Origin of the sequence: Micromonospora cremea, assembly GCF_900143515.1 — a bacterium.
GTDB lineage: Bacteria > Actinomycetota > Actinomycetes > Mycobacteriales > Micromonosporaceae > Micromonospora > Micromonospora cremea.
In genome coordinates, this window is record NZ_FSQT01000002.1 from 1,432,509 (window position 1) to 1,489,436 (window position 56,928).

The following is a 56,928-nucleotide window of genomic DNA, read 5'->3' on the forward strand; positions in this document are numbered from 1 at the left end:
GGACCAGCGGCAGCCGCGGAGCGCCGAAGAAGGCCCGCAGCAGCAGCCGGCCGGCGTACCAGGCGGTGATCGCGACGCCCGCCAGCCCGGCCAGCCAGACCAGCCAGCCCACCCAGGACGGCGCCGGGCCGGTGCCCTCCCGCGCGGCCGCCTCGGCGACCGTCAGCACGCCGTCCTTGCTCCAGAAGCCGGCCAGCGGCGGCACCCCGGCCAGCGCGCCCAGGCCCACCACCGTGCACCAGAAGGTCACCGGCATGCTGCGGCGCAGCCCGCCCATCTCCGACATCAGCGTGCTGCCCACCGCGTGGATCACCGCACCGGCGGCGAGGAACAGCAGCGCCTTGAACGCGGCGTGGGTCAACAGGTGGAACAGCGCCGCCGACGGCGAGCCGACCGCCAGCGCACCGGTCATGTAGCCCAGTTGGGACACGGTCGACCAGGCCAGCACACGCTTGATGTCGTCCTGCGCGGTGGCGGCGAGCGCGCCGAGCAGCAGGGTGATCGACCCGATCACCCCGAGCACGGTCAGCGTCACCGGCGCGGCCGTGAACAGCGGATAGAGGCGGGTCACCGCGTACACCCCGGCGGCGACCATCGTCGCGGCGTGGATCAGCGCGGAGATCGGCGTCGGGCCGGCCATCGCGTCCGGCAGCCAGGTGTGCAGCGGGAACTGCGCGCTCTTGCCGGCCACCCCGGCCAGCAGCAGCAGACCGGCGGCGGTCAGGGTCGCGGTGGAGTGGTCGTGGGCGAGCACGTCGGCGATCCGGAAGCTGCCCGTCGACACACCGAGCAGCGCGATGCCGAGCAGGAACCCGACGTCACCGACCCGGGTCACCAGGAACGCCTTCATCGCGGCGGCGGGCGCACCGGGCAGCCGGCGGTCATGGGCGATGAGCAGGTACGAGCAGAGGCCCATCACCTCCCAGCCGACCAGCAGCATGATCAGGTCGCCGGAGACCACCACCAGCAGCATCGCGGCGGTGAAGAGACTGATCTGCGCGGCGTACGGCGGGTAGCGGTGGTCGACATCGACGTCGTCATGCGGGCCGCGTCGCAGGTAGCCGATCGAGTAGACCTGCACGGCCAGGGCGACCGCTGCGACCGCCACCGCCACCAGCGCGGCGGCGCCGTCCAGCCGGACGCCGAGGGTCACCGTCAGCCCACCGAGGTCGACCCAGGTGGTCGACGTCTCCTCGGGCCGATCGACCGTGACCAGCAGCGCGACGGCCAGCGCCAGTGCGCCCGCCGCGCCGGTCACCCCGAACGCGACGGCCACGCGCCGGGCCCGGTCACCGCCGCCCGCACCGGTGGTCCGGTGGCGCGGAGCCGGCGGCAGCAGCAGGCCGAGCAGCCCGGCGGCCAGCGGTACGGCGGGCAGCAGCGCGCCCAGCACCCCGGTCACCGGCCCGCCTCCGTGGTCCGGCCGGCGGCGGCCGGCTCCGGCGCACCGGCGGCCCGTGGCGACTCGGCGGGCTCGGTCAGCGGCACCTCGTCCACCGCCACGCTGGCGCGCAGCCGGTAGAGCTGAAGGACGATCGCCAGCCCGACCCCGATCTCGGCGGCGGCGAGGACGATCACGAAGAGCGCGAAGACCTGACCGGAGTGCGGCAGCACGGAGCGGGCGGTGGTGTCGGCGGTGACCAGGATCAGGTTCACCGCGTTGAGCATCAGCTCCACCGCCATCAGCACCAGCACCGCGTTGCGCCGGCGCAGCACGCCGTAGACGCCGAGGCCGAACAGCAACGCGGCGGTGACGTACGGGATGACCGGTCTCACCGGCGCCCCCCGGAGTCCACGTCCACCACGTCCTGGCTCGCCACGCCGTCCGCTGCCGGGCCGGGCCGGCCGATGTCCGGCCGGGACAGCACCACCGCACCCACCAGCGCCGACAGCAGCAGCACGGAGAGCACCTCGAACGGCAGTACCCACGACCGGAAGATCTGCTCCCCCAGCCGCTCCGCGGTGCCCGCGCCGGGCAGCGCGACCGTGCTCCACCGGTACGCGTGGACCAGCAGGACGGTCAGCCCCAGCCCGGCGCCGCCACCGATCAGCGCAGCCGGCCAGCCGGGCCGGTCCAAGTCGTCGGAGGCGCCGATCGGCGCCCGGGTCAGCATCACCGCGAACAGCAGCAGCACCACGACCGCGCCCACGTAGATCAGCACCTGCACCCAGGCCACCAACTCGGCGCCGAGCACGAGATAGTCGCCGGCCAGCGCGCCCAGGCAGACCACCAGGTAGAGCCCGGCCCGCACCAGATGTTTCGTGGTCACCACCAGCACGCCGGCGCCGACCGCCACCGCGCCGAGAGCGAGCAGCAGCAGGTCCGCGCCGGTCACCGGGCCGCCCTCCCGGCTCGGGCCGCCGAATGTCGGGCGGTCACGACGCGGGACCCGGGTCGGCGCCGGGCTCGGGGCGCACCGCCGGCGGGGCCGGACGTGCGGCGGCCGCCTTGCGCGCGGCGGCGGTCTCCTCCTTGGCCGGCTCGCCGTTCGGGTCGTGCGCGGGCGGCGGCGGGACGGTGGCCATCCACTGGCCGAGGTGGTCCTTGTCGTGCAGCAGGTCCTTGATGTCGTACTCGGCGTACTCGAACTCCGGGGACCAGTAGAGCGCGTCGAACGGGCAGACCTCGATGCAGATGCCGCAGTACATGCAGAGCGAGAAGTCGATGTCGAACTTGTCGAGCACGTTGCGCTGGCGGGGGCGGGCGGCGCCGGGCACCGCCACCTCCTCCTTGTGCGAGTCGATGTAGATGCACCAGTCCGGACACTCGCGGGCGCAGAGCATGCAGACCGTGCAGTTCTCCTCGGACAGCGCGATCACGCCGCGCGAACGGGGCGGCAGCTCGGGGGCGACATCCGGGTACTGCTGGGTGGTCGAGCGGCTGGTCATCGTCTTGAGGGTGACCGCCAGCCCCTTCACCAGGCCCGCGCCGGGGAGGCCGCGCTCGGTGCCGCCGGCCGCGCCGCCGTGCTCGCTGGGGTCGCTCATGTCGACCATCCTGCCCTGTGGCCCCCGCGCGCGCGACCACCACCCGTGGGTGTGCGGCGATCGACGCGGTGAACGAGGTCTACACCGAGACCGGGCGGTGGACGAAGTTCGTCGACACCGGCGAACCCTTCCCGATCAACCTGCCGATCGGCAGGATCACACCCCGGGCGCGCTGATGCCGCCGGTCGGCGGGAGCATCTCGACGCCGAGCTGCTGAAGCAGCTGGAACAGCTCGTTGCAGCTCCACACCTCGACGATCCGGCCCTTTGCGCCGAAGCGCAGGAACGTCGCCCCGGAGTAGCTGACCACCTGCCCGGTCGGCGGCACCGGCCCGAACTGCCCGACGTGCGTGCCGGCCGCCCGCCAGTGCACGGCCACCCGCTCGCCGGCGGCCACCACGTCCACGATCTTGTACCGCAGGTCCGGGAAGGCGGCCCGCCGCTCCCGGTGCCAGGCCAGCGTCGCCTCCGGCCCGGTGCCGCCCAGCCCCGGGCACTCCTCGGCGATCAGCTCGTACGCGGACTCCTCCCGGCGGGCGTTCCACACGTCGGCGATGAAGCGCCGGGCCGCCGCCTCCACATCCGTCATGCCGGCAGGTTAGCCGCCCCCGGGTCCGTCGCCCCGGCCACAGTCGGGCGGCATGATCCGGCCGGGTTGCACGTGAGCGCGCGGAACGGACCGGAAATCCGCGAGGATGGGCAGGAGACGGCAACCGGACCGGGAGGGCGACGTGGGCGAGGAAACAGGCGGGAAGTACGTCGAGCCGGGCGGTGAGTTCACCCGGGACCAGCGGTACATCGCCACCCGGATCACGGCGGACGGCCGGGACGGGTACCCGGTGGAGCCGGGCCGGTACCGGCTGGCGGTCAGCCGGGCCTGCCCGTGGGCCAACCGTCTGATCATCGTGCGGCGGCTGCTCGGGCTGGAGGACGCCATCTCGATGGCGGTGGCCGGTCCCACCCACGACGCCCGCAGCTGGACCTTCGACCTCGACCCGGGCGGGCGGGACCCGGTGCTCGGCATCGAGCGCATCCAGGAGGCGTACTTCAAGCGCTTTCCGGGCTACGAGCGGGGCATCACCGTGCCGGCGATCGTCGACGTGCCGACCGGGCAGGTGGTGACCAACGACTACGCGCAGATGAGCCTCGACCTGTCCACGCAGTGGGGCGCGTACCACCGCGAGGGCGCCCCGCAGCTCTACCCCGACCACCTGCGGGCGCAGATCGACGAGGTCAACGACGTGGTGTTCCGGGACGTCAACAACGGCGTCTACCGGTGCGGCTTCGCCGGCAGCCAGGAGGCGTACGACAAGGCGTACCACCGGCTGTTCGACCGGCTGGACTGGTTGTCCGGGCGGCTGACCGACCAGCGCTACCTGGTCGGCGACACCATCACCGAGGCGGACGTGCGGCTCTTCACCACGCTGGTCCGCTTCGATCCGGTCTACCACGGCCACTTCAAGTGCAACCGGCAGAAGCTGAGCGAGATGCCGGTGCTCTGGGCGTACGCCCGGGACCTGTTCCAGACCCCGGGGTTCGGCGACACCATCGACTTCGACCACATCAAGCGGCACTACTACGAGGTGCACCGGGACATCAACCCGACCGGGATCGTCCCCCTCGGCCCCGACCTGTCCGACTGGATCACCCCGCACGGCCGGGAAACCCTCGGCGGTCGCCCCTTCGGCGAGGGCACGCCGCCACCGCCGCCGGCCGAGCCGGTGGATCCGGCGCACACCCCGCTGCGCTGACCGGTCCTGCCTCAACTGTCAAGAAGGGGCCCCTGCTCTACCGCAGGCGTTAAAAGGTGCCCTTCCTTCGCGGTCAGAGGGCGATGCGGACGGCGGCGGTGAGGACCAGTTGCGCGAGGGACGCCGGCACCAGCACCAGCCAGCAGAGCCGCTGGAGCTGGTCCTCGCGCAGCCGGGGGTAGGACACCCGGAGCCAGATGATCACGAACGCCACGGCGAAGACCTTGAGCAGGGTCCAGAGCCAGCCCAGCTGGTCGTCGGCGAACGGGCCCTGCCAGCCGCCGAGGAACAGCACCGTGGTCAGCGCCGCGATCACCACGATGCCGACGTACTCGGCGAGCAGGAAGAACGCGAAGCGGAGACCCGTGTACTCGGTCATGTACCCGAAGACCAGCTCCGAGTCGGCCACCGGCATGTCGAACGGCGGCCGGCGGATCTCGGCCAGGCCGGCGACGAAGAAGATGATCATCGCGGGGGCCTGCCAGAGCAGCCACCACGGCTGCCACGCCGCGACGATGCCGGAGAGGCTGAGCGTGCTGGCCGCCATCGCCACCGAGGCGGCGGCCAGCACCAGCGGCAGCTCGTAGCCGAGCAGCTGGGCGGCCCCGCGCAGCCCGCCGAGCAGGCTGTACTTGTTGGCCGACGCCCAGGCTGACATCAGCACCGCCACCACCCCGACGCCGACCACGGCCAGCACGAAGAAGAGGCCGATGTCCAGTGGCTGCCCGACCAGGTCGTTCGGGCCGAGCGGGATGACCAGCAGCACCAGCAGGTAGGGCACCAGGGCCACCGCCGGCGCCAGCCGGAACACGGCCCGGTCCGCCTCACGCGGGGTGATGTCCTCCTTCTGCACGAACTTGACGCCGTCGGCCACGAGCTGCGCCCAGCCGTGGAAGCCGCCCGCGTACATCGGGCCGAGCCGGCCCTGCATGTGCGCCATCACCTTGTGCTCGGCCTGCCCCACCAGCAGCGGCAGGGTGAGGAACGCGACCAGCACGCCGCCCACCCGCAGCACCAGCTCCACCCAGAGCGGCATCAGGCCGTACCCCCGTCGTCGTCGGTCCGGTCACCGCGCGCCGGCGGGTCCGCGACCGGGCCGCCCGGGCTCGCGCCGGCCGCGGGCTGGTCCGGCGCTGCCGGGCCGTCGCCGGTGCCGGTGGGCCGGGGAGTACGCGCCGGACGGGCCCCCGGGGCCGGCCGAGCCGGCCGGTCACCGGCCGGTCTGGCCGGGGTGCCACCGCGCGGGCCCTCCCCCGCCCCACCCGCTCCGGCCGGGGTGGGCGTGGCGCCCCACTCGCCCGGAGCGGGCACGCCCGGTGGGCGGATCGGTCGGCGGCCACCGCCGGCCTCGGACTCGCCCGGTTCCTTCGCGCCCGGCCAGGGCTTGGCCACCCGGGAGGCGAGCACGAACTCCTTGCGCAGCGGATGGCCCTCGAACTCGGGAGGCAGCAACAGCGGTCGCAGCTCCCCGTGGCCGGCGAAGCCGATGCCGAACATCTCGTGCGTCTCCCGCTCGTGCCACGCGGCACCCGGGTAGACGTCGACCACCGAAGCCACCGTGGCCGCGCTGCGGGGCAGCCGGGTGCGCAGTAGCACGCCGTGCCGTAGCCGGGTCGACCAGAGGTGCGCCACCACGTCGAAGCCCTCGGTGAGCTCGTCCACCGCGGAGAGCCAGTCGAAGAAGTCGCAGGCCAGCTCGGCGTCGTCGCGGGCGGCGCAGAGCGCGTCCCGCCAGCTCGCCGCCGGCACGTCGACGGTGGCCCGGGCGTACCGCTGCCCGCCGGAGACCGACGGGGTCGCCTTGACCGGCGCGAGCAGCGCGACCAGCCGAGCACCGACCTCTTCCGGAGTCATGCCGCTGATCCTAGGGCCTGTGTCGAAGTCCCCGTTCGAGCCGAGGCACGGTTCGGGCACCGACGATCTGCCGGCTTTGCGGAGCGGCCAGGTGCTCGGCGGGGAAAGATGAGGGCGTGCGTGCTGTCACTGTGAAACCCGGAGTCGCCAACTCGCTGAGCCTCGTCGAGGATCAGCCCGAGCCGGCACCCGAGGAGGGTGCCGTCCTCGTCGAGGCGCTGGCGGTGGGGATCTGCGGCACCGACCACGAGATCATCGCTGGGGAGTACGGCGAGGCGCCGCCCGGCGAGGACCGCCTGATCATCGGGCACGAGTCGTTGGGCCGGGTGCTGGAGGACCCGACCGGAACCCTGCAACCCGGCGAGCTGGTGGCCGGGATCGTCCGGCACCCCGACCCGGTGCCCTGCCCCAACTGCGCGGTCGGCGAGTGGGACATGTGCCGCAACGGGCAGTTCACCGAGCACGGCATCAAGGGGCTGCCCGGGTTCGCCCGCGATCGTTGGCGGATCGAGCCCCGGTACGCGGTCCGGCTCGAGCCGGCGCTGGCCCGGGTCGGCGTGCTGCTCGAACCGACCAGCGTGGTGGCCAAGGCGTGGGACCACATCGAGCGGATCGGGCACCGGGCCGAGTGGCAACCGCAGACGGTCCTGGTGACCGGCGCGGGGCCGATCGGGTTGCTGGCCGCGCTGCTCGCCACCCAGCGCGGGCTCGCCGTACACGTGCTGGACCGGGCGACCTCGGGGCCGAAGCCGGAGCTGGTCGCCGCACTCGGCGCCTCGTACCACACGGTGCCGGTCAACGACCTGCCCTTCGAGCCCGACGTGGTGCTCGAGTGCACCGGCGCCCCGACGGTGGTCATCGACGTGATGTGCAAGGCGGCCCCGACCGGGATCGTCTGCCTCGCCGGGGTGTCCAGCGGCGGCCGGATCATCGACTTCGACGCCGGCGCGCTCAACCGGGCGCTGGTGCTGGAGAACAACGTGGTCTTCGGCTCGGTGAACGCCAACGAGCGCCACTGGAGCATGGCCGCTCAGGCGCTCAGCCGGGCCGACCAGTCGTGGCTGGAGTCGCTGCTCACCCGGCGCGTGCCGGTCGAGCGGTACGCCGAGGCGTACACCGCCGAGCCGGGCGACATCAAGGTGGTGCTGGAGTTCGGCGGCTGAGCGGCGGGCCGCCCGGTCAGATGCCGGGCAGCCGGCCGTTGCGGAACAGGTCCACGAAGAGCTGGTGGTCCTGCCGGGCGCGCACCCCGTACGCGTGCGCGAACTCCACCAGGTGGGTGACGAAGCCCGGCTCGTCGGTCTCCACCACGGCCACGATCGCCTCCTCGGTGGAGTAGTCCACCAGGTCGTGGCTCGACTCGTCGTCGGCGACCGAGTGCATCCGCGCCACCGCCCGGCCGAGGTCGGCGAGCACCCCGGTCAGCTCCTCCGGCTCGTTGACGTCGGACCAGTCCAGGTCGGCGGCGTACGGGGAGACCTCGGCGACCAGCTGGCCGGCCCCGTCCAGCTCGGTGAAGCCGAGCCACGGGTCGGCGTGCGCCTGCAATGCCCGCTGCGACTCGGCGGTCCGGTGACCCTGGTGCTGGAAGTAGCCGCGGACCGACTCGTCGGAGACGTACCGGGCCACCGCCGGCACCTGCGCCTGCTTCATGTAGATGACGACGTCGTTCTCCAGCGCCTGGGTGTGTCCCTCCAGCAGCAGGTTGTACGACGGCAGCCCGGCCGAGCCGATACCCACCCCCTTGCGCAGCACCACGTCCTTGATCCTCGCCGCCACCGGGCGCAGCCGGGCCGAGGCGGTGGGCAATGTGCCCAGGTACTCCTCGAAGGCGGCGAGCACCTTGTCGCGGGTGTCCCCGTCGATCTCGAAGACCCCGTCCCCGACGGAGAAGCGCCGCTCGTAGTTGTCGATGGTGGTCTGCTCGGCGAGCAGGTCGACCCGGGTGTTGAGCCGGGCCTGCTGGAGCACCCGGCGCAGCACCCCGTCGGCGTTGTCCAGGGTGATCGAGCCGATGGCGTCGTCCCCGCCGGCGGCGATCGCCCGCAGCTCGGTCAGGTACGACCGGGCGAAGCCGGCCACCAGCTCACCGATCACCGTGTCGGAGAGCGCCTTGCCGTAGCCGAGCAACGCGACGCTGGCCGCGAACCGCCGCAGGTCCCAGGTGAACGGCCCGACGTACGCCTCGTCGAAGTCGTTGACGTTGAACACCAGCTGCCCGGACGCGTTCATGTAGGTGCCGAAGTTCTCGGCGTGCAGGTCACCGTGGATCCACACCCGGCCGGTCCGCTCGTCCAGGAACCGGTCGTCGGCGAAGTCGCCGAGCTGGTCGGCGTAGAACAGGGCGGCGCTGCCCCGGTAGAAGGCGAACGGCGACGCGGCCATCTTGCGGAACTTGCGACGGAAGGCGGCCGGGTCGATCGCCATCGACGCGCCGAACTCCTCGGTCAGCACGTCGACGATGTGGGCTGACCGCTGGTCCACGGAGTTGCTCATGGTGCGCAGGCTAGCTCGGCCGGACCACCCGGGGCGTCAGACAACCGACTGGTCCGCTCGGCCGACGGGCCGATGCGGCTGCGGGTGCGGGTCAGCCGGCGGCGGGTGGGCGTACCGGCGGGGCGGTGAGCGAGTCGACCGAGCGCGGGGCGGCGCCGTCGCGGGGTGCGGCGTCCACCGGCGCGGCGAGCAGATCCGGGCGGGACACCCCACCGAGGCCGGACTGCTCGGCGGCGATCTTCTCCTGGAGGCGCAGGATGCCGTGCAGCAGCGCCTCCGGCCGGGGCGGGCAGCCGGGCACGTAGACGTCGACCGGGATGAGCTGGTCGACGCCCTTGGTGACCGAGTACGAGTCCCAGTAGGGGCCGCCGCAGTTGGAGCAGGCGCCGAACGAGATGACGTACTTCGGCTCCGGCATCTGGTCGTAGAGCCGTTTGATCGCCGGGGCCATTTTGTCGGTCACCGTGCCGGAGACCACCATCAGGTCGGCCTGCCGGGGGCCGTGGGCGAACGGGATCACGCCGAGCCGGATGAAGTCGTGCCGACCCATGCTGGTGGCGATGAACTCGATCGCGCAGCAGGCCAGGCCGAAGTTGAAGACCCAGAGCGAGTAGCGGCGGCCCCAGTTCAGCACGAACCGGATCGGCTCGCCGAGCACTGCCGGCAGCTGCACGAGCGTCCCCTTCCTGTCCCCCACCGGACAGTCAACCACAGCGCCCGACGCCGACCCGGTGGCCGGATGGCCCGGCCGGGCCCGCGCAACGCGTGTCCGGACACGCCTTGATCCGCCATGATCGATACGAGCCGTGGCACAGTCAGCTTTCCGGCGGTCGCAACCTTCCCCGGCGTCGCGGTGTGTCACCTCTGTCGGGGGTGCCCGACGCCGTCCGCCACGGGGGAGAGCGAGTGACTGTGACGAGAGATGTTCGGGCGGGTGAGCCGCCGCCGGACCAACTACACGACGCCGGGCCCGAGCGGGCCGAGCTGAGCTTCGACGACTTCTACCACGCACACTATCGCGGCCTGGTGGTGCAACTCGCCGCCTACACCGGAGACCGCGGCCAGGCGCAGGACCTGGTCCAGGAGGCCTTCTGCAAGGCGTTCGCGCGGTGGGACCGGGTGGCTTCCTACGACGACCCGCTGGCCTGGGTCCGCAGGGTCGCCTGGAACCTCGGCCACAACCGGTGGCGACGACTGCGCACCGCGCAGGCCTACCTGCTGCGGCAGCGGGAGACGCACGTCGCCGGGCCGACGCCGGACCGGGTGGCGGTCGACGCGGCGCTGGCGAAGCTGCCGCCCCGGCAGCGCCGGGCCGTGGTGCTGCACTATCTCGCGGACCTGACGGTGGCCGAGATCGCGGCACAGGAGCGGGTCGCCGAGGGCACGGTCAAGTCCTGGCTGCACCGGAGCCGGACGGCGCTGGCCGGGTATCTGCGTGACACCACCGAGGGGGTGGAAAATGTTTGAGCTGGAACGCGTCGACCTCGCCGCGGAGTTCAACCGGTACCGCGGCACGATGCTGGCCGAGATCGCCGTACCGGGGCCGGCGGAGGTCCGGCGGGCGGTACGCCGGCGACGGCGTCGCCACCTCGCCACGGCCGGAGTGGCGGCGGTGGCGCTGCTGGGCGGCCCGGCCGTCGGGTACGCGGCCCTTGACCGCCCCGATCCGTCACCCGGGCCGGTGGATCCCACCCCCAGCGTGACCGCGAGTCCCACGCCGAGCGGCTCGCCGAGCCCCACCGGCGCGCCCTCGGCGACCAGTGCGAGCCCCACCCGGCCCACGGCTCCGGACGGGCGGATCAGCCGCGCCCAACTGCTCGCCGCACGGGTGGACCTGCCGGCCTGGCGATCGGGGCCACCCGACTGCCCGGTGAGCGGGGTCCGGCTGGTCGGCGACCCGGGCAGCGCCAAGGAGGGGACGAACGCCCTCGAGGCGATCGATTACGCCGACGTCGACGGCGACGGTGCGACGGAGACCGTGGCCATGCTGCTGTGCTCGTTCGGCAGCGGTGGACCACAGCAGGTCGTCGCGTTCGACCGGGACGAGGCAGGCAGGATCGTCACAATCGGCCGGGTGGTGGCCACCAGTCGCGAGAAGCCGCAGTGGTTGACCGGGCTGGACGGGCGCTCCGACGGCACCGTCCGGGTGGAGGTGGCCGACCTGCACCCGGGCGGTGGCTGGCCGGGCGAGTGGTCGCAGCGGCAGTGGCGCGGGTACCGCTGGACGGGCGAGCGGTTCTCGCAGGTCGAGGGACCGACGTCGTTCGGACCCAACCCGTACTCCACGGACCTGGCGGTGACCGCGCAGGATCTCATCCTGGCCGATGACCCCGCCGACGGTTCGCGGGTCGGCGCGGTCCAGGTGCGGGTCCGCGCCCTCGGGGACCGGCGCGTCGACGAGGTCTTCCTTGAGCTGGACCTGCCGGCCTCCCTCGCGCCGGACGGCCCCGGATGGTCCGGCTGCGGGCCGGACCCCGGGGAGTACGGGCCCGAACTGCGGTGCCGACTGGGCCCGATCAAGCCGAACGGCGAGCTGACCGTGCGCCTCGGCGTGCGACTGCCCCCGGGCACCGAGCTACCGCCGGGCACGGCAACGGTGCGCGGCACGGCAGCCGGCCCCGGCGGGCACTACCTGATCGATCCCGTCATCGCGAACAACGAGGACACCATCGCCTACCGGTGAGCGTCGGTGGGGGTGACGGCGAGGCCGCCACCCCCACCGGTCACCAGGCCGGCCGTTGCAGCAGGCCGACGAACTCCACCAGCAGCCGCTCGCGCAGCACGGGCGGCGCGGCGTCGAGCAGAGTGTTCACCAGCGCCATCCGCTCCGGCAGCGGCGCGGCGGTCGACGCGCCATCCGGGCTCGAACCGGCGGCGGGTTCGGCGCCCAGGCCCAGTCCGGCGGCCAGGCCCGCCACCAGTTCCGGGGTCAACGCGTCCGGGGTGAGGGCACCGGCCAGGGCGGCCAGCTCCGCGGGCAGCCGGACCGGGCCGGCCGCCAAAGCCGCGGCCACCGCGTCGGCCAGATCCGGCCCGAACTCGGCAACCCGGGGCGCGACCGCGGCGGTCACGGTGAGGTGCACGCTGGCCGGCAGACCGGCGTACGACAGCTGGGGCTGGGTGTGCCAGCCGCGTGCCGTCAGCTCGTCGACCAGGACGAACAGGTCCGGGCCGCCCTCGGTGGCGGTGAAGCAGACCACGGTGGACTCCGGCTCGGCCATCAGCCGCAGCCCGTCGACCTCGCGCACGGCGGCGGCCAGTCCGGCCACCGCGTCCCGGGTCCGTTCGGCCAGCGTCAGGTACCCGGCGTCGCCGAGGTGCCGCAGGGTCGCGTACGCGGCGGCGATCGGCCCGCCGGAGCGGGTGGACGCGATCACCGGATTGATCATGGTGTAGCCGGGCCAGTCCGCGTACGCGAAGTACTGCGGGGCGCGCAGCGCGGCATCCCGGTGCAGCAGCACCGACACCCCCTTCGGCGCGTACGCGTACTTGTGCAGGTCCACCGAGATGGAGGTGACCCCGGGTACCGCGAAGTCGAACGGCGGCACCGGCTCACCGAGACGTCGCAGGTACGGCAGGGTCCAGCCGCCGAAGCAGGCGTCCACGTGGCAGCGCACCCCGGCGCGGGCCGCCGCGGCGGCGATCTCCGCGACCGGGTCCACCACGCCGTGCGCGTACGACGGTGCGGAGCAGGCCACCAGCACCGTCTCCGGGCGGATCGCCGCGGCCATCGCGGCCGGGTCCGGGCGCAGCGTGTCCGGGGAGACCGGCACCACGTCGAGCGCCACCCGCAGGTAGTGCGCCGCCTTGGCGAACGCCGCGTGCGCGCTCGCCGGCACCACGATCCGGGGTGCGACCTGCTCCGGGTGGGCGTCGCGGGCCGCCTTGACCGCGAGGATCAGCGACTCGGTACCGCCGCTGGTGACGCTGCCGGCGACGTCCGGGGCGGTCGTGCCCGGCCCACCGCCGAGCACCCGGCCGGCTGCGGCGACCAGCGCGTTCTCCATGGCCAGCAGGGACGGGAACGCCGTCGGGTCCAGCCCGTTGACGTGCGCGCTCTCGCGGTGCGCGGCGGCCGCCAACTCGTCCAGCCCCGGCACGGCCGGGTCGTACACGTACGCGAACAACCGCCCCCCGTGCGTAGGCCGATCACCGGCCCGCAGCGCACGAACCTCCGCCAGAGCGACGTCCGCGGCCACCCCGTCGGCGGAGAGCGCCCCGGCCCCCACCCTGGTCTCGTCGATCATGGAGTCATGGTGCCCTTCTCGTGACGGTCAACGGCTTTCGTCCCCCACCACAACTCCATGATCGGCGCGGCGGTGGTGCGCGGCGGCGGCCAGGACGGCGGGGGTGAGGGTGTAGCGGCGGAGCAGGAGGACCGGGGGGCCCACCAGGAGTGCCGGTAGAACGGTGAAGCCGAGCAGGACGCCGAGGCGGGCGAGGTCGGACTGGGCGGCCGCCGTGCCGGTGTCGGAGGAGACGTAGCCGGAGAGTTGGAGCACCAGACCGTAGATGCCCGGGCCCAGGGCCAGGCCGAAGGTCTCCCCGGCGGTCCAGAGGCCGGTGAACACGCCCGCCTGCCGCCGGCCAGTGCGCGCCGTGTCGTACGCGATGCAGTCCGGCAGCATGGCCAGGGCGAACACCTGCTGCCCGGCGTACCCGACGCCGATCACCGCGACCAGCAGGTAGACCGCGACCGGCGGCAGTACCGGCGCGGCGACCAGGGCGAGCGACCCGGCGGCGAGGATCAGCGCGGCGGCGACCAGGGCGGCCCGCTTGCCCAACCGGGCGCCGACCAAGGCCCAGATCGGCATCACCAGCAGCGCCGGTCCGACGAAGCAGACGAAGAGCAACGTCGGCCCGCTCTGCTCGTCGCGCAGGATCTGCCCGGCGAAGTAGTTGACCCCGGCCAGGATGGTCGCCACCCCGGCGGACTGCACCACGAAGCAGATCAGCAGCGCCCGGAACGGCCGGTTGGCGCCGGCGACGGCGAGCTGGGCGCGCAGTGTCGGCTCGCTGCCGCCCACCGTGCCGGTCGGCGCGGACCGGGTGCCGAGGAACGCGCCGATCGAGCCCAGGGCGATCAGCACCGCCACGAACAGCCCCATCCACCGGTGCCCGGGCACACCGTCGCCGCCGGCGGTCACCACCAGCGGGGCGACCGCGCCGGAGACCAGGATGGCCAGCGCCAGCACGGCGATCCGCCAGGTCATCAACCGGGTGCGTTCGGTGTAGTCGTCGGTCAGCTCGGCCGGCATCGCCACGTACGGCACCTGGAAGAAGGCGAACGCGGTGGCGGTGGCCAGGAAGGCGAACGCCACGTACGCCGCGGCGGCGGGGCCGCGGTCGAACGGCGCGGCGAAGATGGCCGCGAAGAGCACGGCGAGCGCGAGACCGGCCACGAGCAGGTACGGCCGGCGGGCGCCCCAGCGTGACCGGGTGCGGTCGGAGATCCGCCCGGCGACCGGGTTGACCAGCACGTCCCATGCCTTGGGCAGCAGCACCAGCAGGGCGGCCACCCCGGCGGCCACGCCCAGCGTGTCGGTCAGGTACGGCAGCAGCAGCAGCCCGGGCACGGTGCCGAACGCGCCGGTGGCCAGGGAGCCGAGCGCGTATCCGGCGTGCACTCCCCGGGGTAGCGTGCCGGCGGCTGGCGTGCCGGCATCACCCGGCGGCGGGTTCATGGGGCCGAATGTTACTCACGTTATGGCGGAGGTCACATCCCCTCCTCCGGCGACCAGCCCGCCACCCGGATGTCCACACCATCGCCGCGCAGCGGCGCGCCCTCGGCCCGCAGCCGGGCCCGCGCCTCCCGCTCGTGCCCCGGGGGCAGCCGGCCGCTGGAGGTGACCACCCGGTGCCAGGGCACCGAACCGCCGTGCCGGGCCATGATGTTGCCGACCAGCCGGGCCGAGGCGCGGCCGGAGCGCTCGGCGAGAGCGTCGGCGACCCCGCCGTACGACATCACCCGGCCCTCCGGAATCCGCTCGACCAGGTCGAGGACCGCCTCGACGTACTCGTCAGGTGTCACAGTCGGCCACGATATGGGAACGCAACCGGGCCGCACCGCACCGACCACGCAGAATGGGCGGGTGCGCGACGCAGTCACGGCGGCCCGGCGGGTCGTCGTCAAGATCGGGTCCTCCTCGTTGACCACCGCCACCGGCGGGCTGGCCGACGAGCGGGTCGACGCGCTGGTCGACACCCTCGGTCGGCTCGCCACCGAGGGGCGCGAGCTGGTGCTCGTCTCCTCGGGCGCGATCGCCGCCGGCCTGGCCCCACTCGGGCTGACCCGACGCCCGCGCGACCTCGCCACCCAGCAGGCCGCCGCCAGCGTCGGGCAGGGCCTGCTCATCGGCCGGTACGCGGCGGCGTTCGCCCGGCACGGGCTGACCGTCGGGCAGGTGCTGCTCACCGTCGACGACGTGACCCGGCGGGCGCACTACCGGAACGCGTACCGCACCCTGCGCAAGCTGCTCGACCTGCGCGCGGTGCCGATCGTCAACGAGAACGACACGGTCGCCACCGAGGAGATCCGGTTCGGCGACAACGACCGGCTGGCCGCCCTGGTGGCCGCGCTCGTGCACGCCGACCTGCTGGTGCTCCTCTCCGACGTGGACGCGCTCTGGACCGGTGACCCGACCCGACCGCACTCCACCCGGATCACGGAGGTCCGCGACGAGAACGACCTCGCCGGGATCACCATCGGGGGGGCCGGGCGGTCCGGCGTCGGCACCGGCGGCATGGTGACCAAGGTCGAGGCGGCCCGGATCGCCACCGGCTTCGGCATCCCTGTGGTGCTCACCGCCGCCGGCCTGGCCGCCCCCGCGCTGGCCGGCGAGACGGTCGGCACGCTGTTCCACCCGCAGCGGCAGCGCCCGGCGGCCCGACTGTTCTGGCTGGCCCACGCCACCTCACCCCGAGGTCGGCTGCACCTCGACCCGGGCGCGGTGGCCGCCGTCGTCGGGCGGCGCAAGTCGCTGCTGCCGGCCGGCATCACCGCCGTCGACGGGGCGTTCACCGCCGGGGACCCGGTGGACCTGGTGGACGCCGGCGGCGCGCCGGTCGCGCGCGGGCTGGTCAACTACGACGCGGTGGAGCTGCCCGGGCTGCTCGGTCGCTCCACCTCCGAACTCGCCGCGGCGCTCGGCCCGGCGTACGAACGGGAGGTCGTCCACCGCGACGACCTCGTCCTGCTGTAAGCAAGGGCACCTTGCCAACGCCTGGCGTTGTACAAGGGGCCCTTCCTAACGCGAGGAGTGCGAGATGAGCGTCAGCGAGCAGGCCCGGCGGGCCCGGGCGGCGGCGGAGACGCTGGCCGTGGCGACGCGTACCGCCAAGGACGCCGCGCTGGCCGCGATGGCCGACGCGCTGGTGGCGCGTACACCGGAGATCCTGGCCGCGAACGCGACGGACCTGGCGGCCGGCCGGGAGGCCGGGCTGAGCGCGGCCGTGTTGGACCGGCTCGCGCTCGACGCGGGCCGGGTGGCCGGCATCGCCGACGCGCTGCGCCAGATGGCCGCGCTGCCCGACCCGGTCGGCGAGGTGGTCCGCGGCTCGACCCTGCCCAACGGGCTGGAGCTGCGCCAGATCCGGGTGCCGTTCGGGGTGGTCGGCATCATCTACGAGGCGCGCCCCAACGTGACCGTGGACGCGGCCGGGATCTGCCTGAAGTCCGGCAACGCGGCGCTGCTGCGCGGGTCGTCGTCGGCCGCGCACTCCAACGCCGCGCTCGTCGCGGTGCTGCGCGACGCGGTCGCCGGGGCCGGGCTGCCGGCCGACACGGTGCAACTGCTCGACGCCAGCTCCCGCGAATCGGTCAAGGAGTTGATGCGCGCCCGGGGGCTGGTCGACGTGCTGATCCCGCGCGGCGGCGCGTCGCTGATCCGCACCGTGGTCGAGGAGTCGACCGTGCCGGTCATCGAGACCGGGGTCGGCAACTGCCACGTCTACGTGGACGCCGCCGCGGACGTGGCGCAGGCCGTGGCGGTGACGCTGAACGCCAAGACACAACGGCTGTCCACCTGCAACACCGCCGAGTCGCTGCTGGTGCACGCGGACGTCGCCGACGCGTTCCTCCCGCCGATGCTGGCCGCGTTCGCCGAGGCCGGGGTGACCGTGCACGGCTCGCCCGAGGTGACCGGACATTCCGCCGCCGTGGTCCCGGCCACCGAGGAGGACTACGCCACCGAGTACCTCTCGGCGGACATCTCCGTCGCGGTCGTCGACTCGCTCGACGCGGCGGTCGCGCACATCCGGCGGTACGGCACCGGGCACACCGAGGCGATTCTCACCGACTCGGCGAGCGCGGCCCGGGAGTTCGTCGCCCGGGTGGACGCGGCGGCGGTGATGGTGAACGCCTCGACCCGGTTCACGGACGGGGGCGAGTTCGGTTTCGGCGCGGAGATCGGCATCTCGACGCAGAAGCTGCACGCCCGGGGCCCGATGGGCCTGCCCGAGCTGACCAGCACCAAGTACGTGGTCACCGGGGCCGGGCACCTGCGCTAGCCCGCGCCGGGCCTCAGCTGAGGGCCGCCGGCCGGAGACACCTCAGCTGAGCGACCGCCGGAGACGCCTCAGGTGAGCGCCGCTGGCCGGCACGCCCGGATGGCGGACAGCGTGGAGTGCACGTCGAACTGGTGCCCGTCGTCGCTCTCCCAGCCGCCGTCACTGCGCTGGGTCTCGGTCAGCCGGCGCAGGGCCCGCACCATGATCCAGTCCTGCGGGTCGATGCCGACCCTACGCAGCGTGGCCGCCAGCCAGGCCACGTCCCCCGGGGACATCTTGGGCATCCGCTCGGCGAGCACCACCTGGATCCGCGCCGACTCCTGGAACATGTCCTGCCGGTGCAGCACGGCCGCGCTCAGCCAGCCGGCGGCGAGGAAGGACGGCCAACTGCCGTCCGGGCGCAGCCGTTTGGCGAGCGAGTGGGCGGCCGCCTGCACCACCCCCGCGTACGCCCCTCCGACCCGGTGATCGAGCGGGCCCGCGGCACGGGCGTCCAGGCCGGCCACGGTGAGCCAGAAGCCGGCGTTGGCCGTGAGGAACAGCCCTGCCTCGGGGTCGCCGGGGCGGGCCCACTCCGGAGCCGAGTCGGCCAGCGTCGGGTCCTCGTCCCAGCCGCCGTCGGCCTGCTGGCGCGAGGCCAGCCAGTCCAGTGCCCGGCGTGCGGCGGGACGACCGAGCGCACCCAGGTCGTCCAGCTCGGCGAGCCGGAAGCAGGTGGCGTCGATCGAGGCGATCTCGCCGCCCCAGGTCGCCGGCCAGCCCCCGTCGGGTGCCTGGCCGACCTCGGCCGTCTCCAGCAGCTCGGCGAGCACCGGCGTGCCGTTGCGCAACCAGGAGAGGCGGGCACGCTCCACCGCGTCCCCGTGCGCCACGACGAACCCGATCGCGGCATCCAAGTCGACCACGGCGGGAACGCTACCTGCGCAGACGCGTCACCGCCTCGGGGAATCGGCCAGCCGGGGATGGCTGCGCCGCTGCCGGCTCAGGGCCTCTTGGAGCCGCCTGTGTCGATTCGCTGGCGCATCCCGGCCGGCGGGCCCGGCCACGCCGTGCGAGAGCCGGGGCAGCGGTGTCCGCAGCCCCGGCTCCGGCCGGTCAGTACGCGGGCAGCGCGGGGTCGACCTGCTTGATCCAGGAGAGCACGCCGCCCTGCACGTGCACGGCGTCGCGGAATCCGGCCGCCTTGAGCGCGGCGAGCGCCTCCGCCGAGCGGACGCCGGACTTGCAGTGCAGCACGATCTGCCGGTCCTGCGGCAACTGGGCCAGCGCCTCACCGGAGATGATGTCGCCCTTGGGGATCAGGGTGGCGCCGGGGATCCGGACGATCTCGTACTCGGCCGGCTCCCGGACGTCGACCAGGAAGATGTCCTTGCCGGCGTCCTGCCACTCCTTGAGCTCCAGCGCGGTGATGGTCGAGTCGACCGTCGCCTCCTGGGCCTCCTCGGAGACCGCGCCGCAGAAGTCCTCGTAGTCCTCCAGCAGGTCGGTGACCGTCGGGTTCTCGCCGCAGAGCGCGCAGTTCGGGTCCTTGCGGACCTTGATCTTGCGGTATTCCATCTCCAGCGCGTCGTAGACCATCAGCCGGCCGACCAGCGGCTCGCCGATGCCGGTGAGCAGCTTGATCGCCTCGTTCACCTGGATCGAGCCGATCGACGCGCAGAGGACACCGAGCACGCCGCCCTCCGCGCAGGACGGCACCATGCCGGGCGGCGGCGGCTCCGGGTAGAGGCACCGGTAGCAGGGGCCATGCTCGGCCCAGAACACCGACGCCTGGCCGTCGAAGCGGTAGATCGAGCCCCAGACGTACGGCTTGCCGAGCAGAACCGCCGCGTCGTTGACCATGTACCGGGTGGCGAAGTTGTCGGTGCCGTCGACGATCAGGTCGTACCGGGCGAAGATCTCGCGGACGTTCTCCCGGTCCAGCGCGGTGTTGTGGATCTCCACGTTGACCAGCGGGTTGATCTCGCGGATCGACGCGGCGGCGGACTCGGCCTTGGACCGGCCGACGTCGGACACGCCGTGGATGACCTGGCGCTGGAGGTTGGACTCGTCGACGGTGTCGAAGTCGATGATGCCGAGCGTGCCGACCCCGGCCGCGGCCAGGTACAGCAGGGCCGGTGAGCCGAGGCCACCGGCGCCGACACAGAGCACCCGGGCGTTCTTCAACCGCTTCTGCCCGGCCACCCCGACGTCCGGAATGATCAGGTGGCGGGAGTAGCGGCGGATCTCGTCAACGGTCAGCTCGGCGGCGGGCTCGACGAGCGGGGGTAGCGACACGGTGGACTCCCCGGGATCGGCGGTGTGAACCGCGTCATTGTTGCTCGCCGGCGCCCTGCTCGGCCATGAGGGAGGACACGTGGCCCGCGATGCGGGAGTGGGAATAACCGACGACCGGGTCGATCAGGGGACGATGTCCCCCGCGTATCGGCGGCCGTCGAGGTACGGCCAGGCATTGGCGACGCAGCCCTCCAGGCCGTACGTCTGCTGCTGCATCACCGGCGCCGGCTCGCCCGGGCCCGGACAGGCCTCGTGCTCCTCGCCGAACTCGTGGCCGACCTCGTGGTTGATCACGTAGGTCCGGTACGTCTCCAGCGGTGCGCCGTAGTCGGGGACCGCCTCCAGCCAGCGGGCCAGGTTGATGATGACCTGGCCGGGGAGCCGGCAGGAGGTGTAGCGCTCGGTGGTCAGGCCGCCCTCGGCGCACATCCGCTCAGACGTGACCGGGGTGGCGAGGTAGATGGTGAAGTCGGCGGCACCGGCGTCGGCCACCCGCTGCACCCGCAGCTCGCCGGAGGCGATCCAGCTGCGCGGGTCGGCCAGCACCCCGTCCACCGTGGCGGCGAAGGCGTCGGCGTCCTGGCCGGTGCCGCGTTCGACGGCGACCCGGTAACGACGCAGCGGCCCGTCCTCACCGTGCAGTGCAGTTTCGCCGTCGGCCGCGGTGAACCGTCCCGCGCCGACCGACGGGTAGCTGGTGGGTGCCGGGTGCGCGCCCACTCCACCGCCATGACCCATCCGGCCATGGGTGACGGGTGGCGCCTCGGCCGGCGGTTCGCCATCGCGGGTCACCGTCACTCCGGCGGCGACGGCGAGCAGGAGCAGGCCGAGCAGCATGCTGCGACGGCGTCGTCGGCGCATCCGGACGACCGCGGACCGCACGTCCCGGGCCCGGTACGCCGACCGGCCGAACGGGCCGGGCGGCCGTGGCGGGCCGTAAGGGGACGACGGCGTCATGACGTCGAGCCTGCCAGATGAATCGGGCATCTCCTCGTCTTTGCCGCTATTGACGCAAAGTACCTGTTGGCGACGGTCATTCGACCGTTGGACCAGCCGGTCAGAGCGCGGGGCCGGCGTAGCGGCGACCCTCGAGGTACGGCCACTGATTGACCCGGCACCCGTTCAGGAACAGGGTCTGCTGCATCATCACCGGAGCCGGCCGGCCGGCGCCCGGGCAGCGCTCGTGCCGGTGCCCGAGCTGGTGGCCGACCTCGTGGTTGACCACGTACGTCCGATAGACCGCCAGCGGCACGCGGGCCGAGACGAAGTGCGGCACGGACAGCCGCCACCGATCCAGGTTGATGATCACCTTGCCGGGCGCCCGGCAGGAGGTGTACGGCCGGCCGCCGACCCGGATGTCCACTCCACCATCGGCGCACATCCGGCTCGCCGTGCGGGCGGTGGCCAGGTAGACGGTGAAGTCACGGGCCGCACCCCCGGGCACCTGCTGCAACCTCAGCCGGCCGCTGTCGACCCAGCTGCCCGGCCCGGCAAGTGCCGTCTGGACCGCCCGCCCGAACGCAACCGGATCCTCCCCACTGCCCGACTCGACCGCCACCCGGTAGCGCCGCAGCTCACCCGCGCGGCCCAGCACCGGCCCGGTGCGGTCGTCGTAGCCGAACCGGCCGGTGCCGGCGGTCGGCACCGCCCCGGACAGCCGCAGCACCGGGGGTGGGCTCGACGGGACGACAGGCGACCCGGACGGCGACGGGTCGGCCGACGGCGGCAGCGGTGCGGCCAGTAGCGGCGGCGGCCCGGTGATCTCATCGGCGGCCAGCCGGTCGGCGCCCGGATGCCCGCCCGGCCCCTCGGCGATCACGGTCACCACCGCCCCGATGGCCAGCACGACCGCCACCAGCTGGGCGAGCAGTGCGAGTCGTCGCTGACGGCGACCGGGGCGACGGGAGGACGTGCGCATCCGGCTCAGCCTGCCAGATCAGGCCGCCTGGCGGTCTCCTCCGTTTCGGCGAGTAGGCCGACCACCGCCCGAGCCACCAGTCGAGGCACCTCCAGCTGCGCCACGTGGCCCACGCCGTCGAGCATCAGCAGCCGGCTGTCCGGGATCGCCCGGGCGGTCTGCGGCGCGACCCGCACGTCGACCAGCCGGTCCTGCCGGCCACCCACCACCAGGGTCGGCGCGCGCACCGCCCGGGCGAGCCGCCACAGCGAGCCCGACCCCGGCAGGTACGCCCGCAGGAAACTGGAGACCAGCCCGCGGAACGTCCGGACGTACGCGGCGGCGTAGTGCTCCGCCTCGTAGCGCACCCGGATCTCCTCCAGCGCCTCGGCCCGACGCTGCGCGCAGATCCGGCTGAGGTCGGCGACGCAGGCCTCCAGCACCTGCTGGGCCATCACCTCCGGTGCGAGCTGGGTGAGCCGCCAGGCGACCAGGCGTTCACCCCCGGGAATGGCCAGCACCGGCAGCAGGCGCCCCTGCAACGAGCGACGGAAATCGAGGAACGGCAGCGCGGGAGAGATCAGGGTGAGGGTGCGGACCAGGTCGGGTCGGAGCCCGGCCACCTGGACCACGACCGCACCGCCCAGCGAGTTGCCGAACAGGTGCACCGGACCCCGACCGGAGTGCTCGATCCAGCGGACGACCAGATCGGCGAAGGCCGGCACGGTGTAGCGGCGGCCCGGCTCACTGCGGCCGAAGCCGGGCAGGTCGATGGCCTGGCCATCGAGGCGATCGGCGAGCAGGCCGGCCAGGTCGGTCCAGTTCTGCGATGAGCCGCCCAGGCCGTGCACGTACAACGCCGGCTCCGCGCCGACGGCGGTGGCCGGGGTGTCCCGTACGTACGTGACCGAGCCGTCGAGGCGGACCGCCCGGCCCGGCCACGGCGGCGGGACCCGGTCCTCGGGGAGGAGATGGTCCGGCCAGAGGGTGGCGGGCTTCATCCTTCCAGTCTGCCCCGGACCACTCAGGACAGCAGCGCCTCCAGCCGACGGTTCACCGCTGCCAGCGTCGCCCGGACCACCGCCTGTCGCGGATCGCCGGCGACCAGGGACGAGCCGGCGAGCTGCTCGACCCAGCCCTCGCAGACCAGCAGCACCACCACGGTGGCCACCTCGCAGTTGCCGAACGGCACCACCGCCGCGTGCTCCACGAAGCAGCGCCCCCGCTCGGCGTTCTCCGCGCCGCGCAGCAACTCGTCCACCGCGGCGGCCGCGGCCACCGCGCAGAGCCGCAGGACGTAGCCGTCCACCGCCGGGCCGGTGGCGTAGCCGGCGGCGCTGTCACCGCCGGCCAGCAGCCGGACCTCCACGTTGGCGTCCAGGCCGAAGGTGCTGACCTGCACGTGGTCGATCACCACTCGCGGCCCCGGCGTGCCGCCCGTGTTCAGCGGGCGGGACGGCGCCGACTCCGTGGTGGTCACCTGACCACCGGAGTACGACGTGCCGAGCGTCGCCGGACTGCCGGTGGCCGCACCGGCCGGCGCGGCCGAGACCGACCCCGGCTCCTCCACTGTGGCGCGACCCCGGTGCGGGGCGCTCGCCCGGCGGCGGCGTGAGCCGTCCGTTCCCACCTGCTGGTCAGGGCCTGCCGGCGTGGCCTCGCCCCGACCGCCCGGCGGTCGACCGGCCGCGGGCGACCCGGTGGCCCGCACCTCGCCGGTACGCGGTTCCGCACCGGCGTCCCGCGGCTCGGCGGACCGGGGTTCCGGAGAACGCCGCTCGGCGGACCGGGGCTCGGCCACCCGGGACTCGACGGCCCGGGACTCGACGGCCCGGGACTCGACGGCCCGGGACTCGACGGCCCGGGGCTCGGCCGTCCGGGACTCAGCCGCCCGGCGGCGGACCGGCGGGGCCGGCGTGGTGGGCAGGCCGGGCAGGTTCTGCGGGGCGGCGGCCAGCCCCATCCGCTCCTGGAGCAGCCGGGCCACCTGTCGGCTCACCTCGGCGGGGTCGGCGCCGTCGGCCAGGTCGAGGCGGAGGCTGTGCGCCCCCGCCGGGGTACGGCGCAGGGCCGCGTCCCGCACGCCGGCGACCTCACGAACGGCGTCCAGGATGGCGTTGACGTCGAATCCCTCGGGGCGCTCCCGCAGGGGCGCGGGTTCGTCCTCACGGCGTAGGTGGGTGGCGATGCGGGCGAGTTCCGGGGTTTCGGCGGGTGGCTCCACGGCTGGCGGCTCCGGCACGACGGGCACGTCCGGTTCCGCAGGGACGCGCTGCGGCAGCACCGCCGACGTCTGGTCCGGCAGCCGGGCGCCGTCGGCCGGGTCGGCCGGCGACGCAGGATCGGGGGCGGATCGGCGAGCCGCGTAGGGCGGGGCGCTCGTCGGGGCGGGCGCTGGTGAGGGCCGGTCGCCGCGCCCGGACCCGCTCGTGGCGGGGGCCGGGACGGCACCGGTCGAGGTCGGCGCGGTGGCGGCGGATGACGGGCCGGTCGCCGCCGGAGCCGCGCGGGGCGGCTCGGGGGTCTCCGGTCGGAGCCGCAACGGCGCGGTCGATCGGGTTTCGGGCCGGAGCGGGCCGGACGACTCCCCCGCGTCGCTGGCCCGGGGCGTGCTCGCCGACCGGCCGGCCGGCCAGGACGGACGCTCGGCCGGTGCCGCAGGAAGGCGTCCCTCGGACCAGTCGGCCCGCTCGGTCCGCGCTGCGCTCGCCGGAGTGGCCGGCGACCCGCCGGCCCAGGAGGGTCGCTCCGCAGCGAGCGCCGGCCCGGCCGGTGCCGGGGGCGCGTCGGTCGACGCCGGAGGTGGTCCGGCCGGCGTCGGGGGGGCCTCGGCCGCCGGCCGCGGTGTGTCGGTCGGCGCCGGACCGGCCCAGGACGGCCGGTCGACCGGGGGCGCGCTGGTGGGCGCTGGGTCGCCGGCCCACGACGGACGCGCCGGCGGGGCGCTGGTCGGCGCCGGGTCCGATCCACCGGCCCAGGAGGGCCGGACGGCCGGCGGAGCGCTGGTCGGGGCCGGACCGGCCCAGGACGGACGCGACGGCGGATTGCTGGTGGGCGCCGGGTCCGATCCGCCGGCCCGGGAGGGCCGGTCGGCCCGTGGGGCACTGGTTGGCTCGACCCGGGGGGCACGGGTCGGCGCGGAACTGGCCCACGAGGGCCGGTCGGCCGGTGGGCCGCTGGTCGGGGCGGGACCGCCGGCCCACGGAGGGCGCTCCGCCGGCTCGGCGCGGAACGACTCCGACGGCGTGCTGGTGGGGCTCATCGGCGGCCGTCCACCGGCCCACGAGGGGCCCTCGGCCGGCGCGGCTGTGCCAGGCTCCGCACCGGGCACGCGGGTGCCAGGCTCCGCAGCCGGTGCGGGGGTGCCACGCTCCGCAGCCGGCTCAGGCGTGGCCGCGGGCTCAGGGGCGGCGTGGGCGACGTCGTAGCCGCGGGGCGGATCGGCGCGTACCGGCTCGTACGGGCGGGTCGGCTCGACGCGTGCCGGCTCGTACGGAACCTTGGGCTCGGCGACCCAGCCCGGCGCGGGCTCGTCCGGGGCCGTGCGGGCGGCCGGCTCGCCATCCTGTCGGGACCAGGGCGGCGCCCACCCGCTGCCCCAGCTCGGGCGGTTCCAGCTCGGCCCGGACCAGTCCGGCTCGATGGCCGGCGACTCCCCGGCCCGGGGCGCGTCCCCGGAGCCGTCGGCGACGCGACCCGACTCGGAGTCGTCGGCGTGCCCGCCGGCCCGGTCGGGGGTGCGTCCCTGCTCAGTCGATGCCTCCGGCGCCAGCGGGTCGCGCCAGCCGCGCGCGGCTGGCGGCTCGTCGGCGGCCGGCCGCTCGGCGGTGGGGGCGTGGAAGCCGGGCGGGACCTCGAAGCCCGAGGCGGCGGTGCCGACGGGTGGCACCTGGACGCCGGGCGGCGCGGAGGTTGGCAGAGCGGGGTCGGACCAGCGGCCGCTGCGGCCGGCGACAGGGTCGACGGTGGAGTGTCGGGCCGGGCCGACGTCCGGCTCGCCGGGCGCCTCCTCCTGCGGCGGTACCGGACGTTGGGCGGGCACCACCAGCCGGTCGCTGGCCGGGTCGCGCCGGTCCTCGGCGGTCGATCCGGGCGGCGCGCTCACCGGCGCCGGGCGGCCAGCCAGCGGCTCGGCACCGGGGTGGTGGACGCCGTTGGCCTCGGCGCCCGCGTGGTGGAGGCCGTTGGCGTGGCCGTTGACCCGGGCTGGCGGCTCGGAGGCACCGGGCAGCCCGGCCAGGGGTGCTGGCAGGTCGCCGTGCCGGGTGGAGGACGTACGCCAACCGGACGCTGGGTCGGGCTGCCAGCGCGCCGTCTGTTCGCGGGCATCCTCGCTCTCGGCGGCCCGGGACCACCCGCCCGCCGGGGGCGCCCACCCGCCGCCGGAACGGCCCGGGTTGTCGTGCTGACCCGCTCCGTCACCGTGCTCTCCCGGGGTGGCGGCTCCGGGTTGCCCTGTTTCACTCACCGCGCGCTCCTTGGTCGCCCTCGCTGAGGCTACCGTGTGGTGACAGTGGCGATAAGTTACAGCGGCGGGCCATTTCCACGACGGGGGTCACGGGCCTCGCCCGGTCTGGGGGGAAAATGCCGGCTCGTACAGAGAACTCGGAGGATCCCATGACCGCTGTGGGGAACGGTGCACAGACCGCCGGCCGGCCCACCCGCCTGCCCCGCTCGGCGCGCCGTAAGCAGCTTCTCGCGGCGGCGCAGGAGGTGTTCGTCGCGCAGGGCTACCACGCCGCGGCCATGGACGACATCGCCGAGCGGGCCGGCGTCTCCAAGCCGGTGCTCTACCAACACTTTCCCGGAAAGATGGACCTCTACCTGGCGCTGCTGGACACGCACTGCGACGCCATCGTCGCCAAGGTGCACGACGCGATGCGCGGCACCAGCGACAACAAGGAACGGGTCAGCGCGTCGGTGCGGGCGTACTTCGACTTCGTCGACCACGAGAGCGAGGCGTTCCGCCTCGTCTTCGAATCGGACCTGCGCAACGACCCGGCGGTGCGGCAGCGGGTCGAGCGGGTCGAGCAGGGCTGCATCGCGGCGATCACCGACACCATCATCTCGGACACCGGGGTGAGCCGGGCGCACGCCGAGCTGCTCGCCTCCGGGCTGGTCGGCGCGGCGGAGACGGCCGCGCAGTTCTGGCTGGCCGGTGGGCGACAGGTGCCGAAGGCCGAGGCCGAGGCGTTGGTGGCGGCGTTGTCCTGGCGGGGCATCGCGAGCTTCCCGCTGCAAGGTGAGTCAGCCTGACCGCCGCCCCCGTGATCGGATAGCCTTCGCAGGGCGGTTCTTTCGCCCCAGTTGAGGAGGCACAGTGGAGGTCAAGATCGGCGTGCAGTACGCGCCGCGCGAGCTGGTTCTGGACAGCGCGCAGTCGCCGGCCGAGATCGAGCAGATCGTGACCGACGCCTTCGCCGGCAACGGCGGCACGCTCTCCCTGACCGACGAGAAGGGCCGGCGGGTCATCGTTCCGGTCGAGAAGGTCGCCTACGTCGAGATCGCCGAGGCGTCGCCCCGGGCGGTCGGTTTCACCGTCCGCTGACCGGTCCGGCCATCGCGGCAGGTCGGCGTCGGCCCGCCTGCCGCGGGCCGGCACCGCACCCGGTGGTCAGTTGTTCAGCCCGACGGTGGCCATCCGCGTGGTGTGCGCGGCGGTGAGCCGCCGGAACAGCGCCGGCACCTCGACCCGGTCGCCCTGCGCGATCAGCGTGGTGAGCGCGGCCCGCTCGGCGGCGACGCGGCCGGCCTGGGAGAGCGCCTCGCCGACCAGCCGCCGGGCCCACATGGAGAGCCGGCCGGCCACCCGGGGGTCGGCGGCGACGGCTACCCGGATCTCCTCGGCGGCGAACTCCGCATACCGGGAGTCGTGCAGCACGTCCAGCACCAGCGCCCGGTCGGGTTCGTCCAAGGTGTCGGCGATCTCCCGGAGGAAGTCGTCGGTGATGGCGTCACCGACGTACGCCTTGGTCACCACCTCCGCCCAGTCCCGTGGCTCGGTCGAGTCGTGGTACGCCTGCAAGGGCTCCAGGTAGGGTGCCATCGCGTCCTCCGGCGGCACGCCCAGCGCGGTGAGCCGGTCGGCGAGCCGGCGGTAGTTGGCGATCTCGGCTGCGGCCATCTCGCTCAGCGCGGCGCGGCGGTGCAGATCGGGCGCGAGGCGGGCGTCGCCGGCCATCCGTTCGAAGGCGAGCAGCTCCCCGAAGGCGACCAGGCCCAGCAGGTCGGCGACGGCGGGACCGGGGGTGGTCGGCGCGGACACGAGCGCAGGCTACCGCGCGTCGCCTGGCAGGGGTGCCCCGCGCGGGGCACGAGCCCCCAGCTGGGAAGTGGCTCAGGTCACACTTGCCGCCCCCGCGTGGGCGCCGCCCGACCGGGAATCCGGACGGGGGTATGCCTGTTCAGGTAGCATAGAGCAGTTGCCGTGGGCGCCGATCTGATCGAAGCTCAGCCTGCGGCGCGCGTGCGGCCCGGTCCGGCTCGGCAGTCTGCCCCCGACCGTGTGGCCCGCGTCATACCGAACGCGCCCTGAGGACATGACGGGGCGCACCCACGAGAGGGCACCCCCACATCCCCATGAGCGAATTGACTCAAGATCTGATGGACGGCCAGGAACTGGCCCCCACCGCCCCGGTTCGACCGGAGGCTCCCACCTTCGCCGCACTCGGCGCCCGCGACGAGACCGTCGAGGCGCTGGCCGCGGCCGGCATCACCCGCGCCTTCGCTATCCAGGAATACGCGATCCCGATCGCGCTGCGCGGCGTCGACCTGATCGGTCAGGCGCCCACCGGCACCGGCAAGACCCTCGGCTTCGGCGTACCGCTGCTGGAGCGGGTCTTCGCACCGGGCGAGGGCAGCGACGGCGTCCCCCAGGCGCTGGTCGTCGTCCCCACCCGCGAGCTGGGCATCCAGGTCGCCAAGGACCTGGCCGCCGCCGGCCGGACGCGGGGCGTCCGGGTGCTGCCGATCTACGGCGGCGTGGCGTACGAGCCGCAGATCGAGGCGCTGCGCAAGGGCGTCGAGATCCTGGTCGGCACGCCCGGCCGACTGATGGACCTGCAGAAGCAGAAGCACCTGCGCCTGGACCGGGTGCACGCGCTGGTGCTGGACGAGGCCGACCGGATGCTCGACCTGGGCTTTCTCGACGACGTCGAGAAGATCCTGGCGATGCTGCCGGAGGACCGGCAGACCATGCTCTTCTCGGCCACCATGCCGGACCCGATCGTCACCCTGTCCCGGCGCTTCCTGCGCCAGCCGATGACGATCCACGCCGGGCACACCGCCGAGACCGGCCCGTCGCCGCAGACCCAGCAGTTGGTCTACCGCACCCACTCGATGAACAAGGTCGAGGTGGTGGCGCGCATCCTCCAGGCGGAGGGTCGCGGACTGACCATGATCTTCACCCGCACCAAGCGGGCCGCCGACCGGGTCGCCGAGGACCTCGACTTCCGCGGGTTCGCGGTCGCCGCGGTGCACGGTGACCTCGGCCAGGGTGCCCGCGAGCGGGCGCTGCGGGCGTTCCGGGCCGGCAAGATCGACATTTTGGTCGCCACCGACGTGGCGGCCCGCGGGCTCGACGTCACCGGCGTCACCCACGTCATCAACTACGACTGCCCGGAAGACCAGGACACCTACACCCACCGGATCGGCCGGACCGGCCGGGCCGGGGCGACCGGTGTCGCGGTGACCTTCGTCGACTGGGACGACATGCCCCGCTGGCGGATCATCGACAAGACCCTCGGTCTGGACATGCCGGAGCCGCCGGAGACGTACCACACGTCCCCGCACCTCTACACCGACCTGCACATCTCCACCGAGGTCACCGGCACGCTGCCCACCGCCGAGCGGACCCGGGCCGGTCTGTCCGCCGAGATCGAAGAAGACCTGGGCGGGACGCGCCCCCGGCGCGGCGACAGCGGCGGCCGGGGCCCGCGACGTGGCGAGAGCCGCGGCGATGGTCGGGGCGACGGCCGCGGCGAGCGCCGCGGTCGCGGTGACGGCCGTCGGGACCGCACCGACGCCGGCACGCCGGCCGCCGACGCACCCGCGGACAACGCCGCCGTCGACGAGGAAGGCACCCGCACCCCCCGCCGCCGGCGTCGCCGCCGGGCCGGCGAGGCGGTCGTGGGCGAGCCGACCGCGGTGATCTCCGCCGACGCGACCCCGGCCGAGCCGGTGCCCGCGACCGACGGTGAGCCGTCCAAGCCGCGTCGCCGTCGGCGCCGTCGTGGTGGCGGTTCCGGCGCGGGTACGCCGGCCGAGGCGACCGCGGACTGACGCACAGCCACACCCGACATCCCCCGCACCGCCCGCGCGGTACGGGGGATGTACACCACCCGCAGAAGATGGAACGATGCCGGAACCACTGGACGCCGCCCTGGCCCAGGTCAGGGCACTACTGCTCGATCCCGCGCTCACCCGGGCGGTCGCCGCCGGGCGTCGCCGTGGCCGCCGCCCGACGGTGGTCCGGGCCGAGCTGCGGCCGGTGACCCTCAAGGCCGGGCCCCGTCTCCAGATCGCGACCTCCGACGGCGCCCGCCCGTACACGCGCAACGTCACCCCCGGTCCGGAGACCGCGGCGGCGGTCGACGAACTGCTGGCCGAGCCGTTCGGCAACTGGCACGTGGAGACGGCGGACGCGACGCTCCAGCTACGGGTGACGAAGTCCGGCGAGGCGCAGGTGCACCGGGGGGCCGCGCCGGCCCGGCCGGTTGCGACACCCGGTGGGAACGACCGGGCGAAGGAGTACCTGCTGGACCCGGGCGATGAGATCTTCGCCGAGATCGGCGGTTCGGCGGCCAAGCGCCGCCAGGTGGACGCGTTCCTGCGGGCCCTGGCGGCGACCCTGCCCGACGAGTTGACCGGTCCGCTGCGGGTGGTCGACCTGGGCTGCGGCAACGCGTACCTGACCTTCGCCGCGTACCGCTACCTGTCCGGCCGGGGGCTCGACGTCGAGCTGATCGGCGTGGATGTCCGGGAGGACCAGCGGCGGCGCAACACCGAGCTGGCACAGCGACTGGGCTGGGCCGACCGGGTCAGCTTCGTGGCCGGCACGATCGCCGACGCTGTCGTCGACCCCGCCCCGGACCTGGTGCTCGCGCTGCACGCCTGCGACACCGCCACCGACGAGGCGCTGGCCCGCGCGGTGCGCTGGGAGGCCCGCTGGGTGCTGGCCGCGCCGTGCTGCCACCACGACCTGGCGAAACAACTGCGCGCCCACCCCGCCCCGGCCCCGTACGAGCTGCTGACCCGGCAGGGCATCCTGCGGGAGCGTTTCGCCGACGTGCTCACCGACGCGCTGCGGGCCGGGCTGTTGCGGGTGCACGGGTACCGGGCCGAGGTGGTGGAGTTCGTGGACTCCCAGCACACCCCGCGCAACCTGCTGATCCGGGCCCGCCGTACCGGCACCGGGTCCACCGGTCCGCAGCGTGCGGAGTACCGCGAGCTGGTGGACCAGTGGCGGGTGACGCCCCGGCTGGAGACCCTACTGGCCGCCGACGAGCCGCCCGCCGCCTAGCGACGGGGGTCGCCCCTCGTCGGCTAGCGACGGCGGTCGCCGTTGTTGCCGCGGTCCCGCCCGCCCGTGCGCTCGCCAGGCCCACGGTCGAGGGCCGACACCCGGTCACCGCCCGCCCGCTGGGCGGCCCACTCGCTGTCGGACGGCCCGGCCGGGAAGGGCACCACGTTGCCCGCGCTCTCGGCGTTGCCGGCCGCGGCGAAGGCGTTCCAGGAGATGTCGACCAGCAGCTTCTTCATCTCCGCGTGCCGGACGGCGGCGTTGTGCTGCAACGCCATCCGGACGCCCAGCACCACCCCCACCAGCGTGGTGGTGATCGCGCCGGTGGCGGCGAGCACGTGAGCGCCGGTCGCCGCGTCGGTGCGGAGTACCAGGACCAGCAGTCAGATCCAGAACGCGGCGGCGAAGACGCCGGCCTTGGCGAAGAAGAAGCTCACCGCACCGGGCTGGTACGGCTGGGGGCGGCTCGAATCGGCCATGGTGCTCCTCGGCGGTGGTCCGGTCGGACGCGGCAGGCGAGCGCGCGCCGTGCCGGAGCGGGCACCGAGCTTAGTGGAAGAACGACGATGATCGCTTGGTACGTGTTCCGGCTGGTTCATATTCTGGCGGCGAAAAAGTCCCGTCTACGGGACGGTTTGTGCGGTCAGTCAATTGTTTCCGGCCCTCGGCGTACTACCCTCAGAGGGCGCATGCCCCAGTGCTTCGGCCGGGAGGGGAAGACCCGCAGGGATGGGTTCCGCAGACGTTTCGGCACAGATGGCCTTCGCCCGCTTCGTCCGGCGTGCCATCGACGACGCTCGCGAGGAACGCGGGTGGACGGTCACCGACCTTGCCGCACACACGGGCGTGGGCCGTTCCACCGTCTTCCGTTGGCTGGCCGGTGACTGGCAGGACTACCCCGAGCTGGCCAAGGTGCGCGGCTTCTGCTCCGCGCTGGATCTGCCGGTCGCGGCCGCGTTCCGGGCGCTCGGGCTGCCCGACGCCGGCCCGGCACCCCGCCGCCGCAACGACGACGGTCCGGTCGAGGCGGACGTCCGCGCCATCCTCGACCGGCTGGCCGACCCCACCGTCCCCGCCGAGGAGAAGCACCACATCCGCGACCTGCTCCGCTACCTGGCCCGCCGCCCCATCCGCCGCGCCGGCTGACCCCACCCCACCCCATCCCCGGACCGCACGGACCCCCGACCGCGCGCGTTGATCATGAAGTTATTGCCACGACACGCCGCGCCGGGAGGCAACAACATCATGATCAACCGGCGGGACCCCAACCGGGACACCGACCCCGGGGTTAGGGGATGGTGAGGGTGAACTCGGCGGTGTGGACTGTGGCGGCTACCTGGAAGTCGAGGTAGAGGCGATAGCGGCCGGGGCCGGGGGTGGTCAGCCAGAACTTGACCTGGCCGTCCACGAGCTCCGGTTCGGGGTGCACGTGCAGGTAGCCCAGGTCGCCCTCGCGTAGCGCCACCAGGTGCCCGTACGCCCCGAGGTAGCGCTCCAGTGGCGCGGCGCCTCCCGCGACGTCGACCCGGAACGTCAGCGGCACCGTCGCCCCGGCCTGCGGGCTGCCCTGGTAGCCGACGGTGAACCCGTCCACCGTCGTCGAGGTCGCCGGCGCCGGGAGCGGCCGGGGCTGGTAGCCGCCCGGGGCGACGAGGTCCGCGCCGAGGGTCACCGCGGTCTGGCCGCCGTCGTCGGCGACCACGGTGAAGTCCGCGTACGCCCGCCAGACGCCGGGCTGCGCGAGGGTCAACGGCACCGACCAGGTGCCGTCCGACGCCATGGTCGGGTGCAGGTGCTGGTAGCCGGTCAGGTCCCGGCGGACCACGACCAGGTGCATCGGCTTGTCGTGCACGACGGCGAAGCGGGTGACCGGCCGGCGCTGCGCGTCGCGCACCTGGAACCGGAGCTGCTCCGAACGGCCCACCGGGAACTCGGTGGCCAGTGGAGCCAGGGTGTACCCGGCGGAGCTGACCGACAGGCCGCCCGGCTCCGCGCCCGCGCCCTGGTCCGCACCGACGGCGCTGCCGTGGTCGTGCGGCTCGGTGCCCGGCGGGTGGGGGTGGTCGGCGGCCAGCGTCGCACCGCCGGTGCTGGTGGCGCCGCCAGCGTTCATCCGGCCGAGGCCGAAGCCGAGCAGCACCGCGAGCACCAGCCCACCGACCACCAGCGCCAGCCGGACCGTGCTCCGGTCCGGCGCGGCGGAGATCCGGTCAGGCACCGCCGGCGCCCAGCGCGTAGCCGGTCTCGTCGACGGCCGCCCGCGGGCAGTGCTCGCAGGCCATCCCGGGGGCGGCGTACGCGCGGGCGACGGACGGCTGATCGGTCATGCCGCCCACGGTACCGCCGCGGCGGGCCGGTCCCGGCCGACGCCGGGACGGCGTGGCGACCGTCGCAATCCGTCCTGTCCGGGAACTTTTCCGCCCTCACCGGGGAGCGGGCCGGTCGCCCAGCGCCACCGCCAGCGAAGAACGCACCGTTCCGGGCGCCAGTGGGAGCGGAGCGTCCGGCGGGCGGAGGAACAGCCCGGGAGTGCTCAGCCGGCCACGGCGAGGGCGAGCGGGAGCACGTCCGGCGCACCGGCCCGACGCAGCGCGCGGGTCAGCATCGTCATCGTCCAGCCCGAGTCGACCAGGTCGTCGACGAGCAGCACCGGGCCGGCCAGCCCGGCCAGCGCGTCGGCCAGCTCGGCCGGCACGGTGAACGCGTCGTGCAGCGCGCGGACCCGCTGGGCGCTGTTGCCGCGCGGCCCGCCGGCGCCACCCGGACCGCTCGGGGAGACCTCGCCGAGCAGCGGCAGCCGCCCCACGGCGGCGATCCGCTCGGCCAGCGAGCCGACCAGTCGGGGCCGCCGCCGGGAACCGACCGCGACCACCGCCACGGGGCGGCGGGGCCACGGGTCGTCGCCGTGCGCCCACGCCTTCAGCACCTCCACCACTGCGCCGGCCACGTCGTCGGGCACCGGCGCGTCGGGAGCCTCCGGGCCGACCAGGTCGCGCAGCCGACCACCCCAACCCAGGTCGGAGAGGCGTCCGACGGCCCGCCCCGGCAGCGCCTGCTCCGCCGGGGGGATCCGGCCCTTCAGGGGTACGCCCACCGCGTCCAGCCCGGTCGGCCAGAGCTTCTTCGGCGCGATCTCCACACCGGGCCGCCCCAGGAACGTCTGCGCGGCGGTGAGCGCGGCCGTCGAGACGTCCGAGCCGAAGAGCGGGTCGGCGCACCGGTCGCACCGGCCGCAGTCGGCCGCCCCGGTGTCGTCCAGGCACTCGCGTAGATACCGCATCCGGCAGCCGGACGTGGTCGCGTACTCCCGCATGGCCTGCTGCTCGACGGTGCGCGCCTCGGCGACGCGCCGCAACCGGGCCTCGTCATAGACCCAGGGCTCGCCGGTGGCGAGCCAGCCACCGCGCACCCGGCGGACCGCGCCGTCCACGTCGAGCACCTTGAGCATCAGCTCCAACCGGGCCCGGCGCAGGTCGACCAGCGGTTCGAGCGCCTGGGTGGAGAGCGGACGGTCGGTGTGCAGGGCGGCCAGCACGGCCCGGACCTGCTGCTCGGGCGGGAACGCGAGGGAGGCGAAGTAGCGCCAGATGGCGGCGTCCTCGGCGCCGGGCAGCAGCAGCACCTCGGCGTGTTCGACGGCCCGGCCGGCTCGGCCGACCTGCTGGTAGTAGGCGATCGGCGAGGGCGGCGCACCGAGGTGGACGACGAAGCCCAGGTCGGGCTTGTCGAAGCCCATGCCGAGCGCGCTGGTGGCGACCAACGCCTTGATCTTGTTGTCCAGCAGGTCCTGTTCGGCGGCCCGCCGGTCGGCGTCGTCGGCCTGCCCGGTGTACGAGGCGACCGGGTAGCCCCGGGTGCGCAGGAACTCGGCGGTCTCCCCCGCCGCCGCGACGGTCAGCGTGTAGACGATGCCGGAGCCGGGCAGCTGGTCCAGGTGATCGGCGAGCCAGGCCAGCCGGTGTGCCGGGCTGGGCAGGTCGAGCACGCCGAGGCGCAGCGACTCGCGGTCCAGCGTGCCGCGCAGGACCAGGGCGTCGCTGCCGTCGCCGGTGCTGAGCTGCTCGGCGACGTCGGTGGTGACCCGGGCGTTGGCGGTGGCGGTGGTGGCCAGCACCGGAGTGCGCTCGGGCAGGTTGCCGAGGAAGGTGCGCAGCCGCCGGTAGTCCGGCCGGAAGTCGTGCCCCCAGTCGGAGACGCAGTGCGCCTCGTCGACCACCAGCAGCCCGGTGGTCGCGGCCAGCTTCGGCAGCACGCCGTCGCGGAAGTCGGGGTTGTTGAGCCGCTCCGGGCTGATCAGCAGCACGTCCACGGCGCCGGCCTGGATCTCGGCGGTGATCTGGTCCCACTCGTCCAGGTTGGCCGAGTTGATGGTGCGGGCCCGGATGCCGGCTCGGGCGGCCGCCTCGACCTGGTTGCGCATCAGCGCCAGCAGCGGCGACACGATGACCGTCGGGCCCGCGGGCTCGTCGACGCCGTCGGCCCCGGCGGGGTCGGTACGCCCCCGCAGCAGCGCGGTGGCCACGAAGTAGACCGCCGACTTGCCCCAGCCGGTGCGCTGCACGCAGAGCACCCGCCGCCGGTCGACGACCAGCGCCTCGATCGCCCGCCACTGGTCCTCACGCAGCCGGGCGTGCTCACCGGCCAGCCGGCGCAGCACCGCCTCGGCCCGCTCCCGTACCGCCGCCCGCTCGTCGCCCATCCGGCATTTCTACCAGCGCCGGGCGTCAGGACCCCGGTTCGCACGGGAGGTTCCGGTCACGATCCAGCGGCCGAGCAGGACACCTCCCCGTGAATTTCCCGTCGATCATGAGGTTGGCGGCGGTCGGGTCCGGCGTGTCGGGCCGCCAACCTCATGATCGACCCGGAAAGGGGGAGCCGGTCAGCGGCGGGAGGGTGGGAGTAGGGAGCGGCGCAGGAGGGTCAGGCGGGAGGTCAGGCTGGCCAGGCCGCCGGGGAAGAAGTAGACGGCCAGGATGAAGAGCGTGCCGAGCACGAAGAGGGGCTGCGAGAGCGGCCGGCTGAGCACGGCGGGCAGGTTCTCCACCGCGTCGGAGCTGCCGAACGCGGTGAGCCGGTGGTCCAGGTACATGTAGAGCACGCCGCCGAGCACCGGACCCCACCGGGTGCCCGGCCCGCCAAGCACCACCATTACCAGCAGCGACAGGGTCAGCTCGGACGAGGTGATGTGCGGCGAGGCGCCACCGACGATCAGGCAGTAGACCACTCCCCCGGCCGCCGCGAGCCCGCCGGCCAGGGTGAACGCCACCAGCTTGTAGCGGTACGGGTCGAGCCCGAGCACCCCGATCCGGCGCTCGTCGTCGCGCAACCCGGCCAGTACCCGCCCGGTCGGCGAGCTGGAGACCCGGTGCACCACGAAGACCACCAGGGCCAGGTACGCCAGCGCCAACCAGTAGAGGTTGACCGTGTTGGTCACCCCGACCAGCCCGGCGGGCAGCCCGGAGACATCCAGCGGCAGGCCCTCCTCGCCGCCGGTGAAGCCGCCGAAGTCCCGGGCCACCAGGATCGCCCCGACCTGGGCGAAGGCCAGCGTCACCATGGCGAACGCGATGCCGACCGTCCGCAGCGCCACCGCGCCGAGCAGCGCGGCCAGGATCGTCCCGCCGGTGACGGTCAGCAGCGCCGCCTGCCAGAGCGGCAACCCGGCCTTGGTGACCAGGATGTCCGTGCCGTACACCCCGGCGGCGAAGTAGAGCGCGTGCCCGAAGGAGAGCATCCCGGTCCGGCCGAAGAGCAGGTCGTAACCGGCGGCGAGGCCACCGAAGACCAGGCAGACGGCGAGCACCTGCAGGGTGCCGGGCGAGTTCAGCGGCCCCTCGAAGATCCCCGGCAGGGGCAGCGTCGAGTACGGCACGATCACCGCGACCACCAGCGCGACCAGTGGCAGGAACGGTCGTACCCGATGCCAACCCCCGCGATCGGAGGTCAGCTCGGCCGGTACCGCCGCCGGCGGGGCGGGCACCTCGGGACTCTTGACCTCGGTCATGCCGTTGCCACCTTTCCGGCGATGCCCTGGGGGCGCAGCAGCAGCACCACGGCCAGCAGCCCGACCACGCACACGTCGCCGAGACCGGAGGGGCCGTAGTAGTTGACGAACTGTTGCAGCAGCCCGACCGCGACCGCCGCGTACGCGGAGCCGACCACCGAGCCCATCCCGCCGATCACCACCACGATGAACGCGAAGATCAGCAGTGAGCCGCCCTGCCCGGGCGAGACGGTGCCGAAGTAGACACCGCCGAGCGCACCGGCCAGCGCCGCGGCGGCCCCACCGATCGCGAAGACCAGGGTGAACGCCTTGCGCACGTCGATGCCGAGCGCGGTGACCATCTCCCGGTTCTCCACCCCGGCCCGGATCACCAGGCCATAGCGGGTCCAGCGGAGGAAGGCGAGCAGCGCGCCGAGCACCAGCACCGCGGCGATGATCAGCAGCAGACCGCCGTTGGGCACCTGCGCGCCGAGGATCCCGGTCACCTCCCGGGTCCAGTCCGGCCTCGGGAACGGCCGGGCGTCGGCCCCCCAGGTGGCCTGGAGCAGCGCCACCCCGGCCAGCGAGAGGCCGACGGTGACCAGCACCTGCTCGATGGTGCGCGAGTAGAGCGGCCGGATCAGCACCAGCTCGACCAGCACCGCGACCAGCGTGCCGGCAGCCACCCCGAAGACGACCGCGAGCACGAAGCCGAACCCGTCCGACCCGGCGCCCGGCAGGTTGCCCGCCGCCCACCAGGTCGCGTACGCGCCGACGCCGAGGAACAGCCCGTGCGCGAAGTTGAGCACGTCGGCCAGGCCGAAGACCAGCGACAGCCCGGAGGCGACCAGGAAGTACAGCGCCGCCAGGCCGAGCCCGGTCAGCGTCAACAGGATCACGGTGCCCATCAGTGACCGTCCTTCCCCGCCGTCGCGGCGCGGCCCGGCGCGGCCGGGTGCTGCGATTCGCCGCTGCCCACGCCCAGCAGGGATCTGGTCAGCGCCGTCTCCAGCAACAGCTCCTGCGCGTCACCGGTCCAGGCCACCTTGCCGGCGGCGAGCACCACCGCGTCCCTGGCGAGCCGCCGGACCACCGCCAGGTTCTGCTCGACGAGCAGCACCGGCACCGACTCCGCGACCCGTTCCAGCACCTCGGCCACCTCGGTCACCACTTTCGGCGCCAACCCCTTGGTCGGCTCGTCGACCAGCAGCAGCCGGTTGTCGTTGAGCAGCACCCGGCCGATCGCGAGCATCTGCTGCTGCCCGCCGGAGAGCGACCCGGCCCGTTGCCGTCCGCGCCGGTCCAGCTCGGGGAAGAGCGCGAAGACCTTGTCGTACGCCGGGCTGACGCCGCGCCGCTCGGCCAGCCGCAGGTTCTCCGCGACGGTCAGGCCGGCGAACACGCAGCGGTCCTCCGGCACGTAGCCGAGCCCGCCGCGGACCAGCCGGTGGGTGGGGCGGGCCAGCAGGCTCTGCGCGCCCATCCGGATGGTGCCGCGGACCTCCCCGGCGGGCGGGGTGAGGCCGACGATCGCGCGCAGCGTGGTGGTCTTGCCGACGCCGTTGCGGCCGAGCAGGACGGTCACGCCGGTGGGTGCGACCGTGAAGGACACACCCTGGAGGATGTGCAGCCCGGAGATCCGGACCGACAGGTCCTCCACGTTCAGGATCGGCTCGGTCATAGCGATTCCCCCAGGTAGGCCTCTTGCACCGTGGGGTTCGCCATCACCGTCTCCGGGGTGTCGCAGGCCAGCAGCGCGCCGTGGTGCATGACGGCGATCCGGTCGGCCAGTTCCAGGATGACGTCCATGTGGTGCTCGACCATCAACACCGCCCGGCCGCTGTCCCCGGTCAACGACTTGATCACCGAGACCAGTTCGGGAACGTCCTCGGCGCTGACCCCGGCCATCGGTTCGTCCAGCAGCATCACCCGCGGTTCGCCGGCGAGCAGCAGGGCGATCTCCAGCTTGCGCTTCTCGCCGTGTGCCAGGGTGCCGGCCAGCGCCGTACCCCGGTGGGCTAGGCCGACCCGGTCGAGCGCCGCGTCGGCGGCGGCGGCCACCTCCCGGTCGGCCGCCGCCCGCCGCCACAGTTTCATCGAGCCCCCGCGGTGAGCCTGCACGGCGAGCCGGACGTTCTCCCGCACGCTGAGCGAGCCGAAGACCGACGACGCCTGGAAGGTACGGCCCAGCCCGAGGCGGGCCCGCCGGTGCGGCGGAAGCGCCCCGATGTCCTGCCCGTCCAGGGTGATCCGGCCCTCCGTGGCCCGGCGCAGGCCGGTGATCAGGTTGAACAGTGAGGTCTTGCCGGCGCCGTTCGGCCCGATCACGCCCAGGAACTCCCCGGGCGCCAGGTCGAGGTAGACGCTGTCGACGATGGCGACCTCACCGATCCGCCAGGTCAGACCGCGGGTGGCGAGCATGGGTCAGCCCTTCATGGCCACGGCCGGCGGCGCGGTCTCGTCACCGGTGAGGCTCTTCTGCGCGGTCGCCGTGAAGGCGGTGCCGCTGCCGGTCAGCTTGGCCTGGAACATCGGCTGGAGCAGCGCGTGGTCCGCGGCCCGGATGGTCATCTTGCCCTTGACCCCGTCGAAGCTCCAGCCCTCCAGGGCGGTGACCATCTTGTCGACGTCGTCCCCACCCTCCTGCACCGCGCGGACCACCATCTGGGCGGCGGCGAAGCCGTCCGGGTGGAACAGGTCGAGCGTGCCGCCGGAGATCTTCGCCTTGGCGGCCTTGGACGCCTCGGTGTCGCTGGCCCCGTCGAAGTAGTGCGACAGGAAGGAGATCTTCGTGCCGGCGGCGCCGAACGTCGGCCAGGAGGCGCGGATGTCCAGGCCGGTGACGACCGTGGTGGAGGAGAGCACGCCCTGCTGGTCGAGGCTCTGCCACATGGCCGGGGCGGTGGTGCCGGCCCAGGCGACGAAGAGCAGATCCGGCTTGGCCGTCTTGATCTGGCTGGCGAACGGGGTGAACTCGGTGGCGCTGGCCGGGGCCCGGACGCTGCTCACGGTGGCGCCCGCGCCGCCGATGACCGTCTTGACCGCCGCCTCGTTCGCGTCGCCGAACGCACCGTCCTGGGCGAACACCACGACCTTCTTGCCGGCCGGGTCGCCGATGAACGACTTGGCGGTCACCACGTCCTGGTAGGACTGGCGGCCGGAGCGGAAGGTGTACTTGTTCGCCCCGGTCACCGCGTCGGTGGCGGCCGGCCCGGAGATGAACAGGACCTTGTTCTGCGCCGCGATCGGCGCGACCTGGAGCGCCACGCCGGAGGCGGTGGAGCCGGCAATGATCTTCGTGCCCTTGCCGATCAGGTCCTTCGCCGCGGAGACCGCCTTGGCCGGGTCGCCCGCGTCGTCGACCTCGGTCAGCTCGATCTTGCGGTCACCGACCTTGCCGGTGCCCTGGGTGGCGAAGTCGAGCCCCGCCTTGAACCCCTCGATGTACTGCTTTCCGTAGCTGGCCAGGGCACCCGACTGGGAGTACACCAGGCCGACCTTGACCGGCGCGGCGCTGTCGCCGCCGCCGGTGGCGGTGTCCTGCGGGCTGCCACAGGCCGTGGCGGCCAACGCCGCGGCCATCATCGTGGCGGCGGAGAGGAACACCCGCCGCGTCGTCCGGACCGTCATTGCGACTCCACATGAGGACTCGGAGGGAGAGAACTTCTTCGTGTCGGCTCACGCTAGAAGTGACGTCACCCACGAGCTATGTGGCGGAAACACACAAGTAACAGGAAGGGGGTGGCCGGACGTTACAACGGGCCGCACTACCACCCGAGGGCCCGGCCTCCCGATGGCCCGTACCCCCACGGACCGCCCGGCCCCTGTGTCGCAGTCATCCACCCGGACGACCGCAGGGCCCGGCTCAAGATCGTGCTGGATTGTGGGTGTAGTGGTGTCGGACGCCCCTTGGGCTCAAGTGGTTGTTGCAACGGGGTGGATTCTCGTCAGGATGAGGGGTCATGCCGGGGCAGAGGTTGTCGTCCGCGGAGCGGGCGCAGGTTGAGGTGTTGTTCGGTCAGGGGTTGACGTTCCCGCAGATCGCGGAGGCGATCGGGCGGCATCGCTCGACGGTGTGGCGGGAGGTGTCGCGTAATCACTGCGGCACCGGGGGTCGGGTGCCGACGGGTCAGCGGCATCCGTATGGGCCTGACCTGGGTTATGTGGCCGGGGTGGGTTATCCGAAGGGGTGGGGTGGGGCGTATCGGTGGAAGTACTGTCACCGCAACGCTCAGGGCAAGGCCGATGCGCGGGCGCGGCGTCCTCGTGACGGGAAGCTGCGTCCGAGGTGGGGGCGGGCGTGGCCGCCGTTGTGGCAGACGGTCAAGGATCGTCTGCTGCAGCGGCACTCGCCGTGGCAGATCGCCCGGTCGTTGCGGCGGGAGTTCCCTGAGCGACCGGAGATGTGGGTGTCACACGAGACGATCTACCAGGCGATCTACTTCCAGGCTCGGGGTGGGATGCGTCAGGAGTTGGCCCGGCAGGTCGCTCTGCGCTCTGGTCGGGCGGTGCGTCGGGCGCAGTCGCGTCAGGCCAGCGCGGGACGAGGAAGCCGACCGTGGGTATGCGACTTTCACATCTCCACTCGCCCGGCTGAGGTCGCGGACCGGGCCGTGCCGGGGCACTGGGAAGGTGACCTGGTCATCGGCGCCCGAGGCTCCAGCGCGATCATCACCCTGGTGGAGCGCGCCACCCGATACGTGATGCTCGGCGCTCTACCCGAGTCCCGGGTCAGCGAGCAGGTCATCGACACCCTCACCGGCCTGATGCGCCGGCTACCGGCCGAGCTGCGCAAGACCCTGACCTGGGACCAGGGCATCGAGATGATCCAGCACCCCGTCTTCACCCTCGCCACCGACTGCAAGGTCTACTTCTGCGACCCCCACAGCCCCTGGCAACGCGGCAGCAACGAAAACACCAACGGCCTCCTGCGCCAGTACTTCCCCCGCTCCAGCACCGACTTCCGCACCTGGACCCAGGACGACCTCGACGCGGTCGCCCGGGAACTCCACGGACGACCACGCCAAACCCTCGACTGGCAGAATCCAGCCGAGGTACTCCACAAACACCTCGTTGCAACAGCCGCTTGAAACCGCCGCTCCACGAGACCACTACTTCCAGGATTAAGCGCGATCTTGAGCGGGCGTGCGCCGCCGAGCGGCGGTAGATGAACCTCCGGAATGGGCGTTCCCGCTCCCACCATGGCGCGGAAACGGAAGATTGTCTGGTGCGCCGGTTTTTCCGCAACCCCGTACGGCTGGTGCCGTTGGGGTTCCTGGTGCCGATCCTGCTCGGCACCGGGCTGCTGATGGCGCGGTCGGCGACCGTGGACCACCAGCGCCCGCCCCTGATCACCGCACTCTTCACCTCCACCTCGGCCGTGTCGGTCACCGGTATGGCGGTCACCGACACCCCCAACTACTGGTCCAGCTGGGGACTGGTGGTGATAACCCTGCTCACCCAGCTCGGTGGCCTCGGCATCCTCACCGTCGCGGCGCTGGTCATCCTGGTGGTCGCCCGCCAGCTCGGGCTGCGCAACCGGCTGCTGGTGCAGGCCGAGACGGCGGAGTTCGGCATCGGTGACGTCGCGCGGCTGCTGCGCCGGATCGCGGTCACCGTCTTCGCCTGCGAGGCGGTGATGACCGCGCTGGTCGCCAGCCGGCTCTGGCTGGTCTACGACTACCCACTCGGGCGAGCCCTCTGGTCGGGCCTCTTCCACGCCATCCAGGCGTTCAACAACGGCGGCTTCGCGCTCTACTCCGAAGGCCTGCTGGCGTTCGACCGCGACCCGTGGGTGTCGCTACCGCTGGCGTTCGGCGCGATCGTCGGTGGGCTCGGGTTTCCCGCCCTGTTCGAGGCGGCCCGCGAGTGGCGCCGGCCGGTGCGCTGGGCGGTGGCCACCAAGCTGACCATCTGGGGCAGTGCCGCGCTGCTGCTGCTCGGCTTCGCCGGCCTCCTCGCCGCCGAGTGGACCAACGTCGGCACCATCGGCTCGTACGACGTCCGGGGCAAGGTGCTCGCGTCGTTCACCCAGATCGCGTTGAGCCGCACCGGCGGCTTCAGTGTCCTGGACATCGCCGCCCTGCAGGAGGAGAGCTACCCGCTGCTGATCGTCCTCATGTTCATCGGCGGCGGCAGCGCCAGCACGGCCGGCGGGATCAAGGTCTCCACGTTCTTCCTGCTGGCGTTCACCATCTGGGCGGAGTTGCGGGGCGAGCCCGACGTGACGGTCGGGCGCCACCGGGTGGCCACCGCCAGCCAGCGGCAGGCCATCACGGTGGCGCTGCTCAGCGTCGCGCTGGTCACGGCCGGCACGATGACCCTGCTGCTGCTCACCGAGGGCGTCCGCTTCGTCGCGGCCCTGTTCGAGGTCACCTCCGCGTTCAGCACCACCGGGCTGACCGTCGGGCTCGCCGGCACGCTGCCGGCCAGCGGCCAACTGACCCTGACCGTGCTGATGTTCATCGGCCGGGTCGGGCCGCTCACCCTCGGGTCGGCGATCGCGCTGAACACCCGGCGCCGGCTCTACCGCTATCCCCAGGAGCAACCCATTGTCGGCTAGCAGCGAGGAGGGTCGAGGTGTCGGCTAGGCGAGCGGACGGCAACGGCGTCGTAGTGGTGGGGCTGGGTCGGTTCGGCAGCCACCTGGCCGGGTCACTGACCCGGATGGACCGCGAGGTGCTGGCCATCGACCGCAACCCGGACCGGGTGCAGCGCTGGTCGGCCCAGCTCGACCGGGTGGTCCAGGCCGACTCGACCGAGGAGGGGGCGCTGCGGCAGCTCGGCGTCGCCAGCTTCGGGCGGGCGGTGGTGGCCATCGGCGCCTCGGTGGAGGCGAGCGTGCTCACCGTGCTGGCGCTGACCGAGCTGGGCCTGTCGCAGATCTGGGCCCGGGCGACCTCGCAGAAGCACGCCAAGATTCTCTCGTCGGTGGGCGCGCACCACGTGATCTTCCCGGAGGCGGAGACGGGCGATCGGGTGGCGCACCTGATCGTCAGCCGGCTGCTCGACTTCATCGAATTCGACGACGACTTCGCGATCGCCACCGTCCGCGTGCCGGAGTCCCTAGTCGGACGCACCGTGCTCGACCTGCGCCCGGACGATCGCTACGGGGTCCGGGTGATCGGCGCCAAGGTGCCGGGCGAGCGCTTCCGGTACGCGTCGGACAGCACGAAACTCACCCGGGGCGGGCTGCTGGTGGTGGAGGGTGGGATCGATCAGGTGCAACGGTTCGCGGGGATCCGCTGAGCCGCCTCACTTCTTCCCGCCGCCGTGCCCCCTCCCCTCACCCTTGGTCATTTTCACCCTTTTCCCGAACCACCACCCGACCCTTTGCCCTTGCCGGGCTTCTCGGGCTTGGCCTTCGTCGGGGTGCTGCCCGAGCCGGTGCCGCCCGAGCCGGTGCCACCGGCGCCGCTGCGGACCGTCGCCGCCTTGGGCGGGGCCTTCGTCGTGGCGGCCGTGCTCGGCGGGGCAGTGGACGGCATGCTGCCGGCCACCCCGGAGACCCGTACCCCGCAGCTCGCGTCACCGAGCCGGAACTCCACCGGCAGCGGGTTCGCCCCGCTGTACTTCCCCGCCAGGGTGAACGTCTCGGCCGCGCCGGGCGCCAGGGTGGTGCGCTGGGCCGCCGGCCGGATCAGCACCGTGCGCCCCTGCTGGTGCACCGGGGTCGGTTCGGCCTTCGTCACCGTCTGCTGACCGGGGAAGGTGAAGCTCATCGTCCAGTCACGCAACGCGCTGCCCCCGGTGTTGGTCAGGGTCAGCTCGGCGGCGAAGTCCTTGCCGGAGTCTGCGCGCAGCGCGTACGCCACCTCGCACGGCGCCGCCTTCGGCAGACCCATCCGGGCCTCGGTCGGCGGCTGGTCCCCGCCGCTGGCGGGGCTGCGCGAGGTGAACCCCCACAGAGCCCCGGTGACCGCGAGCAGGCTGGCGGCGGCCACCCCGGCCTCGACCCGCCGACGTCTGGTCGCCCGCCTGCCTCGGTTGCGGGTACGCGACAGCGGCAACGCGTCGGTCTCCGCCGACCACGGAAGGATCGTCGTGCCGGCGCTGGCCAGCGCGGCCGGGTCCAGTGGCCCTGCGGCCGGCGAGACCGGCACCGCAGCCAGCATTCCGGCCGCGTCGGCGAGGGTCCGGGCCAGCTCGGCGGTCACCGGCCGATCCCCGGGCTGCTTGGCCAGGCAGCGCCGCACCAGGTCGGTCACCTCGTCGGGCAGCCCCGACACCTCCGGCATCGGATCGGGGTCGCTGTACATGTGCGCGCGCAGCATCTGCGTGGTCGTGCTCGCCTGCCAGGGCAGCCGGCCGGTGAGCATCCGGTAGAGCAGCAGCCCGACGGCGTACACGTCGGTGGCCGGGGAGACCTGGCCGTTGTCCAGCCGCTCCGGGGCGAGGTACGCGGGCGTGCCCAGCAGCGTTCCGTCCGGCCCCTTCTCGCTCTCCCCCACCAGCGCGGAGATACCGAAATCGACCACCTTGACCCCGGTCGACGTCAGCATCACGTTTCCCGGGGTGACGTCCCGGTGCACCACGCCCCGGGCGTGCGCGGTGGCCAACGCCGAGCTGACCTCCGCGCCGATGGTCACCGCCTCCCGCCACGGCAGTCGCCCCTCCCGGCCCAACCTGCTGGACAGGGACCCGCCGTCGACCAGCTCCATCACCACGTACGGCACGGTCAGGCCGGCCCGCACAGACTCGCCGTAGTCGTACACGTTGGTGATGTTCGGGTGGCAGAGCCGCGCGGCGGCCTGCGCCTCGATGCGGATCCGGTGCCGGAAGGCCCGGTCGGTGGCCAGCCGTGAGGCGAGCACCTTCACCGCGACCTGCCGGCCGAGCACCTCGTCGTAGCCCCGCCACACCACCGACATGCCGCCCGCGCCGAGCTGCTCGATCAGCCGGTACCGCTCATCAAGGAGTTGCGCGTCGTTCCGGTCCCCACCACCCATGGTGACCGTTGTTGCCCTCGTGCGGCCCGACTACACCTCGGGTATCGGAATCGGTCAGGAATGTCACCCGATCAGGCGGTCGCCAGCAGCTGATCCACCGGGGCGTAGTCGTCGGTCAGGACCAGCGCGTCCCCGATGAAGTCGGTCATGTCCGCGCCGGAGAGCAGGCTGACCCCCCGGTCGACCTCGTCCAGCCGGGCACGGACGGCGGCCAGCGGCAGCGGCGCGTCGGAGGCGACGATGAGGAAGTTCGCGCCCTGCTCCTCGGCGAGCGCTTCCGGCGGGGCGATCAACGCGACGTGCGCGAACTCGGCGGCCACCGTGGCCAGCTCGGCGCGGATGAACCGCAGCGGCGGGTAGTCGATGACGTTCTGCACGTACACCCCGCCGGGGCGGGTCACCCGCCGGACCTCGGCGGCCATCTCCCGGGTGGCCAGGTGCCAGGGCACCACCAGGTGGCCGAACGCGTCACCGACCACCAGGTCGCGACTGTCCGTCGACTCGCCGACGACCAGCATCCGGGCGTCGCCCACCACCGCCCGCAGCCCGGGCCCCGGGCGTACGCCCAGCTCCCGCTCGCCCAGCTCGACCAGCCCGCCGTCGATCTCGAAGACCACGTTGTCGGTGCCCGGCCGGGTCGCGGTGAGGTAGGTCGGCACGGTGAACCCGCCGCCACCCAGGTGCAGCGCGTCCAGCCGCTGCCCGGCGGGCGCGGCCACGTCCGCGACGGCGCCGATCCACTTGGTGTACGCGTACTCCAGGTGCTTCGGGTCGGCCAGGTCCACGTACGAGTGCTGGGCCGAGTTGAGCAGCAGCGTCCGCCCGCTGGGCCGGTCCGGGTCCGACGTCACCCGGGCGCAGTGGTACGCCGTCTCGATGTCACACGGGTTCGGCGCGACGGTGGTCAGTCCCGCCCCGACCAGGCCGAGCACCGCCAGCGCGGCCCGGGTCCGGGCCGGACCGGGCAGCTCGGTCCGCGACTGCCGGCGCAGGTACCAGCCGAGTCCGATGCCGGCCAGCCCGAGCGCGACCGCCAGCGCCAGCAGGATCACCGTGCTGGGCAGCGCGGCGACCAGCACGAAGCCGGTGAGCAGGGTGGCGGTGATGCCGCCCAGGGTGCCGATCCCGGAGAGCCGGCCGACCACCTGGCCGGTCCGGCGCAGGTCGGCGAGCTGAAGCTTCACGACCAGCGGGGTGACCGCGGCGAGCAGCGCCGCCGGCACGAACACGGCCAGCGCCACCAGCAGCAGGATCGCGCTGGCGGCACCGCCGCGCAGCACCTCACCGGCGTACCGGACCACGGGCAGGGTGACGGCGGTGGCGATGCCGGCCAGCACCAGCGCCGGCGCCAGCAGGCCCCGCGGGTCGCGCCGATCGGCCAGCCAGCCGCCGGACCACGCCCCGTACGCGATCGCGGCCAGCGCGATGCCGATCACCGAACTGGTCACCTGGAGGGTCACCCCGACGTACGGGCCGACCAGGCGCAGCGCGACCGTCTCCAGCACCAGCACGGCACCGCTGGAGAAGAAGACCAGGAACGCGGCCAGGCCGTTGGGCAGCGCCCGGCCGGTGACCGGCACGGACGGGACCGGGGAAGCCGGCGGGGCCGCTACATCGGACGGTGGGGAGCTCATCGTCGCGATGGTACGCAGCCAAGCTGGTGCCGCGGGTCAGTACATCGAGAGATGAACATGGTTCGTGTGGCTCGCGGCCGGGCTGCCGCTGCCGCTGTACGAGCGCCACCCGGTGCCGGGGTGCCAGATCTGCCTGTACCAGATCACGTAGAGCACGCCCAGCCGGTCGGCGTTGCGCACGTGCCAGGCGGCCAGGCTGTCCCCGTACGCCTTGTCGCCGCCGGTCGCGTTGCGGTCCTCGAAGCCATTGGTGGCGGCCGCGAAGTCGCAGGCCCGCCCCTTCGGGTGCTCGCCGCCGCCGCCCTCGCGTTTGCAGGAGACGTGCCGCTTGTAGCCGGCCGCCTGGGTCTGCTTGAGCGCGTTGAGGGTGCGCGGGGTGATGCAGCCGGACGTGGTCGGGTCATCCACCGAGCACGACTCTGACGGCCAGGATCCGTCCGAGTTGCGCGGCGCCGGCTTGGCCGAGGCGGAGCTGCCGCCGCTGAAGCCGTTGCTGCTGCCCGAGCTGACCTCGGCGAGCGCCGCCTCGGCCTCCTTCTTCTTCTTCGCCATCACGGCGAGCTGCTTCTGCTGCTCGCGGACCTCCGCGTCGATGGCGAGCTTGGCCTGCTGCGCCTGCTGCCGGGCGTCGGTCAGGGTGCGGAGCCGCTTGCCGTCCCGCTGGGCCATCAGGTCGAGGTCGGCCGCGCGTTGCAGGAACGCCTGCGGGTCGGCGGAGTTGAGCAGCATCGACACCGGGGTGAGCCGGCCGGCCCGGTACGACTGCGCGGCCACCTCGCCAACCTGGGCGGTGAGCTCGACCAGCCGGCCCTCGACGCTCTTCAGCTCGCCGGTGAGCGCCGTCTGCCGACGCTTGGAGTTGTCCAGCTTGGCCTTCGCCTCGATGTGGCCCTTCGCGGTCAGCTCCAGCGCGTCCCGCAGCTTCTTGCTGCCGCCCTCACCGGGCTCCGCGTACGCGGGCACCGCGCCACCGGCGAGCACCAGCGCGACGGCGGCGACGATAGCGAGCAGTGCGCGGCGACCACGCCGCTGGCTGAGCCTGGTCCTGGGCACGAAAGCGTCCTTCCGTCGACCGCCGGCCCCCGGTGAACCCACTGCGCGGCGGCGTCCCCGCCGGCGCCGATCGGCGGCCTGCTGGCGGAGACCGCCGTCACGATACCGGAAGCCGCCCCGGTGACCAGCCCCGTGACCGCCCGACGGCTTCGATGTCGACGCAGGGTGCCACCACTGTCGCGGAGTGCGCCGTTCAGGTGCCGAGCAGGGCGTCGTGCACCTCGGCCCAGACCTGCTCGTTGGCCGCGACGAGCAGGCCGTGGCCCTCGTCGGCCGGGTGGTAGTCGACGCCGTCGAACCGGCGGGCGACACCGCCGGCCGCGCGGACCAGCAGGGCGCCCGGAGCGTGGTCCCACGGCAGGGTGCGCCAGAAGAGGACGAACTGCTGCTCACCGGTGAGGATGTCCAGGTACTCCCTGCCGGCGCAGTGCTGGCCGGGCAGCAGCTCACCGAGCCGCCGACCGCCGGCACGGACCCGGTCCCGGGTCTCGGGCGGCAGGAACCGGGTCATGGCGGCTCCGCGCAGCTCGCCCAGTCGCGGCCCGGAACCGGTGTCGCCGACCGGCCGGCCGTTGAGCAGGGTGCCGTCGTCGGCCCGGCCGCTGGCCAGGATCCCGGCCAGCGGGTCGAGGATCCAGCCGGCGGTCGGCCGCCCGTCGGTCAGCAGCGCCACCATCAGGGCGAACGGCCGGCGGCCGGCAGCGAAGTTGGCGGTGCCGTCGACCGGGTCGACCAGCCAGACGTCCCCGCCCTCGCGCAGGTGCCGCAGCAGCCCCGGATCGTCGGCGACGCCCTCCTCGCCGACCACCATCGAGCCGGGCCGCAGCCCGCGCAGCCCCGCGGAAATCAGCTCCTCGGCGCGGCGGTCCGCGACGGTGACGATCTCGCCGGGCGCCTTCTCCGACACGTCGGCCTCGTCGAGCTTGCGGAACAGCGGCAGCACGACCTGGTCGGCGGCCTCCCGAAGCAGGTCGCCGACGTCGTCGAGCAGGGCGTCAGCCACGCGGCGGCAGCTTGACCACGCTGACGAAGAACTCGTCGATCTGGCGGACCACCGCGATGAAGCGCTCGAAGTCCACCGGCTTGGTCACGTAGGCGTTGGCGTGCAGCTGGTAGCTGCGCAGGATGTCCTCGTCGGCCTGCGAGGTGGTGAGCACCACGACCGGGATCCGACGCAGCTCCTCGTCCTTCTTGATCTCTTCCAGCACCTCCCGGCCGTCCCGGCGGGGCAGGTTGAGGTCGAGCAGGATCAGGTCGGGCGTCACGGCGTCGGCGTACTGGCCCTCCTGCCGCAGGTAGGCGAGCGCCTCGGCGCCGTCGGACACGACGGTGAGCCGGTTGCGCAGCTTGTGCTCCTCGAACGCCTCCTGCGTCATCAACACGTCACCCGGATCGTCCTCCACGAGCAGGACCTCGATCGGGCTCTTGCCGTCCGCCGGCGCGGTCATCCCACCGTCTCCCTCATGTCACCCGTTCTACCGCCTTCCGGGGATCCGTCGGCCCGGTCCGGCCGGTCCGCCGCGGCGGACTGCTCCGGGGGCGTTGCCGGCGACTCGTCCGAGGGCGCGGCGTCGCCGGGCGCGGCACCGGCCGCAGGCACCTGCGGCGGCTCCGGCGAGTCGGTGGCGGCGGCTGCTGCCGCCTCGACGTCCTCGGGCAGCGCCGGCAGGGTGAACCGGATCGCCGTGCCCTCCGGTACGTCCGTGTCCACCCAGACCCGGCCGCCGTGATATTCCACGATCTTCTTGACGATGGCCAACCCGATGCCGGTGCCCGGGTACGCGTCCTTCGAGTGCAGCCGCTGGAAGATCACGAAGATCTTGTCGGCGAACTCCGGCTCGATCCCGATGCCGTTGTCCTGGCAGCTGATCTCCCACTCGGAGCCGACCAGCCGGGCCGAGATGTGCACCTTCGGCGGCGCGTCCGGGCGGCGGAACTTGATCGAGTTGCTGACCAGGTTGGCCAGCAGGTTGGTCAGCAGCGGCTCCTCGCCCCGGATCACCGGCAGCTCGGTCCAGGTCAGCTCGGCGTCGGCGTACTGCCGTGCGGCCTCGGTCTGGCCGGCCACGTCGCCCATCACCTTGTTCAGGTCGACCTCGACGAAGCCGCTGGTGAGCCGCCCGATCCGGGAGAACGCCAGCAGGTCGTTGATCAACCGCTGCATCCGCTGCGCGCCGTCCACCGCGAAGGCGATGTACTGGTCGGCCCGCTCGTCGAGCTGACCGGCGTAGCGGCGCTGCAGCAGCTGACAGAAGCTGGCGACCTTGCGCAGCGGCTCCTGGAGGTCGTGCGAGGCCACGTACGCGAACTGCTCCAGGTCACGGTTGGACCGGGTCAGCTCCTCGGCCTGCTTCTGCAGCTGACTGTTGACCCACTCGATGCGCTCGCGGGCCTCCCGCACCTCGGCCAGGTCGGAGGCGATCTTCTGGCGCATCGCGTCCACGTCCGCGCCGAGTTGGACGAACTCTGGCGGGCCGGTGGTGGCGATGCCGTGCTGGTAGTCGCCCTTGGCGACCTCACGGACCTGGTCGGCGAGCCCGATCAGCGGCCGGACCACCATCCGGTCCAGGGAGAGCAGCAGCACCGCACCGGCGACGACCACCACCAACGCGGCGATGATCAAGAGTGCGACCAGCAGGTTGCTGCTGTTGCGTACGTCATCTGCGGACTGCTCCCGGGCCGCCAGGATCTCCTCCTGGAGGTCGTCGATCGCCGACCGGACCTCGTCGAACTGCTGCCGGGCCCGTTCGGTGATCAACGCCTGCCCCGCGCTGGTGCCGCTCTGCTCGGTGGTGGTGATCACCGGCACCGCCACCGACTGCCGCCACTGCTCGGCCCGCTCCTCGACGACCCGAAGTTCCTGGCCGATCTGCGGGTAGTTCTCGAGCAGGGCCTGCATCGCGGCGACGACGCTCTTCTCCCGGTCGAGTCCCGCCTGATACGGGCCGAGGTCGTTCGGGTCGCCGCTGACCGCGTACCCGCGGACCGCCGTCTCCTGGTCGAGCACCGCGTTGAGCAGTTCCTGCGACTGCACCCGCAGCGGGCCGGTCTCGTTCAGGATGGCGTCGATCTGGGTGCGGTTGCGCGCGGCCATCGCCGCCTCGGCCCCGGCCAGGCCGATCAGCAGCACGCCCACGACGGTGAGCAGGGTGATGACCCGACGGCGCAGACTCCAGCCCCCGATCACCGGCGTCACCGGCCACCGCCGCGGCTGACCAGCAGCATGGCCACGTCGTCAGCGAGCGGGCCGCCGTTGATCTGCTCGGCCCGGCCGACCAGCCAGGCCGGCAGGTCAGGCAGTGCGACCTCGCGGTTGGCCGGCTCGTCGAGCAGCCCACTCAGACCCGGCACGTCGAGCCGTTCGTTGCCGGTGCCCACCCGCCCCTCGATCAGGCCGTCGGTGTACATCAACAGGGACCAGTCATCGGTGTCGAACTCCAGGTCGTAGGCGATCGGCCGGCGGGGTCGTACGCCCAGCAGCAGGCCCCCGGGCGCGGGCACCGGGGCGACGCGGCCGTTGGCGAGCAGCAGCGGCGGCGGATGCCCGGCGAGCCGGACGGTGGCCCGGTTGGCGTCCAGGTCGAGTCGGGTGGTGGCCACCGTCGCGAAGATCTCCTGGAGACGGCGCTCGCTCATCAGCACCTGCTCCAGCGCCGGCAGCACCTCGTCGTCCGGCACCTTGGCCAGCACCAGGGCCCGCCAGGCCACCCGCAGCTCCACGCCGAGCGCGGCCTCGTCCACGCCGTGCCCGCAGACGTCCCCGACGATCAGGTCGAGACGGTCCGGACGGGTCTGCACCACGTCGAAGAAGTCCCCGCCGATCAGCGCGGCGTGCCGGCCCGGCCGGTAGAAGGTGTGCACGGCGACCTGGTCGGTCGACATCAGCGGCTGGGGCAGCAGGCCGCGTTCGAGCCGAGCCGACTCGGCCTGGCGCAGCTCGACCTCACGTAGCCGGCGGGCGTTCTCGTCGGCCCGCTTGCGCTCCACCGCGTAGCGCAGCGCCCGGGTCAGCAGCACACCGTCCACCTGGCCCTTGACCAGGTAGTCCTGCGCACCCTCGGCGACCGCCACGATGCCCAGGTGCTCATCTGAGCGGCCGGTCAGCACGCAGACCGCGGCGCCACTGGACATCTCCAGCACCTGGCGCAGCCCGTCCAGCCCCTGCGCGTCCGGCAGGCCCAGATCGAGCAGGACGCAGTCGACGTCGGTCATCCGCTGCCGCGCCTCGCTGAGGCTGCTGGCGATGAGCAGGTCGATCATCGAGTTCGTTTCGGCGAGCAGCTCACCGACCAGGAAGGCGTCGCCCTCGTCGTCCTCCACCAGCAGCACCCGCAGCCGCTCGCCGGGCGGCAGGTTGGCGTGCCGCGCCAGGCCGCCGTGCGGGTACGGCACGACGGGGGAACCGGCCAGGCCGGCTCCCCGGTGCGGCCGGGTCACCGCCGCGAGACGCGGGAGATCGCTGGTGATGTCGGGCTCCTTCCGAGTGCCCTGCTGATCCTGTATTAGACAACGGTCGCACACAACACGACGGCCTCGGCGCGGCCGGGATGGGGCGCATCACTGCCCGACCGGCCGTCCCACCCGGGGTCTCCGGGAGGCAGGATGATGCCACCCCAGGCCCCACCACCCCCCGAGGAGTTCCCGTGGGCGCACCCGCGACCCCCGCCACGACCGGCGTGCCGGTCCGCCCGGGTCCGGGCGTACCCGCCGCCGACCGCGCGCTGGCCCGGCCCCGCCGGCGGCTCGCGGCCGCCACGGCCGCCCTCGCCGCGCTGGTCGCCGTCGGTGCCGGCAGCCTGCTCGACCTGCGCACCCCGGCCCCGACGCCGGCCGACGCGCCCGTGAACGAGTTCAGCGCCAGCCGGGCGTACGAGGACGTCCAGGTCATCGCGGCCCGGTCGCATGTCGCCGGCAGCCCGGCCAACGACCAGGTTCGCGCGCACATCGAGCAGCGGTTGCGGGGGCTGGGCCTGGAGACCGAGGTGCAGGACACCGTGGCCCCGGAGGCCGGCCAGCTCAGCGGGGCCGCGGGCGGGGCCACCCTGGCCCGGGTCCGCAACGTGGTGGCCCGGCTGCCCGGCACCGAATCGACCGGCCGGGTGTTCCTGGTCGCCCACTACGACTCGGTGCAGACCGGGCCGGGCGGCAACGACGACGCGGCGGGCACCTCGGCCATCCTGGAGGTGGCGCGGGCGCTGACGGTCAGCCCTAAGCCACGCAACGACATCGTCTTCGTGCTGACCGACGCCGAGGAGGCGTGTCTCTGCGGCGCGTCCGCGTTCGCCGCGAGCCACCCCCTGGCAGCCGACGGCGGGGTGGTGCTCAACCTGGAGGCGCGCGGCTCCACCGGCCCGGTGATCATGTTCGAGACGTCCCGGAACAACGCGAAGCTGGTGGACGTCTTCGGCCGGGCCGCCCCGCACCCGGTCGGCACCTCGTTCGCGGTGGAGATCTACCGCGCGCTGCCCAACGACACCGACTTCACCGCGTTCCTGGACCGCAAGTTCGTCGGGCTGAACTCGGCGTACATCGACGGCGGCGCGATCTACCACACACCGCTGGACACCCCCGCGGCCATGGACCGGGGCAGCCTCCAGCAGCACGGGGACAACGCGCTCGGCCTGGCCCGGGAGTTCGGTCGCACCGACCTGACCGACCTGCGGTCCGGTCACGACGCCACCTACTTCCCGGTCCCCGGCGGGCTGGTCCGCTACCCCGGCTGGCTCACCCTGCCGCTGGCACTGCTCGCGGTGCTCGCGGTGGCCGCACTGGGCTGGCTGACCCGGCGGCGGGGCCGGGCCAGCACCGGCCGGCTGGCCGCCGGCTTCGGGCTGGCCCTGGTGCCGATCGTGGCCGCGCCAATGGCCGCGCAACTGCTCTGGATGGCGATCACCGCGATCCGACCGGGGTACGCCGAACTGCTCGACCCGTACCGGCCGATCTGGTACCGGCTGGCCGTGCTGGCCCTAGCCGCCGCCATCGTGTTCACCTGGTACGCGCTGACCCGCCGCCGGATCGGGCCGGCCGCGCTCGCCGTCGGCGGGCTCGCCTGGCTGGCCCTGCTCGGGGTGCTGCTCGCCGTGGCGGTGCCCGGCGGGGCGTACCTCACCACCCTGCCGGCGCTCGCCGGCGCCCTCGGCGGACTGCTCGCGCTGTGCACCCGGCAGACCGGGCCGTGGCCGGTGGTGGCGGTGACCGTCGCCGCAGCGGTCGGCGTGGTCATCCTGCTCCCCACCGTGGTGCTGCTCTTCCCCGCGCTCGGAATGGCGATGGGCGGGGTGGCCGCGCTGGTCGCGGTGCTGCTCGGCCTGACCGCGCTTCCGGTGGTCGACCTGCTGCACCCGCAGGCCGGCGGCCAGCGCGGGCTGGTCGCGCTGCGGGCCCGGCGGCTCGCGATGCTGCCGGCCGGGGCCGCCGCCCTGGCGGCGGTGGTGCTCGCCGGGGTCGGGCTGGCCGTCGATCGGTTCGACGCCGCCCACCCCGCGCCCACCCACCTGATGTACGCCATGGACGCGGGCACCGGCCAGGCCCGCTGGCTGAGCCACGAGACCGACCCGCAGCCGTGGACGGACGGCTACGTGGACGGGGTGACCGACGTCGGCGACGACTTCCCCGGGCTCGGCGACGGTGAGCTACGGACCGGACCGGCGCAGCCGGCGAGCCTGCCGGCGCCGAAGCTGGAGGTGCTGGCCGACTCCGGCTCGGGCTCCGGTTCCGGCGGCGAACGCACGCTGCGACTGCGGCTCACCCCGCAGCGGGCGGTCCGGCTCGCCACCCTGCACGTCGACACGTCGACCGCCACCGTGCTGCGGGCCGAGGTGGCCGGCCGTTCGGTGCCGGTGGAGCCCCGCGAGGGCAAGTGGGGCTTCGGGCTGGTCTTCCACGCCCCGCCGGCGGAGGGGATCGAGGTCACGCTGACCCTGCGACCGATCGCCGGGCAGGTGGCGCTGCGGGCGATGGACGCCAGCGACGGGCTGGACGCGCTCCCCGGCTTCCGCCCCCGGCCACCGGCCGTCGGCATCGTCGGCTCGCACAGCTCGGAGATGCTGGCGGTCGCCCGCACCTATCCCTTCTGATCGGCGGTCCGGTGGTCCGCTGGAGCATTCTCGGGCGGGCCACCGTCCGTGGACACGCCGCGGCACGCTCAGTGCGGGGCGGCCGGGCCCAGGTCGCTCGGGTCGGTGTTGCCGCCGCAGACGATCAACGCCACCCGTTCCCCCGCCTGCGGCACGTACGCGCCGCCGATCAGCGCGGCCAGCGCGGCGGCGCCACCCAGCTCGGCGGCGACCCGCAGGTCCGACCAGAGCAGCCGACGCGCCCGCGCCAGGTCCTCGTCGCGGACCAGCACGGAGACCACCCCCGTCCGGCGGGCGGTGTGGAAGGCGATCTCGCCGATCCGACGGGCGCCTAACGAGTCCGTGGCGATGCCGCCCACCTCGATGTCGACCGGTCGACCGGCCTTGAGGGCGGAGTGCAGGGTGGGGATCTGCTCGGGCTCGACGGCGACGACGCGTACCGACCCGTCGAACCAGGTGGCGATGCCGGACACCAGCCCGCCGCCGCCGACCGCCACCAGCACGGTGTCGATCCCGTCCAGCTGCCGTTCCAGCTCCCGGCCGACGGTGCCCTGACCGGCCACCACCTCCGGCTGGTCGTACGCGTGCACGACCAGCGCGCCGGTCTCCGCTGCCCGCTGCGTGCTCGCCGCCAACGCCTCGGCGTAGTGCTGGCCCACCTGCCGCACCTGGGCGCCCAGCCCGGCCAGCCGCTGCACCTTCACCGGCGAGGAGGTCACCGGCACGAAGACCTCTGCCGGCACGCCCAGCGAGCGGGCCGCGTACGCGACGGCGAGGCCGTGGTTGCCGCCGGACGCGGCGATCACCCCGGCCGAGGGCAGCGGCCCCTGCAGCATCCGGTTGAACGCGCCGCGCGGCTTGAACGAGCCAGTGTGCTGGTGCAACTCCAGCTTGAGGTTGAGCCGCCCCGGCACGCCCAGATCGGCGCCGTCGACGGTGAGCAC

The 56,928-nt window shown here is 73.6% G+C and carries 50 protein-coding genes and 1 pseudogene (2 of these 51 running past the window's edge); 16 read left to right on the forward strand and 35 right to left on the reverse strand.

Annotated features, from left to right (window positions below):
• The 4 genes in view from BUS84_RS20000 to BUS84_RS20015 are tightly spaced (at most 40 nt apart) and all read right to left on the reverse strand, a layout consistent with a single transcriptional unit that may run on beyond the window.
• Positions 1-1,402: the 5' portion of an NADH-quinone oxidoreductase subunit 5 family protein gene (locus BUS84_RS20000; protein WP_074314652.1), read on the reverse strand. 536 nt of this gene lie to the left of the window's left edge; only the first 1,402 of its 1,938 coding nucleotides appear in the window; it begins with the start codon at positions 1,400-1,402; its stop codon lies off the left edge, out of view.
• Positions 1,399-1,776: an NADH-quinone oxidoreductase subunit NuoK gene (gene nuoK, locus BUS84_RS20005; protein WP_074314654.1), complete on the reverse strand. Its 378-nt coding sequence runs from the start codon at positions 1,774-1,776 to the stop codon at positions 1,399-1,401. The genes BUS84_RS20000 and nuoK overlap by 4 nt, the downstream gene beginning before the upstream one ends.
• Positions 1,773-2,336: an NADH-quinone oxidoreductase subunit J family protein gene (locus BUS84_RS20010; protein WP_074314656.1), complete on the reverse strand. Its 564-nt coding sequence runs from the start codon at positions 2,334-2,336 to the stop codon at positions 1,773-1,775. Before BUS84_RS20010 ends, nuoK begins: the two co-directional genes overlap by 4 nt.
• Positions 2,337-2,376: 40 nt before the next feature.
• Positions 2,377-2,997 carry a NuoI/complex I 23 kDa subunit family protein gene (locus BUS84_RS20015; RefSeq protein WP_074314658.1) on the reverse strand — a complete coding sequence of 207 codons (621 nt, stop codon included), beginning with the start codon at positions 2,995-2,997 and terminating at the stop codon, positions 2,377-2,379.
• Between the two features lie 8 nt (positions 2,998-3,005).
• Between BUS84_RS20015 and BUS84_RS37640 the strand changes: the two genes are divergently transcribed.
• The gene (locus BUS84_RS37640; RefSeq protein WP_244298650.1) at positions 3,006-3,164 is read left to right on the forward strand and encodes a hypothetical protein; all 159 of its coding nucleotides are present in this window, start codon (positions 3,006-3,008) and stop codon (positions 3,162-3,164) included.
• Here BUS84_RS37640 and BUS84_RS20020 read toward each other — a convergent pair.
• Positions 3,145-3,576: an ester cyclase gene (locus BUS84_RS20020; RefSeq protein WP_074314660.1), complete on the reverse strand. Its 432-nt coding sequence runs from the start codon at positions 3,574-3,576 to the stop codon at positions 3,145-3,147. The two genes, BUS84_RS37640 and BUS84_RS20020, sit on opposite strands and share 20 nt — an antisense overlap.
• 106 nt (positions 3,577-3,682) lie before the next feature.
• Here BUS84_RS20020 and BUS84_RS20025 point away from each other — a divergent pair, with 106 nt between their 5' ends.
• Complete coding sequence (locus BUS84_RS20025; protein ID WP_074314662.1) at positions 3,683-4,738, forward strand: glutathione S-transferase family protein; 1,056 nt, start codon at positions 3,683-3,685, stop codon at positions 4,736-4,738.
• 73 nt (positions 4,739-4,811) lie between these two features.
• On the opposite strand, the gene BUS84_RS20030 is transcribed toward BUS84_RS20025, so the two are convergent.
• Positions 4,812-5,774 carry a complex I subunit 1/NuoH family protein gene (locus tag BUS84_RS20030; RefSeq protein ID WP_074314663.1) on the reverse strand — a complete coding sequence of 321 codons (963 nt, stop codon included), beginning with the start codon at positions 5,772-5,774 and terminating at the stop codon, positions 4,812-4,814.
• On the reverse strand, positions 5,774-6,592 hold the full coding sequence (locus BUS84_RS20035) for an NADH-quinone oxidoreductase subunit C (protein ID WP_074314665.1): 819 nt from the start codon (positions 6,590-6,592) through the stop codon (positions 5,774-5,776). Before BUS84_RS20035 ends, BUS84_RS20030 begins: the two co-directional genes overlap by 1 nt.
• A 116-nt stretch (positions 6,593-6,708) precedes the next feature.
• Between BUS84_RS20035 and BUS84_RS20040 the strand changes: the two genes are divergently transcribed.
• Entirely contained in the window at positions 6,709-7,755 is a 1,047-nt protein-coding gene (locus BUS84_RS20040; protein WP_074314666.1) for a glucose 1-dehydrogenase, read from the forward strand.
• A 16-nt stretch (positions 7,756-7,771) separates the two neighbouring features.
• Here BUS84_RS20040 and BUS84_RS20045 read toward each other — a convergent pair whose 3' ends face one another.
• Both BUS84_RS20045 and BUS84_RS20050 read right to left on the reverse strand, forming a co-directional pair.
• Positions 7,772-9,088: a DUF2252 domain-containing protein gene (locus BUS84_RS20045; RefSeq protein ID WP_074314668.1), complete on the reverse strand. Its 1,317-nt coding sequence runs from the start codon at positions 9,086-9,088 to the stop codon at positions 7,772-7,774.
• A gap of 91 nt (positions 9,089-9,179) precedes the next feature.
• Positions 9,180-9,761: an NADH-quinone oxidoreductase subunit B gene (locus BUS84_RS20050; RefSeq protein ID WP_074314669.1), complete on the reverse strand. Its 582-nt coding sequence runs from the start codon at positions 9,759-9,761 to the stop codon at positions 9,180-9,182.
• Positions 9,762-9,994: 233 nt separating this feature from the next.
• Between BUS84_RS20050 and BUS84_RS20055 the strand changes: the two genes are divergently transcribed.
• Entirely contained in the window at positions 9,995-10,555 is a 561-nt protein-coding gene (locus tag BUS84_RS20055) for a SigE family RNA polymerase sigma factor (RefSeq protein WP_074314671.1), read from the forward strand.
• Entirely contained in the window at positions 10,548-11,771 is a 1,224-nt protein-coding gene (locus BUS84_RS20060) for a hypothetical protein (RefSeq protein WP_074314672.1), read from the forward strand. The genes BUS84_RS20055 and BUS84_RS20060 overlap by 8 nt, the downstream gene beginning before the upstream one ends.
• Before the next feature lie 40 nt (positions 11,772-11,811).
• On the opposite strand, the gene BUS84_RS20065 is transcribed toward BUS84_RS20060, so the two are convergent.
• From BUS84_RS20065 to BUS84_RS20075, 3 genes are read right to left on the reverse strand one after another with little or no spacing between them, the layout of a single operon-like run.
• The gene (locus BUS84_RS20065) at positions 11,812-13,335 is read right to left on the reverse strand and encodes a pyridoxal phosphate-dependent decarboxylase family protein (protein ID WP_074314674.1); all 1,524 of its coding nucleotides are present in this window, start codon (positions 13,333-13,335) and stop codon (positions 11,812-11,814) included.
• 27 nt (positions 13,336-13,362) lie between these two features.
• Positions 13,363-14,772: an MFS transporter gene (locus BUS84_RS20070; RefSeq protein ID WP_074314675.1), complete on the reverse strand. Its 1,410-nt coding sequence runs from the start codon at positions 14,770-14,772 to the stop codon at positions 13,363-13,365.
• A 32-nt stretch (positions 14,773-14,804) separates the two neighbouring features.
• Positions 14,805-15,119 (reverse strand): MGMT family protein, encoded by a 315-nt coding sequence (locus tag BUS84_RS20075; RefSeq protein WP_074314677.1) that lies wholly within the window; start codon positions 15,117-15,119, stop codon positions 14,805-14,807.
• A gap of 13 nt (positions 15,120-15,132) precedes the next feature.
• Between BUS84_RS20075 and proB the strand changes: the two genes are divergently transcribed.
• The gene (gene proB / locus BUS84_RS20080; protein WP_074314678.1) at positions 15,133-16,290 is read left to right on the forward strand and encodes a glutamate 5-kinase; all 1,158 of its coding nucleotides are present in this window, start codon (positions 15,133-15,135) and stop codon (positions 16,288-16,290) included.
• A 64-nt stretch (positions 16,291-16,354) separates the two neighbouring features.
• Entirely contained in the window at positions 16,355-17,596 is a 1,242-nt protein-coding gene (locus BUS84_RS20085; RefSeq protein ID WP_074314680.1) for a glutamate-5-semialdehyde dehydrogenase, read from the forward strand.
• A 68-nt stretch (positions 17,597-17,664) separates the two neighbouring features.
• Here the strand turns inward: BUS84_RS20085 and BUS84_RS20090 are convergent, their stop codons facing one another.
• From BUS84_RS20090 to BUS84_RS36720, 6 genes and pseudogenes are all read right to left on the reverse strand, one after another.
• A complete protein-coding gene (locus BUS84_RS20090; RefSeq protein ID WP_074314682.1) occupies positions 17,665-18,501 on the reverse strand; it encodes a prenyltransferase/squalene oxidase repeat-containing protein in 837 nt (278 codons plus the stop codon).
• 190 nt (positions 18,502-18,691) lie between these two features.
• Positions 18,692-19,873 carry an adenylyltransferase/sulfurtransferase MoeZ gene (moeZ, locus tag BUS84_RS20095; protein ID WP_074314684.1) on the reverse strand — a complete coding sequence of 394 codons (1,182 nt, stop codon included), beginning with the start codon at positions 19,871-19,873 and terminating at the stop codon, positions 18,692-18,694.
• A gap of 123 nt (positions 19,874-19,996) precedes the next feature.
• Complete coding sequence (locus tag BUS84_RS20100; RefSeq protein ID WP_074314686.1) at positions 19,997-20,830, reverse strand: DUF3152 domain-containing protein; 834 nt, start codon at positions 20,828-20,830, stop codon at positions 19,997-19,999.
• Between the two features lie 100 nt (positions 20,831-20,930).
• Positions 20,931-21,791, reverse strand: a complete 861-nt coding sequence (locus tag BUS84_RS20105; protein ID WP_074314688.1) for a DUF3152 domain-containing protein — start codon at positions 21,789-21,791, stop codon at positions 20,931-20,933.
• 5 nt (positions 21,792-21,796) lie between these two features.
• Positions 21,797-22,771, reverse strand: coding sequence for an alpha/beta fold hydrolase (locus tag BUS84_RS20110; RefSeq protein WP_074314690.1), 975 nt, complete (start codon positions 22,769-22,771; stop codon positions 21,797-21,799).
• A gap of 23 nt (positions 22,772-22,794) precedes the next feature.
• Positions 22,795-24,111 (reverse strand): annotated as a pseudogene (locus BUS84_RS36720) (hypothetical protein); the annotation flags it as partial.
• A 2,276-nt stretch (positions 24,112-26,387) separates the two neighbouring features.
• On the opposite strand from BUS84_RS36720, the gene BUS84_RS20120 reads away from it, so the two are divergent.
• The gene (locus tag BUS84_RS20120; RefSeq protein ID WP_074314694.1) at positions 26,388-27,026 is read left to right on the forward strand and encodes a TetR/AcrR family transcriptional regulator; all 639 of its coding nucleotides are present in this window, start codon (positions 26,388-26,390) and stop codon (positions 27,024-27,026) included.
• A 64-nt stretch (positions 27,027-27,090) separates the two neighbouring features.
• Positions 27,091-27,318, forward strand: a complete 228-nt coding sequence (locus tag BUS84_RS20125) for a DUF3107 domain-containing protein (RefSeq protein ID WP_030329796.1) — start codon at positions 27,091-27,093, stop codon at positions 27,316-27,318.
• Positions 27,319-27,384: 66 nt separating this feature from the next.
• Here the strand turns inward: BUS84_RS20125 and BUS84_RS20130 are convergent, their stop codons facing one another.
• Entirely contained in the window at positions 27,385-28,035 is a 651-nt protein-coding gene (locus BUS84_RS20130; protein ID WP_074314696.1) for a ferritin-like fold-containing protein, read from the reverse strand.
• Positions 28,036-28,349: 314 nt separating this feature from the next.
• Between BUS84_RS20130 and BUS84_RS20135 the strand changes: the two genes are divergently transcribed.
• Positions 28,350-30,050 carry a DEAD/DEAH box helicase gene (locus BUS84_RS20135; RefSeq protein WP_074314698.1) on the forward strand — a complete coding sequence of 567 codons (1,701 nt, stop codon included), beginning with the start codon at positions 28,350-28,352 and terminating at the stop codon, positions 30,048-30,050.
• A 76-nt stretch (positions 30,051-30,126) separates the two neighbouring features.
• A complete protein-coding gene (locus BUS84_RS20140) occupies positions 30,127-31,290 on the forward strand; it encodes a class I SAM-dependent methyltransferase (protein ID WP_074314700.1) in 1,164 nt (387 codons plus the stop codon).
• A 23-nt stretch (positions 31,291-31,313) separates the two neighbouring features.
• Here BUS84_RS20140 and BUS84_RS20145 read toward each other — a convergent pair whose 3' ends face one another.
• Positions 31,314-31,628: a hypothetical protein gene (locus tag BUS84_RS20145; RefSeq protein ID WP_244298651.1), complete on the reverse strand. Its 315-nt coding sequence runs from the start codon at positions 31,626-31,628 to the stop codon at positions 31,314-31,316.
• 391 nt (positions 31,629-32,019) lie between these two features.
• Between BUS84_RS20145 and BUS84_RS20150 the strand changes: the two genes are divergently transcribed.
• Positions 32,020-32,436: a helix-turn-helix domain-containing protein gene (locus BUS84_RS20150; RefSeq protein ID WP_074314702.1), complete on the forward strand. Its 417-nt coding sequence runs from the start codon at positions 32,020-32,022 to the stop codon at positions 32,434-32,436.
• A 142-nt stretch (positions 32,437-32,578) separates the two neighbouring features.
• On the opposite strand, the gene BUS84_RS20155 is transcribed toward BUS84_RS20150, so the two are convergent.
• The 7 genes from BUS84_RS20155 to BUS84_RS20185 all read right to left on the reverse strand — a co-directional run bounded on the left by BUS84_RS20155 (position 32,579) and on the right by BUS84_RS20185 (position 40,903).
• The gene (locus BUS84_RS20155) at positions 32,579-33,508 is read right to left on the reverse strand and encodes a hypothetical protein (RefSeq protein ID WP_074314704.1); all 930 of its coding nucleotides are present in this window, start codon (positions 33,506-33,508) and stop codon (positions 32,579-32,581) included.
• 315 nt (positions 33,509-33,823) lie between these two features.
• Entirely contained in the window at positions 33,824-35,989 is a 2,166-nt protein-coding gene (locus BUS84_RS20160) for a RecQ family ATP-dependent DNA helicase (protein WP_074314706.1), read from the reverse strand.
• 180 nt (positions 35,990-36,169) lie between these two features.
• Positions 36,170-37,294 carry a branched-chain amino acid ABC transporter permease gene (locus tag BUS84_RS20165; protein ID WP_074314708.1) on the reverse strand — a complete coding sequence of 375 codons (1,125 nt, stop codon included), beginning with the start codon at positions 37,292-37,294 and terminating at the stop codon, positions 36,170-36,172.
• The gene (locus BUS84_RS20170) at positions 37,291-38,181 is read right to left on the reverse strand and encodes a branched-chain amino acid ABC transporter permease (protein WP_074314710.1); all 891 of its coding nucleotides are present in this window, start codon (positions 38,179-38,181) and stop codon (positions 37,291-37,293) included. The genes BUS84_RS20165 and BUS84_RS20170 overlap by 4 nt, the downstream gene beginning before the upstream one ends.
• On the reverse strand, positions 38,181-38,954 hold the full coding sequence (locus BUS84_RS20175) for an ABC transporter ATP-binding protein (RefSeq protein WP_074314712.1): 774 nt from the start codon (positions 38,952-38,954) through the stop codon (positions 38,181-38,183). The genes BUS84_RS20170 and BUS84_RS20175 overlap by 1 nt, the downstream gene beginning before the upstream one ends.
• Positions 38,951-39,694, reverse strand: a complete 744-nt coding sequence (locus BUS84_RS20180; protein WP_074314714.1) for an ABC transporter ATP-binding protein — start codon at positions 39,692-39,694, stop codon at positions 38,951-38,953. Before BUS84_RS20180 ends, BUS84_RS20175 begins: the two co-directional genes overlap by 4 nt.
• A gap of 3 nt (positions 39,695-39,697) precedes the next feature.
• Complete coding sequence (locus tag BUS84_RS20185) at positions 39,698-40,903, reverse strand: substrate-binding domain-containing protein (protein ID WP_074314716.1); 1,206 nt, start codon at positions 40,901-40,903, stop codon at positions 39,698-39,700.
• Between the two features lie 332 nt (positions 40,904-41,235).
• On the opposite strand from BUS84_RS20185, the gene BUS84_RS20190 reads away from it, so the two are divergent.
• From BUS84_RS20190 to BUS84_RS20200, 3 genes are all read left to right on the forward strand, one after another.
• Positions 41,236-42,363: an IS30 family transposase gene (locus BUS84_RS20190; protein ID WP_074314718.1), complete on the forward strand. Its 1,128-nt coding sequence runs from the start codon at positions 41,236-41,238 to the stop codon at positions 42,361-42,363.
• A gap of 137 nt (positions 42,364-42,500) precedes the next feature.
• Entirely contained in the window at positions 42,501-43,835 is a 1,335-nt protein-coding gene (locus BUS84_RS20195) for a TrkH family potassium uptake protein (protein WP_074314720.1), read from the forward strand.
• A gap of 17 nt (positions 43,836-43,852) precedes the next feature.
• On the forward strand, positions 43,853-44,521 hold the full coding sequence (locus tag BUS84_RS20200) for a potassium channel family protein (RefSeq protein WP_074314722.1): 669 nt from the start codon (positions 43,853-43,855) through the stop codon (positions 44,519-44,521).
• 53 nt (positions 44,522-44,574) lie between these two features.
• On the opposite strand, the gene BUS84_RS20205 is transcribed toward BUS84_RS20200, so the two are convergent.
• From BUS84_RS20205 to BUS84_RS20235, 7 genes are all read right to left on the reverse strand, one after another.
• The gene (locus BUS84_RS20205) at positions 44,575-46,221 is read right to left on the reverse strand and encodes a serine/threonine-protein kinase (RefSeq protein ID WP_074314725.1); all 1,647 of its coding nucleotides are present in this window, start codon (positions 46,219-46,221) and stop codon (positions 44,575-44,577) included.
• A gap of 71 nt (positions 46,222-46,292) precedes the next feature.
• On the reverse strand, positions 46,293-47,855 hold the full coding sequence (locus BUS84_RS20210) for a fused MFS/spermidine synthase (protein ID WP_074314727.1): 1,563 nt from the start codon (positions 47,853-47,855) through the stop codon (positions 46,293-46,295).
• Between the two features lie 36 nt (positions 47,856-47,891).
• Complete coding sequence (locus tag BUS84_RS20215; protein ID WP_074314729.1) at positions 47,892-48,908, reverse strand: coiled-coil domain-containing protein; 1,017 nt, start codon at positions 48,906-48,908, stop codon at positions 47,892-47,894.
• Positions 48,909-49,101: 193 nt separating this feature from the next.
• The gene (locus BUS84_RS20220) at positions 49,102-49,911 is read right to left on the reverse strand and encodes an inositol monophosphatase family protein (RefSeq protein WP_074314731.1); all 810 of its coding nucleotides are present in this window, start codon (positions 49,909-49,911) and stop codon (positions 49,102-49,104) included.
• Entirely contained in the window at positions 49,904-50,356 is a 453-nt protein-coding gene (locus BUS84_RS20225) for a response regulator (RefSeq protein ID WP_074314733.1), read from the reverse strand. The genes BUS84_RS20220 and BUS84_RS20225 overlap by 8 nt, the downstream gene beginning before the upstream one ends.
• A complete protein-coding gene (locus BUS84_RS20230) occupies positions 50,353-52,104 on the reverse strand; it encodes a sensor histidine kinase (protein WP_074314734.1) in 1,752 nt (583 codons plus the stop codon). The genes BUS84_RS20225 and BUS84_RS20230 overlap by 4 nt, the downstream gene beginning before the upstream one ends.
• Positions 52,101-53,345 (reverse strand): PP2C family protein-serine/threonine phosphatase, encoded by a 1,245-nt coding sequence (locus tag BUS84_RS20235; RefSeq protein WP_244298653.1) that lies wholly within the window; start codon positions 53,343-53,345, stop codon positions 52,101-52,103. The genes BUS84_RS20230 and BUS84_RS20235 overlap by 4 nt, the downstream gene beginning before the upstream one ends.
• 206 nt (positions 53,346-53,551) lie before the next feature.
• Here BUS84_RS20235 and BUS84_RS20240 point away from each other — a divergent pair, with 206 nt between their 5' ends.
• Positions 53,552-55,984, forward strand: coding sequence for a M28 family peptidase (locus BUS84_RS20240; RefSeq protein WP_425293458.1), 2,433 nt, complete (start codon positions 53,552-53,554; stop codon positions 55,982-55,984).
• Between the two features lie 68 nt (positions 55,985-56,052).
• On the opposite strand, the gene BUS84_RS20245 is transcribed toward BUS84_RS20240, so the two are convergent.
• Positions 56,053-56,928, reverse strand: the 3' portion of a protein-coding gene (locus BUS84_RS20245) for a threonine/serine dehydratase (RefSeq protein ID WP_074314737.1). It continues 66 nt past the right edge of the window; 876 of the gene's 942 nt are visible here — the last part of the coding sequence; the start codon falls outside the window, past its right edge; it ends in the stop codon at positions 56,053-56,055.

Bases quoted from the DNA above. Each gene is read 5' to 3' on its own strand.
- BUS84_RS20035 (WP_074314665.1), bottom strand. From the start codon at position 6,592: ATGACTCCGGAAGAGGTCGGTGCTCGGCTGGTCGCGCTGCTCGCGCCG.
- BUS84_RS20100 (WP_074314686.1), bottom strand. From the start codon at position 20,830: ATGACGCCGTCGTCCCCTTACGGCCCGCCACGGCCGCCCGGCCCGTTC.
- BUS84_RS20070 (WP_074314675.1), bottom strand. From the start codon at position 14,772: ATGAACCCGCCGCCGGGTGATGCCGGCACGCCAGCCGCCGGCACGCTA.
- BUS84_RS20180 (WP_074314714.1), bottom strand. From the start codon at position 39,694: ATGCTCGCCACCCGCGGTCTGACCTGGCGGATCGGTGAGGTCGCCATC.
- BUS84_RS20225 (WP_074314733.1), bottom strand. From the start codon at position 50,356: ATGACCGCGCCGGCGGACGGCAAGAGCCCGATCGAGGTCCTGCTCGTG.
- BUS84_RS20110 (WP_074314690.1), bottom strand. From the start codon at position 22,771: ATGAAGCCCGCCACCCTCTGGCCGGACCATCTCCTCCCCGAGGACCGG.
- BUS84_RS20170 (WP_074314710.1), bottom strand. From the start codon at position 38,181: ATGGGCACCGTGATCCTGTTGACGCTGACCGGGCTCGGCCTGGCGGCG.
- BUS84_RS20030 (WP_074314663.1), bottom strand. From the start codon at position 5,774: ATGCCGCTCTGGGTGGAGCTGGTGCTGCGGGTGGGCGGCGTGCTGGTC.
- BUS84_RS20105 (WP_074314688.1), bottom strand. From the start codon at position 21,791: ATGCGCACGTCCTCCCGTCGCCCCGGTCGCCGTCAGCGACGACTCGCA.
- BUS84_RS20150 (WP_074314702.1), top strand. From the start codon at position 32,020: ATGGGTTCCGCAGACGTTTCGGCACAGATGGCCTTCGCCCGCTTCGTC.
- BUS84_RS20015 (WP_074314658.1), bottom strand. From the start codon at position 2,997: ATGGTCGACATGAGCGACCCCAGCGAGCACGGCGGCGCGGCCGGCGGC.
- BUS84_RS20020 (WP_074314660.1), bottom strand. From the start codon at position 3,576: ATGACGGATGTGGAGGCGGCGGCCCGGCGCTTCATCGCCGACGTGTGG.
- proB (WP_074314678.1), top strand. From the start codon at position 15,133: ATGGGAACGCAACCGGGCCGCACCGCACCGACCACGCAGAATGGGCGG.
- BUS84_RS20165 (WP_074314708.1), bottom strand. From the start codon at position 37,294: ATGACCGAGGTCAAGAGTCCCGAGGTGCCCGCCCCGCCGGCGGCGGTA.
- BUS84_RS20045 (WP_074314668.1), bottom strand. From the start codon at position 9,088: ATGAGCAACTCCGTGGACCAGCGGTCAGCCCACATCGTCGACGTGCTG.
- BUS84_RS20210 (WP_074314727.1), bottom strand. From the start codon at position 47,855: ATGAGCTCCCCACCGTCCGATGTAGCGGCCCCGCCGGCTTCCCCGGTC.
- BUS84_RS20065 (WP_074314674.1), bottom strand. From the start codon at position 13,335: ATGATCGACGAGACCAGGGTGGGGGCCGGGGCGCTCTCCGCCGACGGG.
- BUS84_RS20140 (WP_074314700.1), top strand. From the start codon at position 30,127: ATGCCGGAACCACTGGACGCCGCCCTGGCCCAGGTCAGGGCACTACTG.
- BUS84_RS20025 (WP_074314662.1), top strand. From the start codon at position 3,683: ATGGGCAGGAGACGGCAACCGGACCGGGAGGGCGACGTGGGCGAGGAA.
- BUS84_RS20085 (WP_074314680.1), top strand. From the start codon at position 16,355: ATGAGCGTCAGCGAGCAGGCCCGGCGGGCCCGGGCGGCGGCGGAGACG.
- BUS84_RS20135 (WP_074314698.1), top strand. From the start codon at position 28,350: ATGAGCGAATTGACTCAAGATCTGATGGACGGCCAGGAACTGGCCCCC.
- BUS84_RS20205 (WP_074314725.1), bottom strand. From the start codon at position 46,221: ATGGGTGGTGGGGACCGGAACGACGCGCAACTCCTTGATGAGCGGTAC.
- BUS84_RS20060 (WP_074314672.1), top strand. From the start codon at position 10,548: ATGTTTGAGCTGGAACGCGTCGACCTCGCCGCGGAGTTCAACCGGTAC.
- BUS84_RS20120 (WP_074314694.1), top strand. From the start codon at position 26,388: ATGACCGCTGTGGGGAACGGTGCACAGACCGCCGGCCGGCCCACCCGC.
- BUS84_RS20160 (WP_074314706.1), bottom strand. From the start codon at position 35,989: ATGGGCGACGAGCGGGCGGCGGTACGGGAGCGGGCCGAGGCGGTGCTG.
- BUS84_RS20185 (WP_074314716.1), bottom strand. From the start codon at position 40,903: ATGACGGTCCGGACGACGCGGCGGGTGTTCCTCTCCGCCGCCACGATG.
- BUS84_RS20175 (WP_074314712.1), bottom strand. From the start codon at position 38,954: ATGACCGAGCCGATCCTGAACGTGGAGGACCTGTCGGTCCGGATCTCC.
- BUS84_RS20190 (WP_074314718.1), top strand. From the start codon at position 41,236: ATGCCGGGGCAGAGGTTGTCGTCCGCGGAGCGGGCGCAGGTTGAGGTG.